Genomic DNA, 57671 nt, shown 5'->3' with positions numbered 1-57671 from the left:
TATCGCTGCTGCACTTGTTGTTTTCTCGGTGGCTTCGCAGGCCAACACTTTCTCCGAGAGCAAGCAGCTTCAATACACCAAGGAACACCAGACCGCAGTGGCCAAGTACGCGGAGAAAAATGGCAAGCCAATGCCAGAGATTCAGGATTACAAATATGGCATGAAGATAGACGTTGCGAAATTCGTACGTCAGTCGCAGGACCCCCGTACCTGCCAGGTCTATCCACGGTTGATGACCTTCGAGGACTCCCAGGGCACGCTCAAGACTGTTCGTTACTCGATGTATTCGCAATGCATCAACAACAAGTAGTAAACGATTTGAACAGAACAATTAGAGAATTCATAAATGCCAGGCAGTGCCTGGCATTTTTTATTACGCCCGATACCCCATAGCTTCGAAATGTTAACGCCTGGGCTCGGGCAAACCGTGCAATAGATCTTAGCCAACCAACAGAGACGGCTCCCCAACTGCAGAGGGCAATTGGAAGCCTTGACCCCAGAAGGGACGAGTTATGAAGAGTTTGCTTGAACGCCCTGATGACCAAGCCGGGCATGAAGGTCATAGCCATGAGCATGGCGGCATTTTTGGAATGAACACAGAGCTGATTTTCGCGCTGATCTGTGGTGCTCTCCTGGGTGCCGGAGCTCTCGCAGGAAAACTTGGCCTGATTGATCGTCTGCCTCTGATTCTGTACGTGTCGGCCTACGTGTTCGGTGGATGGTTCACCACTAAGGAAGCGGTTACCAACATCCGTCAGAAACGCTTCGAGATCGACTCGCTGATGCTTCTCGCCGCAGTCGGTGCCGCGAGCATCGGCGCCTGGGCGGAGGGGGCTCTGCTGCTGTTCCTGTTCAGTCTGGGGCATTCCCTTGAAAGCTACGCGATGGGGCGGGCCAAGAAAGCGATTGAGGCACTGTCCAAGCTCGCACCAGCCACCGCGATCGTACGCAGAGCAAATGGCACGGTGGAGATGCCCGTGGAGCTGCTGGTTCCCGGTGACGTTGTCATCGTGCGCCCCAATGACCGCCTGCCGGCCGATGGTTTTGTAGTCGTAGGCTCCTCAAGTATCAACCAGGCGCCAGTAACCGGTGAGAGCGTCCCCGTGGACAAGCAACCTGTTCCTGATGCCGAACTCGCACGCAGCAAGCCAGATGCAGTGGATGCAGCCTCGAAAGTCTTCGCCGGTACCATCAATGGCGAAACGCTCATCGAGGTTGAGGTAACACGGCGCTCTACGGAGAGTACCTTGGCGCGGGTCATCAAGATGGTCAGTGAAGCCGAAGTCAGGAAGTCACCGACCCAGCGATTCACGGACCGCTTCCAACGCATATTCGTCCCGTTGGTTTTACTGCTGGTAGTCGGGCTGCTATTTGCCGGCATTTTCCTTGACGAGCCGTTCCGTGACTCGTTCTACCGGGCGATGGCCGTACTGGTTGCAGCCAGCCCCTGCGCGCTCGCGATCGCTACACCAAGCGCCATTCTCTCTGGCATCGCCAGGGCAGCCCGAGGTGGCGTGCTGATCAAGGGCGGTGCGCCACTTGAAGAGCTTGGATCATTGAATGCCATGGCATTCGACAAGACCGGTACCCTGACCGAAGGGCGCCCACGTATCACCGATGTAATACCCATAGGCGGCACGCAGATCGAGGATCTGCTAAACGTCGCCATCGCTGTGGAGTCGATGAGCGACCATCCGCTGGCTGCGGCAATTGTGCGTGACGGTGAAGAGATGATTGGCACACGGCGCCGATTCCAAGCCAAGAACATGAGCAACATGATTGGCCGCGGCGTGCGTGCTGAGCTTGATGGGCAGTTCGTCTGGATTGGCAAGGTCGAGATGTTCGGTACCAATGGTATTCCCGCACTCAGCAAGGCAGCCCTGGAGGCTGCGGAGCGTCTACGTCAGTCAGGCCGTACCACCATGGTGGTACGGCGTGCTGACAAGGATCTGGGCGCTATCGGGCTATTGGACACACCCCGGGAGGGGGCCAAAGAGGCACTCCAGAAGCTTAGAGAGATGGGCATCGAACGCATGGTCATGATTTCTGGAGACCACAACCGCGTTGCAGAGGCTGTAGCCAAACAAGTTGGCTTAGATGAAGCGTGGGGAGACCTGATGCCGGAAGACAAGGTCAAGGCCATCAAAAACCTGCGCCTTAGCGCCAAGGTGGCCATGGTGGGTGACGGCGTCAATGATGCCCCTGCCATGGCCAGTTCGAGCGTTGGTATCGCAATGGGGGCTGCTGGATCTGATGTTGCCCTGGAAACGGCTGATATCGCGCTTATGGCTGACGACATCAGGCAACTCCCATTTGCGGTGGGGCTGAGCCGTCACACGCGATCGATCATCCACCAGAATCTGTTCGTCAGCTTGGGGATTGTGGCCATCCTGGTTCCGTCCACCATCATGGGCTTGAGCATTGGTGCCGCTGTTGCGATCCATGAGGGCTCCACACTGTTGGTCGTCTTCAACGCCTTGCGCCTGTTGGCCTACCGCAGAAGCACCTGATCCCTGAGCTTCAATCATGAAGCTAAGCAGGGAAATGACCTGAAGTAGAAGTACGGGTCGTGCGCGATCAGCGCACGACCCGTACTTTTCTCTCACTCGTCGATCCCGATGCGCTTGAGGCTTTCAAGGGCCTTTCCGCACTCAGGTGAGCCATGCCGTAAGCCGCAGGCCAATGCAGCTTTGAGGCTCATGACACCGGCTACGAAACCGACTTGATTGCCGACTCCGTGTCCGTCCGCAAATCCCTGATCATACGCAATCTCGACAAGCGCATTGATCGCCGCCAGGGTGTCCTGTTTGTTTTTACTCTTTTGCATATCTACTCCGCGAGCATTCAGCTCATATCGCTCGGTTAGGTGGCGGCGCCTTCAGGTTTGGGGTGAGCGAATCCCGCTCCCATAGCCAATCCCTAACGGGGGGCTCAGCCCGCCACCGTAAGGAAAATCAGCTATTGAGAGCAGATGACTCGTTTTGGTCACCCGTGCTGCTCGCCTCACCGCATTGGCACTGAGTGGGTACATCCGGGTAGTCGCTGTGATTCTCAATGAACAGCGTTCGGCAGGTTTCGCACCCATAGATCCGGGGCAGGGATTTAAGGCCGCTCGGAAGCACGTCACTCAGAGGCTCGTTATGCCAAGGAGCCCCGTCAAGGATTCTTGAACGCAGGATGTTTCCCAGGCGCCAGGTGTCACTTTGTGCGCGCCAGGACCACATCGGCGCAGAAAGCGAATACTGGATGAAGGTCTCTTGTGACTGCCTGGATAGCGGGTACTTGGGGCGGGTCCAGCCGGAATCGATGATGCTGAACCCCATGCCCATTTCTGCGCTCGGGTGGGTCTTTTCACCAAAGAAACGGTCATGCGTCGCTGGAGCCGTCGCATGATGGTCAGTCGGTGGGAATACCCACAGATAACACTCATCCCGGTTGACCATGCTGATGAGCTCGCTTGGCCCCCGCATGGGGGAATTTGCAGCCAGGGCGAAGCGATCCTTCCACGACATTTTGGGAGGCGGCGCAATACCAGCAGCGATGGCCAACGTGGCAGTCTTGGGGACGAAGCGATCGCCTAGCTCGTTCAGATCCAGGTTCTTGCAGAGAGCCTTGAAGGCCTTTTTGCGAGTCTTCGAGCTGAAGGAGGGGTCAAGGAGCAGGCGAACCTGGTTCACGCCGATTCCCGCAGTTCGTAGCACCTCAATGACTTCTTCAGCCACACCGACTGCTTGAAGATCGGTCAATCCTAAGCACGTTTTCGCCCGCTCGACCGCCGCGTAGAGGTTGTACTGCCGTGTCTCGTTGTCACGACAGACCTGAATTGGCAGCTTGTCTTGGATGGCAACTTGCGGTGCAACGGAGCCGATGGCCGCGTGGAACAGCTGGTGGAGGTGCAGATGAGAGTACGGGCGGCCAGAAGCCGAGAACGAGGCGTGCAGCTGAGCAGCGAGAGGTTGAAGCAGCTTTTTTGCAGACATGACTATCCCCTAATGAGCGACGTTGGGGTAGCTGCGCTTGTAGGGCCGTTAGACGCGAAGCTGGACGTCGAATCAGGTTCAATCATGAATAGGAGTCAGGTTTGATTTGCTTGCACGGCCACCATGCAAAGCCCGACGCGGCAATCACATCAGATTCGCCGAGCTTTGGCAAGAGCGGTCATCGGTAAGCGAAAGCAGGTAGGAGGAGGGCGCTCCATGCTTGATCACCTCCAGAAACAGGAAAGCCGGAAGCACGTTGAGCGCTTCCGGCTTTCTCACGTCAGACTGATGAGAGGGATCAGAAGACGTATTGCAGGCGGGTCACGATGGCATTGCCGCTGTCGTCGCCCACGGTGTTCTCGTTGTTGTCGGTGCGCACGTTGATGTAGTTGGCACTGACTTTCACCGCCTCGTTGACGTACCAGTTCACACCCACCGTGTGGCTCTTGGCCTTGCGCTCGTTCGATTGGTCCGCCGCGGTGACCAGGTTGCCGTCTTCGACCTTGATATCGTCAAAGCGGTAGAAGACTTCCCAGGCCCCCAGTTCCTTGTTCTCTGGTTTGATAGTGTCGAACTTGGCACCATCGAGCTTGTAGATACGCGGCTCGCCGGTCAGGGTGTAAGCCATCTGGGCGTAGTAACCGGAGGCCTTCATGTCGTTGTTGGCCTGGTCAGCTTTCAGCTTGCGGCGAAGGTATTCCGCTTGAACCGAGAACGGGCCGGTGGCCCAGGCACCTTCGAGACCCCAGACCGAGTCGTCCTTCCACAGGCCATCTTGTGCAGCAGCACCGCCAAACAGCATGCGGTTGCCGTTGGTGCCGGCATCGCCGCCGCCATTGGTATCTACACCGCGGACGCCCAGACGCGAACGAATCCGGGTATCGACCGCACTGTTTTTGAGGTCGCGGTAAGCGTACTGAGCACCGACGTGCAGGACGTTGCCATCACTGTGCAGCGGTGCGAACACGCCACGTACGTTGTAGCGCTTGGTGCTGTCGCCATCCGAGTTGTTATTGGTTTCGCTGAAAACGCTACCGGAAACATAAGCCATGTCAGCGATGGTGCTGGTGGCTTGAACACCCATGCCGGCGTTGTCGTTGATCCAGTCCGCCAGGTCGTACGAGAGGTTCCGCTCCATGGCGGTGGTCCACTTCGAACTGGTGGCTTTCTCAAGACCGAAGTCGGTGTAGAAACGGCCAAAGCGCAGTTGCACCGGCTTGAAACCCGTGTAGGTCAGGCTGGCTTCGTCGAAGTAGCCGTCGGAGTCGTTGCCCGTGTTGCGGGAAAGGTCGTAGTTGAGCTGATACTTCCAGTCGCGGTACAGCACGCCACCGAGCTCAAGGTAGGCGCGACGGAAGTAGCCTGCGTCAGCGGTATCGCCATTCTTGGTGAAGACACCATCGAAACGGCCGTAGTCGGCCTGAACTCGGCCGCCCAGTTTGAAACTGAATTCCTTGTCAGAAGTCGATACTTCAAGACCGCCCTTGGTCTTCAGAACGATGTCAGCTCCGTCAGTGGTTACTGTTCCGGAGAATGCTTGCGAGGAAAATGTGCCTATTATTGCGGCAGCCAACAGCTTTTCCCGCATGTTCGAAGAACGGATCATTGCTTGCCTCTCGTATGTTAAGTGCTTAGCTACCGACGTTATATTTCGCCCTGCGCCGGCCTAAATTTATCTTGCAGATGGGAGCAGGCCACGGTTGTCACCTGCTGTAACAAGATGCCTTTGTTCTAAGCACTCTGACTAGGTTGCAAGCGAATATGACAGTTGTGTTTCTGTAGTGTTAACGGAGGAGTTTCAAACCTAACAAAACTGTTACCGAACAAGCCAGTCCTTCTTATCAAAGAAGCTCTTCTTGATCAATCTTCGAATTTCCAAAACCTGCGGATTGCGGACAAGCTTCGTTTTGATAACAAGATAGACATCTTTCTCCTCCAGGTCGTCCAGGAAACCCGGCACGGGTAGGATATTTCTCTCCAGTTTTCGGCTGTAGTCGGGCAGCACTCCAATACACGCACCGCCAACGACAAGGCCTCGTGATAGGTTGTAGCTCTTGACCCGAGTGGTACCGCCCTGATGCTCAGCCATTATCGATGCCCACTTTCGTGAGCCCGCCAAGATCTCTTCATCCCAAGGGACAACGAGCATGAAGTTGTGCAAATCCAAGCTCTCCACTGGAAGGGTGACGCTTCTTGAATAGCGGCTGGAAATGAACAGGGCGTGCCCAATCCGGCCAAGCCGTTCAAACCTATACGTAGGATGGCGATCAAGCGCGCCTTTATCATCTGGGCTCACCAAAGCGATACCCACATCGACTTCACACTCAGAAAGCATCTGCGTTGTGCATTCTGAATGGATTTCCAGCTGCATTTCGGCATGATCACGCACGTAGGCGACTAGATCGCGGTTTACGATGTCGTTCAGCACTGGCTCTGTGATCGCGATGGTAAGCCTGGGGACTTCCTTTTCACCGGACTTGCCAAGGCCGTCTGGGCCGAAGAGCTGGCACAGGTAATGGCTGACCCTCTCGCCTGTGCGGGTCAGGGCAAGCTTGTTGTGTTTGTAGACAAACACGGGAGCACCAATGTGCTCTTCCAGTTTCTCCAAGCGTTTCCGCAGGCCTACCACTGGCACATTGAGCCCTCGGGCAGCCTGTTTGAAACTGGCACAACGTGCTGTTGCGAAAAACTCTACGGCCAGCTGATCATCAATTGGCAAATCATCCAATATGTCAGGGCTGTAAGGAACAACGGTGCTTGTATATGTTTCATTTTGTGTAACCATTAGGTCCCCCTTAATTCGGGGAATCTATCTCAATGCCACCCGGTGTTTCCTTATCTTGTCAACATTGTAATCCACGGGTCATGCATGCGTTATCGGAAGGCTTTTATTTCGAAAGCGTAATTTTCAGGCAATCCCTCTGATATTGTAGCGTGCTAGCCTAGTGCGCCGACTTATTACTTACCATATATAGATTCGGCTAATTACGCATTTACATTTAGTTCACTATTTTTTCACCTTTGCCTCCATAGGCTTTGGGCATGGAAAATCAAACCCCACCTCTTACTACCTTACTGATTCGTTATCTGGGGATCGGCTTCATAGCAACGGGAGTCCATTATGCGGTGTTCCTATTGCTGGTTACGACAGAATTCGTTACTCCGTTACTGGCCAGTATCTGTGGCGGCATGGTTGGCGCAATCGCGAGCTTCATTGGAAATAGGGCGCTCTGTTTTGTGGCAGATGGCTCTCGTAAGTTTCAGCCTGTCAGGTTTGCACTGGTCGCGTTAACCACAAACTTCGGCAATGGCGTGGGTATGTGGTTCCTCATCAAGTCGAATCTGTCACCGCTCATCTCCCAAGTCGTAGTGACCTTAAGCCTCACTGCACTTGGATTCATTGCACATCGTTTTTGGACATTCAATCATGCAGACATTACATCGCTTTCCCGAGCGCCCTGATCCCTTGTTAACCATCGTGGTCCCTTGCTTCCAGGAAGAGGAAACCATCCCCGAGTTCCACCAGCGAATCACCCGCGTGGTGAAGCGCTTACCCGTCTCCTGCGAAATCCTCTATGTCGACGACGGCAGTAATGACCGGACGGCCGACATTCTTCGCCACTATCAGGATGGGTCATCTGTACGTTGCCTGTCCCTGAGTCGCAACTTCGGCAAAGAGGCTGCACTGAGCGCCGGGATAGACCATGCCCGTGGCAGTGCGCTGATCTTCATTGATGTCGACCTGCAGGATCCACCAGAGCTCATCGCGGCCATGGTGGACTACTGGCAACGCGGCTACGACGTGGTGAACATGCAGCGCAACCTGAGAATCGGTGATTCGTGGTTCAAGCGCATGAGTGCCCGGGCTTACTACTGGGTCATGCAGCGCCTGGTGGAGAAGGTGGACATGCCGGCCGATGTCAGCGATTTCCGATTGATTGGGCCTGCGCCGCTGGCAGCCCTGCGGGCCCTGGATGAACGCTCCAGGATTCTCAAAGGCATGATCGGCTGGGTAGGCTTTCGTACCATCGAACTGCCCTACAATCGCACTGTTCGCCATGCCGGGAGCACCAAATGGAATGCAGCTGGCCTGTTCAATCTGGCCATCGAGAGCATCGTCAGCTTCTCTCGCAAACCACTGCGCATTTTCAGCCTCATCAGTTTCGGTCTTTTCGTCTCCAGCATCTGCTACATGCTTGCGTCGCTTGTGGCAGGCAGTTTCGACATCCATCACCTGATCGTCGGAATGGCTTCATTCATGTGCGTCGGTGTCGCCATGGTGGGGGAGTACCTGGGCGTGACACTCGCGGAAGTGAAGCGCCGGCCTCTCTATTTCCTGAAGCACAGCAACAAGGCAGATCCCGTGTCACTCCACCCTTCGATGGCTTCGATCGAGGGTAAGAAATGCTGAACCTGAAGAACGAGAGGACGCTGTGGTGGGTCCTGGGTTCGATTTTGCTATTGCGTTTGGTGGGGCTGGGCATCTACCCGCTGATGGACACATCTGAGGCCCGTTACGCTGAAATGGCTCGCAAGATGGTCGAGTTGAATGACTGGATCACGCCCATGTTCGACTACGGGGTACCGTTCTGGGGCAAGCCTCCGTTGTCCTTCTGGACCCAGGCCGCGAGCATGACGGTCTTCGGCGTTAACGAGTTCGCTGCGCGCTTCCCAGCGTGGCTACTCCACCTGGCAAGCTGTTTCATCATCATCAAACTCGGCACGCAGCAGATTTCTCGTAACGCCGGCATCTGGGCTGCCATTATTTTTTCCAGCACCACACTTGGCCTGGTCTCCAGCGGTGTTGTGCTGACTGACCCTGTTTTGTCGTTCTCGATTCTGCTGGCCAGCTACGGTTTCTGGCGTTGGATGAAGTGCGCCAGCAAGGCGGATGCCTACCTGATGTTCGCAGGTCTCGGGCTGGGCTTGCTTGCCAAAGGGCCGCTGACCCTGGTGCTTATGGGGGCGCCGGCATTCGCCTGGTTCGTTATCTACAAGGAATGGGGACGGGTACTGAGGCTTCCCTGGATTAGCGGCCTTGTACTTATGTTCGGTATATCCGTGCCATGGTATGTCGCGGCCGAGATGAAAACGCCCGGCTTCATGGAGTACTTCTTCGTTGGTGAGCACTGGAGCCGCTACGTCGTCAGTAACTGGGCAGGGGACCTCTATGGTAGTGCTCATGCCAAGCCGTACGGCAGCATCTGGATCCAGCTCGGATTGTCGCTACTGCCATGGGCCTTGTTTCTACCACTGTTGATCCGCAAGCGTGGATCGATGCAGCGCTTCAAAGCCTACCTCTGGCTGTGGGCCTTGGCGACACCGGTCTTCTTCACATTTGCAGGCAACATTCTGTGGACCTACCTGCTACCCGCGCTGCCAGCGTGGGCATTGCTGCTGTCTGCACGGGTCAGCGAAGTTGGCCCGAAGACCACCTGGGCTGCCGCTGCGAGCGCATTGGTGTTGCCAATCATCGGTGCGGGCATCATCTACGCCGGGGTACTAGAGGAGCGCCCTCAGAATCAGCGGGATGTGGTTCAAGCCTGGCTCAATGTGCAGTCTGCTCATTCCGCTCCCCTGATCTATCCTGGCCGCCGCTCATACTCGTCGGAGTTTTACAGCAGCGGGAAGTCCGAGAACATCAAGGATCCTGCCAAGTGGCCGCGGGATGGCTCGTTCTATCTGTCCAGGCGCTTGCGAGACAGCAAGGATGGTCTGCCCGCTGATCTAGCTTGCACATCGATCACCGAAGCGAACGCCAGCCAGCTCCTGCTGTGCCATTGGAAACGCCCCGCACAAGGTGCCGAGGGTCTGGCCGGAGAAAGCAATGCGGAAACGCCTCGCAAGAACGAAGGCTAAATTCCAAGCACAAAAAAGCCAGGTTTTACCCTGGCTTTTTTGTCGATTTCTTTCGTCATTTGAAGTCCTATTTAACCGCCGATTAATTGTCGGCTTGTTCCTTACCATCCTTGCTTTCTTTCTTTTGCTCTTGAGCGACTTGTTGTTTGTTCTGGTCCGAAGAGTCATCGCTCCATAGGCGAGCCTGTTCGGTTCGGAAGTTCTCGTTGAACTGTTTCGTTCGCTCGAAGCCGCCTTCAGCGTAAGCGGTACCCATGAGACCCAGCAGCAGGCTGCCAATAGCGATAGATTTGACAAATTTCATTGTGAACCTCGGCTCATACTAGGCCAACCTGATTAGCGGCCTTTGTTGGTTTGTAGTTTAGGAACGCGAAGCTAACGACAAGGTGAGTCAATAATTACAATTCCGTAATTTTGGCTGCAGATAGGATGCGTTAAATCTTCAAATCTGGAAGGATCATGTCTATCTCGGCACTGTCGAGGGCGACTTCGAATTTTCTCTTAAATTACAATTTTGATATCTAGCGCGTTAATTCAGCGCGGCGTTGTTGGCCGCCCTAGGAGATAGCCATGAATGACATAGAGCCCTGGGCAGTTGCTATCGGTGACTTTCGCCGCTGCACTGAAAAACTCACTGTCCAGCTCGATGAGCTGACCTCGCAGACGCGCACCTCCAGCGCTGTTTTGGAGAGGTCGAACGAACTGGTGGAGCAGGTGGACGCTGTCGGCCGGCAGATTCAGGAGGAGGTGCGAAAGGCGGAGAAGGCTTGGTCGAACGCGGAGGAGGTTGCCTTGCGCGCCGCTGCATCAGCGTATTCAGCTGCATGCCGCGGAGTCGACACCGCCATCCAGCCACTGATCTCGGAGCTTACAGCAGCGACAAAGGCGGCGGACGCCTCTATCCAGGAGCTCAAGCGGGCACCGGTGCTGGCCAAGCGTTATGTGATGGTGGTCGCCACGGCGTTCTTCATTCTGGCGCTGATCTGTGTCTACTCGACCATGCGCCTGATCGATGCCGCCGGCAGCGTAAGTGCTCAAGAGAAAGTGAATGCTCAGTACTTCTCACACCTGTGGAAAAACGCCAATCCTGACGAACAGAAGATTATTAAGTCGGTGATTCTGCGGTCGCCCATGGACCCTGTGGTCCTTCGGCACTGATGCATTGAGGCAAACAAAAGGCCCGTCGATTGACGGGCCTAATCGTGTCTGCGCAATTTAAGCGGCGGTCATTGCCGGCTGCATTTGCTGGGCTTCCGGAAAGTGAAGGTGGAACCAGGTGAAGTTTTCTTCGGTCACCTCCACGCTCGCCGATCCCTGGTGCAGACTCATGATCGACTGCACAATGGCCAAGCCAAGACCGGTACCGCCTTCGCTCCGTGCTCGGCTCTTGTCCACACGGTAGAACCGCTCAAACAAGTGCGCGTGGTGTTCCTTGGCAATACCACGGCCGGGGTTGCCGACACTCAACGTCGTACCGCTCGCACTATGCTGCACCTTAACGTAGACCGTGCGGCCGCGAGGGCAGTAACGGATCGCGTTCGAGACCAGATTCGAGACGGCACGTTGAACCATCAGGCGATTCCCGCGCACCACGTCATCACTGCCGGAGATCTGCAGCTGAATCTCGCCTTCTTCTGCTGAAATGCTGAAGAGATCGCACACTCGCTGAACCTCGTCGACCAAGGAGACGGATTCGAACTCCACCATTGATGCTGGATGACTGACCTGGGCCAAGAACAGCATGTCGGAAACCATGCGGCTCATGCGGTCCAGCTCTTCTGTGCACGACTCCAGAACCTCCCGGTACTCGGAAAGCGATCGTTCTCTGGTCAAGGCAACCTGGGCCTTGCCCATCAGGTTGGAAAGCGGTGCTCGAAGTTCGTGAGCAAGGTCGTCAGAAAACTGCGAGAGCTGCTGAACCCCATCATCCAGGCGAGCCAGCATGATGTTGATGCCGTCGGCGAGCATTTTGAGTTCTGCCGGCATCCCATCAGTTGGAAGGCGATGGTCGAGGCTCTCGGTTGAGATTTTCGAGGCGATCTTGAGGAACTTGGTCAGTGGTAGCAGGCCTCTGCGCACAGTCCACCAGCCAATGGCCAAGATCAGTGCGAGGATGACGGGGGACATCATCAAGGCCCAGGTCAGCAACGCATCGAGCAGCGCCTCACTGGATGACTGGTCCATGGTCATATAGACGCTGACCTCTGTTCCATCGCCCAAACGCATGATTCGAGAAGCACTCAGCAGAGGACGGTCCTGCGTATCACGCCATTCGTGCTCTTTGGGCTGGGCCGCCGGCTGAAACTTGTGCACCTCCAGATTGACCTGTTTCGAGCCAATCGAGAGCAGGGGAGTCTGATTCTGTGAGGTATCGAATATGCTCACATACAGGTTGTTGTGGCCCATGACCAAATCGACAAGCTGATGCGCATCCGCGTTGACGCCGGAGATGTCCGGGATGGTGGACAGGTTGTGAGCCATCCCCGCCATCTTTACTTCCAGGTCTGCTCTGGCATTTCTTTCCAGAGCCTTGCCTACCATCAGATAGCCAAAGGTGGCGAACAGAAGCAGCAACGCTGCGCTCATCAACCCAACTTTTAACCCCAGCTTTGCAGCCAGGCTGAATGGCCTCATGCGCGTTCCTCAAAAACGTACCCAACGCCACGAAGCGTGTGAATGAGCTTGGTTTCAAACGGGTCATCGATCTTCGAGCGCAAGCGCCGGATGGCTACATCGATGACATTGGTGTCGCAATCGAAATTCATATCCCAGACCAACGAGATGATCTGAGAGCGAGTCAGCGCTTCGCCCGTTCGGCTCATGAGCAGGTGCAGAAGCGCAAATTCCTTGGTGGTGAGATCGATGCGTGTGCCACCGCGGAAGACGCGATGGCGGACGGAGTCGAGTTCCAGATCGGCAATTTTCAGCGAGCTCTTCTCGACTAACTCATCACCACGGCGTTGCAGCGAACGGATGCGAGCAAGCAGCTCAGGGAATTCGAATGGCTTCACAAGGTAGTCATCCGCGCCGCCGTCCAAGCCCTTGAGCTTGTCATTGATGCGTCCGCGGGCGGTCAGCATGATGATGCGGACCCGGCTGGTCTTACGGATGGTTTCCAGCAGGTCCCAGCCGTCGATACCCGGGAGGTTCACGTCCAGGAGGACCAACGAATAGACATTAGTGTTGAACAAGTGCAGAGCATCTACACCGTTGTGCACGATATCTACGACATACCCGCTTTCGGATAGGCCCTGCTGAAGATATTCGGCAGTTTTAATTTCGTCTTCCACAACTAGAACGCGCATAACTTATCTCAAGGTGTGAGGAAGGAGTTGGCCTAATCCGCCAAGATTATGGTTGCAGGCTGTTCGAAAGTTTGGCTGAGGGTATGGCATGTGGTAGTCGCTACCTCTGTCCATACGCCGGGTCACCTGAGGACGCTTGAATCTTAACGCGAAGAAGCTGGCCGCGGCGAAATCCTACAAATTTGTAATGTAGCCGCAAGATTTCTGACAGTCATGCAGGCTCCACCCCTAAGCATAGCGGATTCTGGGGCCTGCGGCGGTGTATGACAGATTCGCCTGGCAGGTGGAATCGGCCAGGACAGGCAGCATTTCGGTCGTTAGCTTGCAAGGACTGGTACTGGCCTTGGATCGAGGGCGCCACGCAGGCAGACCCCATGCACGGCCGCAAACCGCAGCGCCTTTCTGCAAATTAGTTCACGTGGCGGCTCGATATTCTCTCGAATAATTATCTTACAATCTATTACATGTCCAAATTGTAATTGCACGATCATCTTGGTGTTAGCCTCCTTTGCTAGTTTAAGGGCAGCGGAAGAGGCATCGCTGCTTTGGAAATTGTCTCATTTCAAAGCAGCTTGGCAAGAGCACCGAGCAGTTGTTCGCGCCAGTGCATTCACCTGTAAACCATACGCTCCTTTGGTAGGTGAATTTTAGCGCCCCCCTACGGGCGCTTTTTTATTAAGGGACTTCTTATGAACACTACTGTATCAGCGATCGCCGTGTTTATGCTCTTTACATCACTAACAGCCAATGCCCAAAGCGGTATGGAGATCAATAAACACATCGAGCGTACTGCTAGAGAGGCTACAGCGGATTATGCTCAACGCGTAAAAAAGCCCATGCCTCAACTAGAAGACTACGCCTATGGCATGGACCTGGACGTTGGTAAGTTGGTGTATGTATCACCCAATGTGCGGTACTGCGGTAATGTAAGAAGCATGATGACCTACGAAGACTCGAAAGGCGAACTGCACATGGTTCGCTACCTGGTGAAGGGCGAGTGTGTTAATAGCCGTTAAGACTCATCAAGATGATCCCTGCGGCCACCGGATCATAGAAGCTCAATGCCGAACCGGCGCAGCAGTATGGCGAAGCCTCCGAAGCTGGCCATTGTGATGAGGATGCTGCTGATCAGTGTCGGCCAAAAGCCGAGCTTAGGTAGCAGCAATGGAAAAGCAATAAACATCGGCAGGGTCGGAAGCACGTACCAGAACGTGTACCAAGCATGGTTGGAGATCTTCTCCATGCTCTGGTTCTCTAAATAGAGCCAGACCAACGTCACGACCGTGACCAAGGGTAGGGCGGCGACCAAGCCGCCCAGCTTGTCGCTGCGTTTCGCCAGCTCTGACACGAGAATCACTATACCGGCAGTGAGTAGGTACTTCGTGATGATCCAGGCCATCGCTGAGCCTTCTGGAGGTTGTTGACGAGGGCAGGCGAAGCCATTCACCAACCCCCTTGAAGCGCTCCTGCCGTTTACGGCATCCCTCACCGCATTTTTTTTGCAACATCACCCTCAGCCAGGAGGGTGATGTGTTTGCATGGTGTTTACCGATCGGTCAGTGCGAGGGTGAGGGAACGCTCTCGTGGAAAGCTGCCCGCTCGATCTGGATGGTGCAGTGATGGATTTCGAATGCATCGCTGACAGCATCCACGACGGCCGCCAACACAGCATCCCCATCTGCAGAATCCCGAACCACTACGTGCGACGTCATCACGTTACTGCCACTGCTGACAGCCCACACGTGCAAGTCATGAACGTCCGTCACGCCATCTACTCCGAGGATGGTGGCCTCGATTGCCGTAACGTCGAGCCCCCTCGGGACACCCTCCATGAGGATCCCCAGGCTTTCGCGAAGCAACTGCCACGTCCGCGGCAGAACCCAAAGGCCGATCGCCACAGCGACAATCGTGTCGACCCAGGTCCAGCCGGTGAAGCGGATGATAAGTGCCGCGATGATTACGCCAAGCGAGCCGAGCATGTCGCTCCAAACTTCGAGGTAGGCTCCTTTGACGTTGAGGCTTTCGTTGCTCGCAGATGCCAGAAGGCGCATCGAAATTAGGTTGATGATCAGGCCGGCGATTGCGATCCACATCATCGCTCCGGTAGCGATCTCCGCCGGCATGAAGAAGCGCTGGTAGGCCTCATACAAGATGTACATCGCCACCAGGAAGAGCAGCACGGCGTTGAACGTCGAAGCCAGAATTTCCAGGCGCGCATAGCCGAAGGTTCTTTTCTGATCCGCCGGCCGCTTGGCTATCTGAAGTGCAATCAGTGAGATCGCCAAGGCGGCAGTATCTGTGAACATGTGAGATGCGTCCGACAGCAGCGCCAGGCTGCCGGTAATCCACGCACCGATCACTTCTGCAATCATGAAGCTGCCAGTCAAGCCGAGCGCCATGATTAGCTTCTTCTGATGCCCCTCGCGTACTGCAGCGCTGCCATGGTCATGATTTGAACCCACGTATTTCTCCTTGCGCAGGGTTGTGGTCTCGTTGGCCTTCCTGTCTACCTAGCCTTAGAGCGTCGCTTGGCCACACTGACTGCAAAATCTTGCTCCTGCACTCAGCAGCGAGCCGCAGGCGGTGCAACCACTCGATAGCGGTGTTCCGCAGTTTAGACAAAAGCGTGCTGACGGATCGTTGGCCGTCCGGCACTGCCTGCAGCCCTGCAGATCTTTGATGGGGGCAGGAGTGGGAGGGCGCCCGCCGTCATACACCTGATTACCGCCGTCGCAGCCCTGCTGCCGGCCATGGCGATCATATTGCTCGGCCCCATGTCCCCCGCTGTGGTGCTTGCCTCCACCGTGGTTTCCACGGCCATGGTGCCCGCCCAGGATGTTTTTGAAAAAGCTCATGGTATTCGCCCCTCATTGATGGGTGACATATTAACGAGCAAAAGTCGAAAATTATGTTCTGCTCGCGAGAAAGACTTGTAAGTTGAATTGAAAGTTCAAAATTAGCCTACGACAAAACGAAACCGTTTTGTTTGTGAAATTAAATTTATCTAGCTGAGCGGAGCATTGCTTTTGGTGGGTAGTATTCCCCTAATTTTGATCATAGCGTGATCAATGACAATCAAAACAGCAGTAATTGGATTTCTGTCAGCATTGTAATCCCGAGGTCATCGTGTCGTTATCAGGTCCCGGAAATAATGCGCTCAGCGAGATTCATTTCTCTTTTTATCCCTATGCCTCACACATACTAAGCGTCCCCAACGCCTAGGGGCCTAAGGCCTCTGACGCTCCGCACATTGCGCAATCGCTCAGCATCTGTCGACGGTTTGCCTTGTAGCTCCCGCTAACTCCATAGCTACCGCCATGGATAAGCAGCTTCCAGAGTTTGATAATGACACCTTCCAAATCCATTGTTCACACCCTGTTAAGCAAATGGATCTTTGCTATTCGCAATGCGCGGCAGAAAGGCATCAGTACTAATTTGCTAATCGGCCTGGTGACTTTTTGGTTACTGCTATTCGCGAACGCTGAGCTCTGGAACGTGCTCTGGAAGCTGGTATTCAAAACCGATGAAGTGAACTGGCAGCTAGCGGCTAGCCTCCCAGTCATAGTATTCGCATGGGTGTTTACCGTTCTGAGCTTGCTGTCATGGGGGCGGCTGGCCAAACCCATACTGTGCCTGGTACTGATCAGCGCGTCTTTTGCGAGTTACTTCATGAATGCCTACGGCATCGTGATCGATTACACAATGTTCACCAACGTTGTGGAGACCGACGTCGCTGAGGCAACCGAGCTGCTGAATTGGAAGCTCGGTCTTTGGGTCGCAATGGTTGGGGTGTTGCCCGTCTACCTGATTGCCCGGGTTCCCCTCCGGCGCAAGCCTTGGGCCAAAGCTTTGGTCAGCAGGTTCATTGCTCTGTCGCTCGCTCTGTTGACCTTATCTGGCATCGCGTTGAGTCAGTACCAGTCGTATGCCTCCTTGCTGCGCAACAATCGGGAGATCCGGCTGATTCTGGTACCTACCAACTTGTTTGCGGCTGGCCATGGGTACCTGAAGCGTCAGCTGGCCTCACCTAAAACGCTGACGGCCATTGGTACTGATGCGGTAGTTAATCGACAGGGTGCGGCTCGTAAACCCAGGCTGCTGGTACTGGCAGTAGGAGAGACCGCTCGCTCCGCCAACTTCTCCCTCAACGGCTACTCCCGTGAAACGAATCCGGAACTAGAAAAGCGAAATGTCATTAGCTTCACGAACGTGAGCTCCTGCGGTACCGCTACCGCGGTCTCGCTGCCATGCATGTTCCTGGACGTGGGTAAGGCCCAGTACAAAGATGGCTTGGCCAAGAGCCGAGAAGGGCTGCTCGACGTGCTTCAACGCGCTGGCATCAGTGTCATGTGGACTGACAACAACTCGGGGTGCAAAGGGGTCTGCGACAGGGTTCCCAACCACAAGGCTGCCTCTCACGCGGATTCCCAACTGTGCACCAGCGAGGAGTGTAAGGACGGGGTGCTGCTCACGGAGATGCAAGACTTCATCAAGCGCCAGGAAGGCGATGCTGTCCTGGTGCTCCACTACAAAGGCAGTCACGGCCCGGCCTACTACAAGCGCTACCCCTCGCAATTCAAGAAATTCGCACCGGTGTGCGAGACCAACGAGCTCGACAAATGTAAGCAGGAGGAGGTGGTCAATGCCTACGACAACTCAATCCTCTACACCGATTATGTGACTGCAAATCTCATCGATATCCTGGCGGCCAACACCAAGTTCGACACTGCGCTGATGTACGTTTCGGACCACGGCGAATCGCTGGGGGAGGGTGGGCTCTATCTACACGGGCTGCCTTACGCGATGGCTCCTGACGAGCAAACAAAGGTGCCGTTGGTACTTTGGATGTCTGACTCGCTCGCGAAGAGCGAAAAGGTCAACGTGGGTTGTTTGAAAGCTCAAACCACGTCACCGCTGAGCCACGACAACCTGTTCCACACCGTGCTCGGCATGATGAACGTCCAGACGTCTTCGTATCGCTCAGCGCTGGATTTCACTGCCCCTTGTAAGCCCTTTGTCGGAGGCTCTTATTCTGGCCTCTGAATGTTCGATGTGGACCGGATCATCGGCCAGGCGGTTCTGCACCAGCCTGCTTTGACAGCTGAGAGAAGCTGGACTAATTACATAGCTGCATTCAACAACCCAAGCGGAAAAGGAAGTTTTGCATGAGCATCAAGCCAGGCCCAAAGCGCACCAATGAAGATGGCACTCCGGACAAAAGGCAGCGAGTCACCCCTGAAAAGCAGAAGGACCATCCGGACCTGAAACCCCACAAGCACAAAAAGGGGGAGTAAGAAAAAAGCAGCTCTCGGGAGCTGCTTTTTTTTTGGGGCTGTGTGCAAACCCTCCCGACCGTCTCGCTGATCAATCGGACCGCGTCGTGAGTCTTCCGCTTGGCTTGATGGATTCTGAAGCTACCTCCGGATCGGTTATCCCTTCAGTGCGGACGACGAGACTGATATCCCAGAGCGTTGAGCTGATACTCGCTGACAGCCCGAAATTGTGATTCTGCGATTTGACGCAGGCGCTCAACCTCTTCGGCAGATGAGCCAGAAGCCTGCGCCTCGTGGTATTGCTTCATCGCATCCACTGCGTCGGTATACATGGGGTGGTCGGGGAGAAGAGCTGGTATCTTTTTCGTCATGTAGCGGCAGGTCCTCACTGGATAGTCGACGGTGGTTTACCTGCTTTGAGGAGCTGAAAATCAATGACCGCCTGATAGAGCGAATCTGCCAATAGGTGAAGACGCTGTACCTCAAGGTCTGGCAATCCAGCAGCCTCCGCTTCGTGGGCCTGTCGGATAGCTTCAAGCGCTTGCCTCATCAGTGGCTCACCAGCCTCGACCATTCCAATGAATGTGCGCTTCACAACATTTTGCTCCACTCAGCTGAAGATGAATTATAGGACACCGCGGCGTGGCAAGGCCCCGAGCAGCACAGGTGTTCGACGTCCGGCTGAACGAACCAATGAGGAGCGCGCTGGCCTGGGGAGTGGCCAGGGCGCGTGTCATAGCTACGTTGTAAACCACTTTTTTCACTGTAAACCACTGTGGTTTACAGTGAAAAAAAGTGGTTTACAGCAGGCCTCCTCAGGCCTGAGTCAGCTCCAGCAGATCGCCCAGTTCCTCCCGGGCCATCTTCACTCTATCCATTCTGCGATAAGGATGATCAACCGGCATCCGGATAAGAGATTCGAACCAAGCCGAATCGAATTTGATGACTTCCTTGTGAATGTGCTCAAGCTCACCTCCGCGAGGCTGTGACACTACAAACTCCATGCTTTCAACCAAGCCAGACGCTTCACTGTCTTTGACGATTCGATGGCGGATGAAACTCATTTTGAGATCAAAATATGCCGCCTTCGAACCAGGCACCTTCTTCGATTCCAGCCGACCAGTGCTGCTGATTTCCGCCCCCGGCACCTCAGCGGCAATAGCTTTCACCAGCTCAGCATTTCCACTGACCTTCTGGCCAAACAGGCGGGTGGCGTCCGACATGTAAGCAAAGATCCATGGCACATTGCGAAGCGTCGCGCCGGTATAGAGGTAGCCACGCTCTCCCTTGTAACGCTGCAGCATGCCTCTCAACGCGTTCTCGGAAAGGACCAGTTGGGTCTCTTTCTCCAGGATGTAAACCACGCGATCGAACTGTTCGATCAATAGCTTGAGAATCTTCCGCGGGACGCCGTCAAACCTGGTTTTTCGTTCTGTTTTCTTATGCTGGCGAGGCTTGAAGTACGGGCAATCGTTACGGGCCTCACTATCAAATGGAGCGATGCCGCGAATGCTCTTAGTAGCATGTTTCCCGAATGGGTTCTTCACGTTAGGCGGTAGCTCATACAGCCCAACCAGCTGGACAGGGTTGTCGCATGCCGGGCATACAGCAAACTGAGCTAGCTTGCCCGCACTTCCAGGCTGGTACCACGGATCTCTGCGGAAGGTCTCGGCCTCGAAACCTTCCTTGTCGATGATCTTGCTTTCTGTGTCTTCGATGCGGAGCTTATAGACATCCATCTTTGCTGAAACCGTATCAATAGAGGGTTTCTGGATGGTAACGAGCGAGGATAGGCAGCAGTAGGCCTAACTGACCCTTTTGGTGGTCACCCACTGGTTTGAGGCCAGCCCAAAGCATGCCTGATCGACCTGGGCGGGCCCTAGAAACAACTAACCCCCTGATGCGCAGTACAGGTCTGGGACCTGCCCGAGGCGTGGGGGCTATTCTTGGAGCGACAGTGACACCGGCTCCGGAGAAAATCAATTGGTTTGTAGAGCAGCCGGTCAGCTAAGGTCAAACCCAGATCCTAAAGGGGAGGCCGATAGCAGCTCAGTCAGCATCATCGGCACCTTCTTCATCTTCATCGGTATCCCCAACACTGAGCCAGTCGTGAAGGTTGTACCGCACGAAGTCTTCCGCATCGAGCATGGTAAAGTCTTGTAGCACCGTGACGTCTGCTCCACCGAAGTACAGCCCATCGTTGAGATTTCTGGCCACCCCGAGCACTTCATTCAGCTGGTCGTGCAGCTCATTTGCGCGCCTGGCGTGCTCTCGTTTGGTCAAAAACCGGAACACCACCTCGTAGGGCTCAGGGGTGGTATTACCCGCTTTGCTTCAAGCCGCAGGAGTTGCAGGTCCGTTGCAGCTTGATGGTTTTACTTAAGGAGCCAAGCCAGCTCTCCAATCCGCAGATGCTGTGCACATTTTTTTGCACATATCTCACGCCACGATACCCCAGTAGATTCAGGCTTTTCGCAGCCTTTGCATAGGTGAGTCGCGATGGATTTCTACACATCTCAATGAGGAAACCTAAGCTCCGTTTTCCACGTATTCCTCCGCTACAGAACGCTTTTCTGCGGTGTGTCCCCTGACATTCGCTTTTCAGGGCGAGCTATGGGGGCCACTCAAGACGGCTATCTTTTGCCTGGCACCAATGAAAAGGCCCTCAATATTGAGGGCCTTAAATTCAATGCGGATCCGTCACGCGGGCATTTTTTGCAGCTGTCGAACTCGATCATGGACCACAAATTTAATGATTCCTTTGACATCGTTGGTGCAGTTTTCAAAGGCAAGGCGCGATACCACCTGGCGACCCTCCTTCAGAATCAGCGCCCCGATCAACTCGTCGACGAAGGACTGAGTGACATCGTTCCCAGCGAAATCTATGACAACGCTCTCACCACTGCTGAGCGAGCGTTCGATTTCGGTACGGTAGGGGATCGCTGAAGCTCGCATTCCGTACGTTCGGATAGAACTATCCCTACTTAATCGAATTTGAGTTTGCATGTCGTAACCCCTTGTATTGCATAATCCTTTTTTGCAGCCCGAGAGTTTCAGTTGACGCTGAATCTCCCATTTACCGCTCCTTGCATGATCGACTCTAGCCCTCGAGCTATCAAAAAGCCAGAGCTAGCGGAAATTCAGATCTAGGTCGAGATCGTCGTCAACCTGTCCTGCATCGTCCTTCGGCAGCAAGTCACTGATCGAAATGGTGGGCAGCAGCTCACGGGTACAGCTAAACGCGATCGATACACCATTCCACAGCGCATCATGCAGCTCCTGAGACTGCCGACGCTTTGTGTCATGTATGCCATTGCCGCTCACGATGATCAAACCACCGCCCGCCGCGTCTGCAATTTTTGCGGTAGTTGTTAACCCGATACCTTGGTTCTCGCTACCCAGGATCTGGGCCATCGCACCCCGGTTGCAGCTCACTCGCGGTTTGAGTGCCGCCTCGATCGCGTGCAAATGCGTGCGGTCATGAAGCTCAGGGTGATTCCTCAGTGTCGCGAGAAACCCACACCCATTATCGACGATGGCCATGCGTACAAGGTTCAATTTTGGATAAAACTGACAGGTCAGCCAAACGGCGGCGTCACCACGTCCCTCTCTGCGGGCGTGAGTAAGCGAGTTTTCCAATAGCTCCTTGAGCGAATACTCCAGAGGGCCCCGGTAGGAGTCAAACTCATTCCGTCCCGTGTGCTCGTCGACTGGGGCATCCGGGTCCGATTGAGTCAACCTTCCCGTAATAGCTCTAGCGAGGCGAGAGGCTGCAGCCTCTGCTTGATGGTGTTCGCTGATTTTGGTGATTTCCACCAACGAGGTGCTTCGGTCGTTTCGACGTCCTACCCCCGATAGATCTACACCCTCTACATCAATGTCCTTGAAAAAATCCATCCTGGCCAGGTAGGAGGTCAGGTCTCTGCTCAAAAACTGCATCGAAACTCGCTTCTGGACCAACTGGTTTTCAAACAACGCTCGCAGCGTGGCCATCCCTAACGGATCGATATACGAGAGGTTGCTAGCGTCTAAAACGATGTCACCAGGGCAGTTAATGATTTCTGCGCACACAGAAAACAGGTCATGGGGCGATCTTGAGCCAAGCCCCCAAGGAAGAACGATCGCGTTTTCAATATCGATGGCCTGCATGCAATTCCCTGGCAACGGAGCTAACCCTTTCGGATAGATATAGGGCTCGATAGTAGCCCATTGCCTGCCGGGTAAGCACTCACCTATTTTTTGACGAGTAGTGCCGGCATAGAATTGGCGCGCGGCAGTAGCGGCCTGTGGATGGTGGATCGCGCTCGCCTTGGGCTCAACACGCACGAAGAAAACACGGCCAACGCCCTGCCACGGGTCAGCCATTCAAGCAAAGATGGCCAGATCAAAGCCTTGTGCGAGAGCACTGGAGCAGGTTTGTGAGTCCGCCGAGCAGTTTCATCTCCGACGTCTGCTGTGGGCAAAGGCAAAGCTGGAAGGGGAACAGCGAAGAGTGACCCGATCAGCGCTGTACCGCACCGCATGTATCAGGTCTGGGGCTTGAGCTGTTAGATCGCATAAGGCTACCTTGGCCGGCAACTGGAGAACGAACTGCACCTCGTCTTCCAATGCGTTGGCGTGGAAGTAACTGAGGAAGTACTCGCTTTGACGGAACTGGTCAGAAGCGATCTCCTCCAGGCGTTACAGCCCACTGGGCAGGCCTTCCTGACAGGCCTGGTAGAAGGGGTCGAGCAAGTATAGGCCGTCCAGGCAGGAAAGCATGGACGGCGTTCCCCACCGGGAGCCGGCGTCGTACTCCTCCAGCGGCTTGGGCACTCCCTCGCCGGGGTACAAGGCAGCCAGCGCATTGTCGAAGGGCAACCACTGGTGCAGCAGCAGGATCAGCAACCTCCAGAAATGATCTATGCCATGACGCTACACCACAACAATAATCGACACGCTTACAGGAGCATTGATTGGCGTCACAGCTGTTCAAGGAGATGTTGTCTAGGCTGGACAATACGGCAGCGGCCGATATTTCCCACCCAGCTTGGGAGTTGATCATGATGGAGCCCATCGCCGTGGTACAGATCTGGCAATACCTTTTTGGCGGACTAAAGGCGGTATTGCACTGATCATGCTGGCCATATTTGGCCTGTTTTATGTGGCTCGTGCACTATGGCCACCTGTCACAGGCACTACAGTTATTTAATTTTGTTGCTCTGTCCGCTGACGCAACTCTTCGGGCACAACCATGGCGGGTATTCTCACCAGAAGGGTGAAAACTCGTCCAAACCGGACAACAAAGGGAACTACTTCATGCACACCGAATCGTGCCAGCATGACCATGACCATGACCATGACCATGACCACTCGCACCCGTATGAGCAACCGGATGGTAGTCAGCGCGATTTGGTATGCGGTATGACGGTGCCACCGGATAGTCGCTACTTCGAGCTATACGAGGGAAGGACATACCGCTTCTGCAGTGAAAAGTGCCTGACGAAATTCCGCGCAGCGCCTGTGCATTATCTTAGCCCTCCCCAGGACCAAGAACACGCGGGCCATCTCCACTCGGCTGCCCCGCAGCCAAGCAACGCGGCGGACGCCGAATACACTTGCCCGATGCATCCCCAAATCCGCCAGCGTGGGCCGGGCAGTTGCCCAATCTGTGGCATGGCCCTAGAGCCGGTAATACCGGAGCTTGAGGAAGACGAGAACCCGGAACTCAAGGACTTCTCCCGCCGCTTCTGGTGGACCTTGCCCCTGACGGTCATCGTGACCGTGTTGGCCATGACTGCCCACCAACTCCAATTGCTGCATGGTGCCACACAGAATTGGGTGGAGTTGATTCTGGCCACTCCCGTGACACTATGGGCTGGCTGGCCGTTTTTCGTGCGTGGGGTCGCATCGATTCGTAATCGCAGCCCGAATATGTGGACCCTGATAGGTTTGGGAACGGCTGCGGCGTACCTATACAGCGTTGCGGCCACAGTGTTCCCGCAGGTTTTCCCGACGACTTTCATGCAGGATGGCCGCATCGGTGTCTACTTCGAAGCGGCTGCAGTCATCATCTCATTAACGTTGCTCGGCCAAATGCTCGAGCTCAAGGCGCGCTCACAAACCTCCGCCGCCATCAAGTCGCTCCTGGGTCTTGCCCCCAAGACGGCCCGTCGCATCGGGGCCGATGGTCAGGAGGAAGATATTCCGCTCACCCACGTGCATACGGGCGACCACCTGCGCGTTCGCCCTGGCGAGAAGGTGCCGGTCGACGGGGTGGTCCTGGAAGGCGAAAGTGCTATCGATGAATCCATGCTGACAGGCGAGCCCGTGCCAGTGATGAAGAAAGCTGGGGATGCACTCATCGGTGCCACGCTGAATACCCACGGCAGCCTTGTGATGGCGGCGCAGAAGGTCGGCGCCGAGACAGTGCTCTCGCAAATCGTGCAGATGGTCGCGCGGGCTCAGCGCTCGAAAGCCCCGATGCAGCGGATGGCGGACACCGTGGCCGGCTATTTCGTCATGGGGGTGATTCTGGTCGCGCTGGTCACGCTCTTCGGCTGGGGGCTTTTCGGACCGGAGCCTGGCTGGGTCTTCGGCCTGATCAATGCGGTCGCGGTCCTGATCATTGCCTGCCCCTGCGCGCTCGGCCTAGCCACTCCCATGTCGATCATGGTCGCTACCGGGAAGGCTGCCAGCAGTGGCGTGCTCTTCCGAGACGCCAGTGCTATCGAGAACCTCTGCAAGATCGACACGCTGATCGTCGACAAGACCGGGACCCTCACCGAGGGCCGGCCAGTGTTTCATAGCGTGGTCGGTACCGGGCAGTTCATGCCACCCGAAGTCTTGCGCCTTGCCGCCAGCCTGGACCAAGGCAGCGAGCATCCGCTGGCACATGCGATTGTCGATCATGCGCGAGCGCATGGACACAGCTTGTCCAAGCCAGAGGCGTTTGAGTCGGGCTCTGGGATCGGTGTACGTGGCCAGGTGAACGGCAAACGGCTGCAGCTTGGCAACACGACCTTGATGGAAGAGGCTGGCCTCGACACCAGTCCGTTGCGAGACCGCGCCGAGCAGCTGCGTCTGGAAGGCATGAGTATCATGTACTTGGCCGTCGATGGCGTGCTCGCTGGCCTGCTAGCGGTGTCCGATCCGGTCAAACCCACCTCCAAGGAGGCGGTAACCCGGCTACAGGCAGAAGATGTGAAGGTCATCATGGCCACCGGCGACGGCCTGACTACGGCACGTGCGGTCGCGAAACAACTCGGCATCGAGGAAGTCCACGGAGAAGTGAAACCCGAGGACAAGGAGCAACTGGTGGCGCTCCTGCAGGGCGATAAGCGCCGGGTTGCCATGGCAGGAGATGGGATCAACGATGCCCCTGCGCTGGCCCGGGCTGATGTCGGGATCGCCATGGGAACTGGCACCGATGTTGCCATGAACAGCTCCCAGTTGACGCTGGTCAAGGGCGACCTGATGGGCATCCTGCGGGCCAGAACACTATCCGTGGCCACGGTGAAGAACATGCGTCAAAACTTGGGCTTCGCATTCTTCTACAACGCTATGGGCATACCGCTGGCGGCAGGTTTGTTCTACCCGCTTACCGGCCATCTATTGTCACCGATGATTGCGGCATTGGCCATGAGCGTAAGTTCGGCTTCCGTGGTATTCAACGCACTGCGGCTGAAGCGCGTAGTCACAGACTGAAATGGGCACACCGCAACCTATGAGAGGAAGTTCCGCCATCAGCGTTTCAACGCCTGATCCATATGACTGACTGTCTAGGGCTTTGGCCTTAGCGGGTATGTCCGCGAGTTCGGCGCCAATCTGGTCCTGATGGAGGACATCGGGCAACTGCGACGTCCGCCATCTTCTGCCAAGATCGTAAGGGACAATTGTGATGCAGCAGGGGCCGCCGCCAGAGGAGTTGGACAAGATTTCAGGGCGAAGATAAATCCTTTGACCGGGCCTTGACCTTGTCATCGTGTCAAGGTTGAAGCTGTAAATGCGGCGAGAAAAGCCGTACCAGCATGAGAGGCCCGCTATGTTCGTTTTGGAAGTTTCCGGTATGGGATGTGGCAGTTGTGTCAACAAGATCACCAAGGCCATCCAGGCTGCCGATGGCGACGCGAAGGTGATCGTTGATCGTGCTGCCGGTACAGTGAGTGTCCAAAGCAACATCGAGGCGGAACGCGTCGGTGCACTGGTCCAGGCGCTTGGTTACCCAACCAAAGTCAGTCGCTAAGTCTCGTTACCGCTCAGATGGCAAGCCGCCGTGCCATGTTTCATGGCGCGGTTTCTTCATATACAGCCTGATGTCGACTGACTCCGGGTCGGGATAGCCAGCAATACTCCCCAAGAAATGGACGGCCTTCGATCACCCAGTGCCGAGTCAAGCTGTGGACGTTGACGCTGATCAAGAAAATGCTTCGCGATTGGTGTTTATCTTGAGTAAATGTATAGGCCAGCCTGGCTCACATACCCCGGCCCCTCGTTGGAGCTCATTCACAATGATGACTGCCAAGCGGTTTAGTTCTATGGCCTTGGGGATATTCCTGCTCATCCCTCTGGGGCTGGTCATGGCAAACCCTACGGGTAACGTCTACACGGCCAATGAACGGTCCGCTTCCATTAGCCAGGTAAATCTTGCGACAGGTGATGTGAGCACGGTCGCCTTGCCGATCGCACCCCACAACCTACAGGTTTCGCCCGACGGCAGCTTGCTTCTGGTTGTTGGAGTGGCTGGACATGCGGGGCATTCGAGCGGTGAAAAGCCCGGTGGGCAGTTGCTGGTGTTCAGTACCAGCGCGCTGGACAGGCCACCGTTCAGCTTCCCGGCAGGCGATCACCCGGCTCATGTGGTCACCGACGTCACCGGGCTGCGAGCTTTTGTGACCGATTCCGCTGCCAACCAGGTGCGAGTATTTGACCTTGAGCAGCGAATCGAGTTGCCCGGTATTCCAACTGGGCGTTATCCCCATGGGCTGCGCTTGAGCCCTGATGGCCGGACACTCTATATCGCGAACATGAAGAGCGACAGCGTATCGCTTATCGATGTCGTCACACTCAAAGAAACCGCGCAGATTCCCGTGGGCAAAGGCCCTGTCCAGGTCGGCTTTGCCCCTGACGGTCGCCTGGCATTCGTCTCGCTCAGTGCGACAAATCAGCTTGGCATCATCGACACGGCCAGACGCAAGGTGATCAGCAAGGTTGATGTCGGCCGCACGCCAATCCAGATGATGGCCACCGTTGACGGTCGCCAGGTCTATGTCGCGAATCAGGGCAGTGGCCAGAATCCGGACGACCGAGTCTCCATCGTAGATCTCCAGACGCGTAGCAGCCTGGGCACCGTGACCACCGGCAAGGGTGCCCATGGTGTGGCCATCAGCAGCGACGGCGCTTATGTGTTTGTCAGCAATATTGAAGCGGGCACCGTATCTGTCATCGATACGAGCAGCCGAAAGGTCGTTGCTACCCATAAGGTTGGCGCCGGGCCAAACGGGATCAGCTTCGAGCCGCCGAGTGCCCAATAATAGCCCGTCGGTGTACAACCCGAGCACGACGCGAAAAATGAGCATTCACGCCGGCGCAGTAATTTGCTTGTCGTGCCAGGTGAGGCCTAGCGCCCAGACCAAGGCATCCGGCTTTAAAACAGTGCTAAGGAGATGATGATGAACAACGTTCGAAATTTACTGATCGGACTTTGTTTGGCCGCAGCGTCCGTGGGCGCCATGGCGCAAAACACCGATGAACACTCGACACATCACCCGGCCGATGCGCCAAGCGCGGCGGCTACCGAGAAGACGCCTTCTCAGCCAATGGACAAAGGGCAAATGGCGGCGATGGACCAGCAAATGAAGGCCATGCAAGCCATGCACGAAAAGATGGCTGCAGCCAAAACGCCGGAAGCCCGTCAGGCGTTGATGGCCGAGCATATGGCGCTGATGAAAAATGGCATGGCCATGATGAAGTCCATGGAGGGTGGCATGCCTGAAATGGGGGGCATGCATGGCGGCATGGGCGGGGATATGGCCGCCCGCCACCAGATGATGGAAAAGCGCATGGACATGATGGAGTCGATGATGCAGATGATGATGGACCGCATGCCATCTGCTGCATCGAAGTAACCCATCTCCTTTCCCAGGAGTCGCTATGAACCCTCACTTCGATGAAAACGGCTCACCACACAGTTTCTGGCGTTCACGCTATGCAATCGGCCTGGTGGTAATCGGTGGGATCGCCGTCTACTTCCTGCTCACCGAGCACCTTGCCCATGTCGTTGGAGCCCTGCCTTATCTGTTGTTGCTCGCCTGTCCGCTGATGCATGTCTTCATGCATCGAGGACATGGGGGACACCATCACCAGGGCCAGAGCAAACCGGCCCCCTCCGATAAGGCTGATATCCATAAGCCGGGAGATCCATCATGAATCATGGTGAAAGCGCGTATGGCCTCTGGTCGCTGGTTTTCATCAACTCCGCGATCTTCATCATGTTTGCCTTCAGTTTCTTCAAGCCGGCAACGGCGAGAGACTGGAGGAGCTTCGGTGCATTCTCGGCCTTCATCGTTGCCCTGTTTGTGGAAATGTATGGCTTCCCCCTGACGATCTATCTGTTGTCAGGCTGGTTGCAGGCCAGGTTCCCCAACCTCGATCTGCTTTCCCACGAATCCGGCCATCTGTGGTCGACGTTGCTCGGTGACCAGGGCAACCCACACTTCAGTGTTTTGCACATTGCCAGTTACCTATTCCTGGGTTTCGGCTTCTATTTGCTTTCTGCCGCCTGGAACGTGCTATATCACGCGCAACGCCGCCGTTCACTTGCAACGGTCGGGCCCTATGGCTGGATCAGACATCCGCAGTACGTGGCATTTGTGCTGATTCTTCTGGGCTTTCTCCTTCAGTGGCCGACGCTGCTGACGCTGGCAATGTTCCCGGTGTTGCTGGTGATGTACGGGCGTTTGGCGGTTTCCGAAGAGCGGGAAATGCACAAGCAGTTTGGCGCTGCCTACGAAGCTTATACCCGCGTTACGCCTAGGTTCGTTCCGCACCTGCGCGAAAGGTTGGGTGGGGGTCATAGAGGCTGAAGCGTAGGACGAAGGAGCTACATGCCAGGAGGGTTTCAGCGGCAGTGTTTCTAGCGGGAATAGGGTATCCAAAGTCTGTTTGCTCGGATAACACTCTGAGTTGTCGCGGGTTTTCTTGTCGACAAGCTCGGTGGAATCCTTGTTGGCGTTCGGATAACTCAGGCAGTTGGATGACTTTGCGATGCCCTGTCCGCTTTCGACCCATATAGATCGTGATGCACGAAGATCTCTGCTCAAACGTCAGCTACTACTCTGATCTGAATGCATCCCGGCTACAGAGCGCAAAGACCAACTAGCGTCCCGAGGCACAGAGCTGAAGGCGGCGCGGTCAGGAATTGCGGCAGCACTTTTTCCAAAGTTTGGCTAAATGACCCTGCCTATCAGCTCTAATAGGCAGGGTTAGAAGTCAATCCGTCACTGCTTGCGAATGCCTACGATCGTCGCTGTGCCCCCATTCATTCGGAAATCGAAGCTGACCTTGTCGCCTACCTTGAGTCCCTTGAGTTGCTGCTCGGTAGCGCTGAAGCCCATGGTCATTGCCGGCCATTTCAGGGCTGATACTGGTCCATGCGCCAAGGTAACTTTACCTGGTTCCAAAGCTTTGATGGTTCCCTCAGCCGATGCAGTCGGAGCCGCCTGGCTGCCTTGGGTCTCGTTGCCTTCCATGGGCATATTCTTCATATCCGTGCCATACATGTCTTGGGCCTGCACCGCCGCCGCAACGGCGAACACCAGGCCAGCGCTGATCAGTAGCTTCTTCATCGGGTTACTCCTGTTTGGGGGTTATCGTGTACAGCGAGTCCGCGGCGCCTGACGAGCCAGTAAGCCGCAGGGATTACAAATAGTGAGAGCAAAGGCGCGGTGAGCATGCCGCCGACCATGGGTACAGCGATCCGGCTCATGACTTCGCTGCCGGTACCGCTACTCCAGAGGATTGGCATCAAGCCTGCGACGATCACTGCTACGGTCATGGCTTTGGGGCGGATGCGCTGCACGGCCCCTTCGCGGATAGCATCCAGAAGCGCAGGTTGCCCCTGCGTACCGTTGCCGTTTCGTTCAGTCCAGGCATTGTTGAGGTAGATCAGCATGATGACTCCAAACTCTGCTGCGACCCCAGCCAAGGCGATAAAACCGACACCCGTGGCCACCGACAGGTTGTAGCCCATCATGTACAGCAGCCATACGCCGCCGGTTAGCGCAAATGGCAAGGTAGCCATGATCAGCAGCGCTTCACCGAGGCGGCCAAACGTGAGGTAGAGAAGGACGAAAATAATGGCCAGCGTCGCCGGTACTACCCATGCTAAGCGCGCATTGGCGCGCTCCAGGTATTCGAACTGCCCGGAATAGCTCAAGCTTATGCCAGGATCGAGCTTCACCTGCTGATCGACTAGCCGGCGCAGGTCGGCAACGACGGAGGACAGGTCCCGTCTCCGCACGTCGATATACACCCAGCCCGAGGGGCGCGCGTTTTCACTCTTGAGCATGGGTGGACCGTCCGCAATACGCACCCGTGCCACGGTTCCCAGTGTGATTCGCCCCCCTTGGCTGGTGTAAATCGGTAGCTGCCGCAGGGCATCAACAGAGTCACGCCACTCCCGTGGGTACCGAACACTGATGGGATATCGCGCCAGGCCTTCTACGGTTTCGCCGATGTTTTCGCCCCCAACGGCGCCGGCAACAATCGCTTGGACATCAGCAATGTTCAGGCCGTAACGCGCTGCGAATTGGCGGTCGATATCCAGATCGATGTAGCGTCCACCGGTTAATCGCTCGGCGAGGGCGGAAGTCACCCCTGGAACCGTTTTGGCCACCTTCTCGATAGCCAGAGTCACCCGGTCGATCTCATTCAAATTGCTGCCGGCAACCTTTACGCCGATCGGGCTTTTGATACCGGTTGCGAGCATGTCGATACGGTTTCGAATCGGTGGGATCCAGATATTGGTTAGCCCAGGTACCTGCACGGTACGGTCCAGCTCTTCGATCAGCTTCTCAGTGGTCATCCCTGCTCGCCACTGATCCTTCGGTTTAAGTCGGACAGTCGTCTCGAACATCTCCAGCGGGGCCGGGTCGGTCGCTGATTCAGCCCGGCCCGCTTTACCGAAGACACTGGCGACCTCCGGTACCGTTCGGATCAGCCGGTCCGTACGTTGCAAAAGCTCAGAGGCTTTCTGCGCCGAAAGACCCGGCAGGGCAGTCGGCATGTACAGCAAATCGCCTTCATCCAGTGGCGGCAAGAATTCGCCGCCGAGCTGGCTCAGGGGCCAGACACTGCTGAGCAAAATCAACAGTGCACCCGCCAACGTGAGCTTTGGCCGGCGTAGAACGATCTCCAATGCTGGGCGATAGAGCCGTATCAGGGTTCGATTGAGTGGGTTGCGCTCTTCTGCCGGTAAACGACCCCGAATCCAGTACCCCATCAGCACGGGTACCAGGGTAACCGAAAGGCCCGCTGCTGCTGCCATTGCATAAGTCTTGGTGAATGCGAGGGGCGCAAACAGCCTTCCCTCCTGAGCCTGCAAGGTGAATACCGGTATGAAGGACAGCGTAATGATCATGAGGCTGAAGAACAGCGCAGGCCCGACCTCGACTGCTGCCTCAGTCATCACTTTCCAATGATCTTCGCCACGCAACGACTTTCCAGGGTGCCACGTATGCCAAGCCTCAACCCGTTTGTGCGCGTTCTCAATCATCACCACAGCGGCGTCCACCATCGCACCGATTGCAATGGCTATGCCCCCAAGCGACATGATGTTGGCGTTGATGCCCTGGTGGCGCATGACGATCAGGGCAATGAGGACACCAACCGGAAGCGAGACGATGGCGACCAACGATGAGCGCAGATGCCAAAGAAATGCAGCGCACACCAGTGCGACCACGATGAACTCTTCAATCAGCTTCTGGCTCAGATTTTCCACAGCACGATCGATCAACTGGCTACGGTCGTAGGTAGTGACCAGCTCGACCCCGGCAGGCAGGCTTTTTTCCAGCGATTCAAGCTTGGATTTGACGTGAGCGATGGCATCTTTCGCATTCTTGCCACTGCGCAGAATTACTACGCCGCCCACCGCTTCGCCCTGTCCATCAAGCTCGCCGATGCCGCGACGTGCCTCAGGGCCCAGCTGTACAGTGGCTACATCGCCCAGTGTTACGGGTATACCCTTCGCAGCCAGGCGCAGGGGAATGGCTCGGAAATCATCGAGTGACTTCAGATAGCCGGAAGCCCTTACCATGAACTCAGCTTCGCCTTGTTCGAGCACGCCGCCACCGGTTTCCTGATTGGCCTTGGCGATGGCGTCCGAAACCTCAACTTGAGTGATTCCCAAGCTGGCCATGCGCAGCGGATCGAGCACTACCTGGTACTGCTTGACCATCCCGCCTATCGTCGCCACTTCGGCAACGTCCGGAAGAGTTTTCAACTCGAAGCGCAGGAACCAGTCCTGAAGGCTGCGCAGCTGTGCCAGGTCATGGGTACCACTGCGGTCCACCAGCGCATACTGGTAGATCCAGCCTACACCAGTGGCATCGGGTCCGAGCACTGGCTTAGCGGACGCCGGTAATCGAGACTGAACCTGGCTTAGGTATTCGAGCACCCTGGACCGCGCCCAATAGAGATCTGTGCCGTCCTCAAACAACACATATACGAAGCTGTCTCCAAATGCTGAAAAGCCCCGCACTGTCTTGGCTCCGGGTACGGAAAGCATTGTGGTGGTCAGGGGATATGTCACCTGATTTTCCACGATCTGCGGTGCCTGCCCTGGGTAGGAGGTGCGGATAATCACCTGCACATCTGACAGGTCAGGCAACGCGTCGATCGGCAAACTGCGCAGAGAGAAAACGCCCCAAGCTACGGCAAACAGTGTTGCCAGCAGGACCAGGACGCGGTTGCCAACCGACCAACGAATCAGGTTCGCGATCATGGCTGGTTCTCCTGCTGGGTTATTTGCTCGATGACCATGCCTTCATCGCGCTCGCGCACTCCAAACCGGATGCGTTCGCCAACCTTGAGTCCGGCAATCAAGCGGGGATCTGCCACAGGGAAAGTCATCGTCATACCAGGCATGCCCAGCGTCACGAACGGTCCATGAGCGATGGTCAGCTGATTACCTTCTATTTGAACGATGCGCCCATTGGCCTGATGTAGAGCCGGCTGTACAGGTTGCGCAAGTGGAGCATCGCCAGCAGTAACGGCCTCGATACCTTTCAAGCTCGCTTCGGAGTCCAGCAGAAACTGCCCGGACGCCACAACGCGCTGGCCCGCCTGAAGGCCTCGCAGCACGACCACCTGGCCAGCACTTTCCTGGCCGAGCACTACTTCCACCGGCCGGAATCGACCTCCGTCTTCTGACACCATTACGAGATCGCGTTTCCCCGTCCGAATGATCGCCTCGGCTGGCACCAGTAGGCTGTCATCCTGTTGCCCGGACGGATGGAGGGAAACCTGCGCGGTCATGCCTGGGCGCAACCGGCCGCCGGGGTTGGGCAGTTCTATACGAAGCCGCAAGGTGCGGCTTTGCAGATCCGCATCAGCCAGCAATGCGGTCAGCTTGCCGGGAACAGGTTCGCCTGGGAACGCTGCCAGATTCGCCTGCACTGCCTGTCCTTCCTGTAGGCCTTGGGCTTGCGCTTCAGGTACTGCGGCCTCAAGCCAGACGTTCGCGATACCATTGATCTTCGCCAACGTTGCACCCGGTGTCATTGTCATGCCTGGCCGCAATTCCAGAGCCTGAAGGACGCCTGCTGTTGGGGCCAAGAGCGTTACCGAATTCTGGACCCTTCCCGTACGGTCAATCCGGTTGATAAGATCGGCAGGCATACCCGCCAGCAGTAGTCGTTGCCGAGCTGCAGCGCGCAATTCATTGTCCCCAGATCGCTGAAGCGCCAGGTACTCTTCCTGCAAGCCCGCCCATTCAGGCGTCAACACATCTGCCAATGGGGCGCCCTTGGCAACCACGTCGCCTGTAGCGCGGCCATAGGTGCGTTCGACGTAGCCACCGGTACGAGCCTGCAGAACGCTAAAATCCCGCTCATCGAAGGTAAGCACGCCGCTCACCTGGAGGGTTCGAGCAAGCTGCCCTTTCGCTACGGTAGCCAGACGGACCCCCAGGTTTTGTTGGAGCCCCTGTGAAACTTGAACTGCGGGGCTCACCTCAGCAGCGGTGCTTTCCTGGTACTTCGGCACCAGTGGCATGTCCATGAAGGGCGACTTGCCCGGTGCTGGAAAGTGCTGCTGGGGGTACATCGGGTCATACCAATACAGCACCTTCTGTAGCGTTTCAGGGGAGGCAGTGGACACCTGCCCACGCTTTGCTAGCTGATAGCCAACGCCACCGCCGATAGCCAACGCGGCCAATACCACAAGGCTGATAGTTGAATTTCTCATGCGCGCACCTCTCCATACGCGAAGTGCAGCCGTGCAGCTGTCGCGGCCAACTGTCCTTGCAGATCGATGTCTTGCAGTCGTGTTTCAACCCGCTGACGTCGAGCGGTGAGAACCTCACTTAAGGGTGATTTACCGGCTCGATAGTCAGCAAGGGCGAGGCGGACTCGATCCTCCGCTAGCGGTAACAATGTTTCACGGCTGCGCTGCACTGCTCGCTGCAATCGCTGGTAATCCGCAAGATCTGTCTCCAGCTGCGCTTTATGCTCACGCAATGCCGCTTCCTGTTCGTCCTCCAGTTGCCGGACTTGTGCGCGACGTGCCGCGATCATCGGGTCCTGCCGTGAGCCAGCGAACAAGGGCAGTTGGAAACTTACCTGCAGGCTCACCATATTGCTGAATTCAGGCCCGCGCCGCTGGTAATCCACCTGCCACCCCCAGTCCGACTTCTTTTCTGCCAAGGCTTGGTGCACTTGAGCTTGTGCTTCCCGCGTAAGGGCGTTGTAGGTCGCCAATTCTGGATGTGCATGTATAGCGTGTAGATAGTCCGGCGCGCTCACTGGCCAGCGCGGAAATGCTTGAGCTTGCGGATCAGCATCCTCTCCAATCCATCGCTTGAGTGCAGCCCGTGCCTGAGCGGCCTGTGTGAGCAGAACATCTTTTTGCTCATCGAGTTGCGCAGCTTCCTGGTCAGGAGCAAGTGCGTCGGCCGTCGCGCCGGTACCGCCGGCCAGGCGTGCGCGGATTGCTGCGGCCAACAGACGGTTTTCTTTGTAGAAGTCCTCAAACTGCTGCAGTTTCCGTTGAACGGTGTACGCCGCGACCCAAGCTTGGGCTGTGGCAGCACGCACTTTTAAGCGCTCGAACACCGCCTCTGCATCGGCTCGCTCAACGCTCGCTCGTGCCGTCTCAACTCGTGCCTCCCGCTTGTCCCGGTTTGGTACTTCCTGGGAGAGGCCGACAACCTGCATCGTCATGAAATCGCGGTTCATGCTCCAACGATCACTGCCGTCAACAGGAAGGTTCTGCACTCCTAGGTTGAGACGTGGATCAGGCAGCTCGCCTGCTGGGATCACAGCGTGTCGAGCGGCCGTCATTTGCTCTTGCCTGGCCTGGAGGATGGGGGCATTGCGTTCGGCAAGTTGAAGCGCTTCCTCCAGAGACAACGGTGTAGCCTGAGCCGGTAACGTCGACAACAGGCTGATCAGAGCGGCCAGACATGCCATCCCTAATCGGTAACGTGGGGGAGTCATGGAAATGATTCCTCAAAAAATCAGCGCGCAAGCGCATGCCATCATCCGGCTGCAAAACAGGACGATGGGGTGAATTTAAGAGGTAATCAGGCGCGGGGTGGCCGCCAAGGGTCAGGAGGCGCCCTGTTTACGAGGCTCACCGCATAGGTATCTACTGGCCTAGGCGCAGAATAGGTGAGCGTGGGGTTAATTATTTCGACCTGAACTGTGCTCGCGGTTCTACACTCCTGGCCCACTTTGCAGGCTTTGGAGTGGTCGGCAGCTGATCCTGGATCAGTATCCTGGCAACAATCGTGATCCATCCCCGCCATCATCTCCATCCCCATGGTTTGCATGGGGCATGGTTCAATGGCTGAGTCGACTCCCGCCATGCCGTTGAGAGGAAGCGATGCGATTAGAAGCAGGATGGTGAACAGTCGTAGGAGCCGGTTCATGATGGCCGAGTATAGGTTACACGCATGAAATGAGCATTAAGCCGTTTGAGGCTTGGAAGTGGATTGTTTGGCGTGCGGCAGAGCGATGTGAAAACTCGTCACGCCGTCAGCGGAGGTACACCAAATTCGCCCACCATGAGCCTCGATGATCGAACGCGTTATGGCCAGACCCAAGCCGGCGTTGCTTGGGCTTCCTTCCCGCCTTGCAGGGTCAGCGCGATAGAACCGGTCGAAGATTTTGTTGATATGTTCCGGATCAATCGTGGCCCCATTGTTCTGGACGGACAGGTTCACTTGATCAGCCGCCTCGACAATCCGGACGGCGATATCGTGGCCTTCGGGGGTATAGCGCAAAGCGTTGGATAGAATGTTGGAAACCGCCCGGTCAATCATTAGCCGGTCACCACGGATCGTACCTTCGCCTTGAAGGGCAAGCCGAATGCTTCGGTCTTCGGCTGCAAGCTGGTAGTACTCAATCAGTCTGGACACTAGCCCGACCAGATCGATATCAACCTGCTCGGGGATGATCAAGCCGTTATCAGCTTTTGCCAGGAACAGCATGTCATCGATCATGCGCGACATGCGCTTGAGGTCTTCAAGATTGGAGTAGAGGTTGTCTTCGTAGGCATCGAGGTCGCGTTTTTTGGTCAGAACGACTTCGGTATGCGTCAGAAGATTACTTACCGGAGTCCGCAGCTCATGTGCGATGTCGGCTGAGAAGTTTGATAGCCGGACGAACGCGTCTTCCAGGCGTGCAAGCATTCCGTTGAAGGAGAGGATCAGCTCCTGCAATTCAAGCGGCACGGGCTCCAATGGAATTCGCTCGCGAAGGGACCGGGCAGACATGGATGTCGCCACCTTGGTGATCTGCCCAACCGGCCGAAGACCGCTCTTGGCCACGATCCACCCCAATCCTGCACTAACCAGAGCGCTGATGACCAAGCCAATGCCGAACCACCATTGCAGCGTCTTGAAAAAGTGGGCATGGCTGGTGACATCCAGCATCAACATGACTGTTACCGGCGCCTGCGCCTGCGCTATAGCCAGTTGAGAGGTAATCCCCCGGAAGTTCCGCGAGTCGATTTGCCAGTCCCAAACGGCGCCAGAAGAGGCCTGCTTAAAGCGCTCAGGGATGCGGGATGCCTTGGAGTCCGAGAACAGGACAGTACCGTCAGCATCAAGAATCTCCGCAGAAAGGTCCTGATGAGCCCCCAACAAAGCACGCAGTTGAGGCTCCTGATCCTCAAGTTCATCACGTGCTGCTGAAAGTGAAAGGATGTGCCGGGTGGATTCGAGTTTCTCGGCCAGGGCTTGCTCATCCAGCATCTGGAAATGGTGCTGACTGAGCATGTAGAAGCTCACGCCGGCAACGACCAATACGGCGATGACCGCGAACATGAACATGAGGGTAAGGCGTTTAACGAGCGACGATTGGGCGCGCATTACTCGGGAACATCCATCAGATAGCCCATGCCACGAACTGTATGTATGAGCTTGGGGGCGAAATCGTCATCAATCTTGGCCCGCAACCTACGAACAGCAACCTCGATCACGTTAGTGTCGCTGTCGAAGTTCATATCCCACACCTGCGATGCGATCAGGGACTTCGGCAGTACCTCGCCGCGTCGGCGCATGAGTAGTTCCAGTAAGGAGAACTCCTTGGCTGTGAGGTCGATCCGCTTGCCATTTCGGGTGGCCCGGCGCTTAAGCAGGTCTACCTCCAGGTCAGCCATCTTCATAGTGGTCTGAGCATAGCCACTGCTGCCTCTTCGCAGCAAAGTGCGCACACGCGCTAGCAGTTCCGAGAATGCAAAGGGTTTGACCAGGTAATCGTCAGCCCCGAGTTCTAACCCTTTCACGCGATCGTCCACGCCATCACGGGCCGTCAAAAACAAGACTGGGACCTCTTTCCCTGCCGCACGTACCATCCGCAGCACCTCCCAGCCGTCTAGCCCCGGCATCATTACATCAAGAATCAGCAGGTCATACGCCTCGCTCAAAGCGTATTGCAGCGCGTCGGTCCCTGTGACCACACGATCGACGGTAAAGCCTGCCTCCGTCAGCCCTTGCTGCAGGTAGGCCCCGATTTTTGGCTCATCTTCGGCTACGAGTAATTTCATCTGCTGCGCCCCCTTGGATGCCCTTCAGTGTGCAGCAAAAAAGGCACCCAACCAGAAGCTGACGGAAAAGTAATGTCGGGCTCAGCTTGCTGACAGTGCCGGGTAGCTAGCTTGAGCACTGTGAACGGCGCCAATCAGGCGAAACTGACCCTTAGAGGAAACGCAAATGAACATGATCAAAGCGATTGTGATGGTAGTCACCTTCGGCATGGCGAGCCTCGCCCTGGCTGAAGGCGGCGCGGATCGCACCTTCGCCAGGATGGAAGCTGCACGTGCATCTTCCATGCAGGCTTACCAGGTTGCTCAGGAGAAAAAAGCAGAGGCTCCTGTTACCGCCCAAAGCCAAAAGCACCCCGGCCACGAGAGCTGCTGAGCTTAGCTTACAGAAATGTAATCACCCCGGAATCTGAACTATGTCAGCTTTCGGGGTATTGCCTCCCGCAATCCTTGTGCTTTGGCGAAAGTCTACGAGGCTTGGGGGAGCTCAATTGAAACCAGATGGCTGCGGATCCCGCAGTCTGGATATCAGCGATCTACCTGATTGGACGCAACGGCATGCAAAGCAAAACCACGAGACGTTCATTCGTCAAAGGCCTGGCTGCTACCGGACTACTGGGTGGGCTGGGCATGTGGCGCGCGCCGGTCTGGGCCGTAACCAGCCCTGGCCAGCCTAACGTACTGACCGGCACCGATTTTGACCTGTACATCGGGGAGCTCCCGGTGAACATTACCGGGGCAGCTCGAACGGCGATGGCCATCAACGGTTCGCTGCCAGGACCAATACTCCGTTGGCGCGAAGGCGACACGGTCACGCTACGGGTTCGCAACCGCTTGAAGCAGGACACGTCCATCCACTGGCACGGCATCATCCTGCCGGCGAATATGGACGGCGTGCCGGGTCTAAGCTTCCATGGCATCGCTCCCGACGGCATGTACGAGTACAAGTTCAAGGTCCACCAGAACGGCACCTACTGGTACCACAGCCATTCGGGCTTCCAGGAGCAGGTCGGTGTTTACGGTGCGCTGGTGATTGATGCCAAGGATCCAGAGCCTTTCACCTACGATCGTGACTATGTCGTCATGCTGAGTGATTGGACCGACGAAGACCCGGCGCGGGTTATGTCCAAGCTCAAAAAACAGTCGGACTATTACAACTTCCACAAGCGCACCGTTGGCGACTTCGTCGACGACGTGAGCGAGAAAGGTTGGTCTGCTGCTGTGGCCGATCGAAAGATGTGGGCCGAGATGAAGATGAGCCCAACCGATCTCGCTGACGTGAGCGGGCACACCTACACCTACCTCATGAACGGCCAGGCGCCAAATGGGAACTGGACGGGAATCTTCAAGCCAGGGGAGAAAATCCGGCTTCGCTTTATCAATGGCTCGGCGATGACCTATTTCGACGTGCGGATCCCCGGCTTGAAAATGACGGTTGTCGCAGCCGACGGTCAGTACGTTAAGCCAGTGTCGATCGATGAATTCCGGATTGCCGTTGCTGAAACCTACGATGTCATTGTCGAGCCTGAAAACGAGCAGGCTTACACCATCTTTGCTCAATCCATGGATCGCACCGGCTATTCAAGGGGTACCTTGGCTGTCCGTGAGGGCCTGCAGGCACCGGTGCCGGCTGTAGATCCAAGGCCTCTCATCTCCATGAGTGATATGGGGATGGACCACGGCAGCATGGGTGGCATGGATCACGGCAGCATGGCCGGTATGGACCACAGCAAGATGGCTGGCATGGACCACGGCAGCATGGCCGGTATGGACCATAGCAAGATGGCTGGCATGGACCACGGCAGCATGGCCGGTATGGACCATAGCAAGATGGCTGGCATGGACCACGGCAGCATGGCCGGTATGGACCATAGCAAGATGGCTGGCATGGACCACGGCAGCATGGCCGGTATGGACCATAGCAAGATGGCTGGCATGGACCACGGCAACATGACCGGTATGGACCAAAGCAATATGGCCGCCAGCGGTGCCATGCAGAACCATCCCGCCTCCGAAACAAACAACCCTCTGGTCGATATGCAGACCATGACCCCTACGCCAAAGCTGAGCGATCCGGGGATCGGGCTTCGCGATAACGGGCGTCGGGTTCTCACGTATTCGGATTTGCGTAGCACCTTCATCGACCCTGACGGCCGGGAACCTGGCCGGACAATCGAACTGCACCTTACCGGGCATATGGAAAAGTTCGCTTGGTCCTTCGATGGGATCAAGTTTTCTGACGCAGAGCCGCTGCGGCTCAAGTACGGCGAGCGCCTGCGTATTACCTTGGTCAACGACACCATGATGACTCACCCCATCCATCTGCACGGCATGTGGAGTGACCTGGAGGATGAGGACGGCAATTTCATGGTGCGAAAACACACGATCGATATGCCGCCTGGCTCGAAACGAAGCTATCGCGTAACCGCAGATGCACTCGGGCGCTGGGCCTATCACTGTCACCTCATGTACCACATGGAGATGGGCATGTTCCGAGAAGTCCGCGTGGACGAATGAACTGGAGATACGAGATGAGCAAACCAATGAAACGAAGCGCCTTTTTCCTCTCTGCCGCGATGGTTGGCCTGCTCGCGGTGTACGCCCCGTCTTCCTGGTCCAGTGACAACCATGATCAGCACTCTCAAAAGTCGTCCAACGCGGCGCAATCGAACGGCTCGAAGAGCAAGCAAGCCCAGGGCATGAACCATGAAGGCATGGATCACGGCTCCATGAAAGGCATGGATCATGGCTCTATGGAGGGCATGGATCATGGTTCCATGGAAGGAATGGATCACAGCAAAATGATGGAATCGCATGGCAGCGACAAAGCTAAGGCAGGGAAAAATGGCCAATAGCGTTGCACGACCATCGCTGCTGGCATTCGCCGTTTCTTTAGGTGTGCTGGGCGTTTCGCCCAGCTTCGCCGCTGAAATGGATCATTCCGGAATGGACCACTCGGCAATGGGCCACGGTGCCATGCAGATGGACCACGCCTCATCACAGGCTGCGATGCCGGGCATGGACCACAGCCAGATGGGCGCGAGCAAGCAACCCACGCAACCTGCACCCGTTGATCACAGCAAAATGGGCCATGGCCAGCCCAAAGCGAAACCCGCCTCGATGGACCACAGCAAGATGGACCATGGAAGCATGAAAGGCATGGATCACGGGTCCATGGAAGGCATGGATCATGGCGCGATGGGTCATTCCACGATGGGAAACGGGAACGCTGATTCGCCGACCCCGACCAGCCGTACGCCAATCCCGGTGCTGACTGATGCCGACCGGCAGGCTGCCTTCCCCCCGCTTGACGGGCACAAAATGGATGACAGCGGGTTCAACAGCTTTTTCTTGCTAGACCAACTGGAATACCAAGATGCCGATGAAGGTAGCACGCTTGCTTGGGATGCATCCGGCTGGGTGGGCGGCGATATCAATAGGCTCTGGATTCGCTCGGAAGGTGAACGAACCAATGGTGTGACTGAAGATGCTGAGCTGCAGCTCCTCTATGGCCGCTCGGTAAGCCCGTGGTGGGATGTTGTCGCCGGCGTCCGGCAGGATTTCAAACCGGAGGATCCGCAGACCTGGGCTGCGTTCGGTATTCAGGGCCTGGCCCTGTATGACTTCGAAGCTGAAGCCACCGCCTTTATCGGCGAGAACGGTCAAACCGCTGCCCGTCTGGAGGGCGAGTACGACATCTTGCTAACCAATCGTTTAATTCTTCAGCCAACCGCTGAGGCCAACTTTTATGGCAAGAACGACCCGGAACGCGGCGTCGGCTCTGGCCTGGCAAACACCGAAGTCGGGCTGCGGTTACGGTACGAGATTGTTCGCCAGTTCGCGCCATACATAGGTGTCACCTGGAGCCGTTCCTACGGCAAAACCGCCGATTTCATTCGGGATGAAGGCGGGGACGTGGACGAAGCTCGTTTTGTGGCCGGTATTCGGATGTGGTTTTGAGAACTCAACATGAAAAAAACAATTACAACGCTGGTGGCGGCAGGTGCTGTTACTAGCGCAGCAGTGCTAGGTGCTGCTTACTTCGGTCTCGTGAACGTTGGTGCGGACGACCCACACTTCCCCGCTGTGCATGCGTTTTTGGCCATGGCGCGGGATCGCTCGATTGAAGTCCGAGCAAGCGACATTGAGGTGCCAAACCTTAAAGATCCTGCTCTCATCCAAGCAGGGGCAGGCAACTACAACGCCATGTGTATCGGTTGCCACCTCGCGCCAGGGGTGGAGAAAACTGAACTCAGCCAAGCCCTATACCCATCCCCACCAAACCTCACCGAGATAGGTGTAAGCGGTGACCCTGCTGCTGCGTTTTGGACCATCAAGCACGGTATCAAAGCGACAGGCATGCCAGCCTGGGGTAAGAGCATGGACGACCAGTACATCTGGGGAATCGTCGCGTTCCTGGACCAGCTACCGCAACTCAATGCTGAGCAGTACCAGATGATGGTCGCTTCCAGTGGTGGTCACCAACATGGCGGTGGCGAAAGCGATATGCATAACCATGAAGGCCAACACGGTGGTGCGAAATCAGGTCATGGAAATCATGATGATTCCGCAGCAAACGGCGTGGCTGAGGAAAGTCATGATCATGGCAGTTCGCATTCGGAGTCTTCATCAGTAGCGGAGCACCACGGTGAACACGAGTCCGGCGAGGCGCACTCGGACCACCACACAGGTTCTACTCCCAAAACCCATGTGCACAAAGACGGGAAGGAGCACACTCATGACAAGTAAGCGCCGCTTCCTCGGTTTAAGTACCGCAGCGTCACTTCTAATCGCCTCAGCCGCCTTTGCTGCGGAGCCCCTGACTATCGATGTGCACCGGGACGCTAATTGCGGTTGCTGTAAGAAATGGATAGCGCACTTGGAGGCAAACGGCTTCAAGGTCGTCGACCACGTTGAAACGGACATGAGGGCGGTGAAGCAAGAGCTAGGAGTAGCTCCGAGGCTGGCTTCGTGTCACACCGCGGTTATCGATGGCAAGTTTGTGGAAGGTCACGTCCCCGCAGCCCAGGTGCAGGAGCTCATAAAGCGCAACGACCTGGCAGGCGTCGCGGTACCTGGCATGCCCGCTGGCTCACCAGGTATGGAGGTTGATGGCATGAAACACGCCTATCAAGTCATCGGCCTCACCAAGAGTGGGGACGATCAAGTAGTTGCCAGTTATCCTGACACGTAATGCAAGATGCCCCGGGGGAAGGGCTTCTGCCGGCCAGCCGACCAGCTGCAGCGCTGGTCGTGGTCAGCTTACTCCAAGACTTACCCTGTCCCTTCGGTCAGTTTTGACCTCTACAGTTAATTCCAGCAGAGCGATATTCGAGGATTTTCAACTCACCTGTTGAGTCCTCGTAATTCATCTGTGTCGGCATCACGTCGCAGCTACCTTTGAGCGAAGTCATACTGATAACTCTCGCCACATCCAGTTTCATTCCGTAGCGATAATGGATCACTTCAGGTGGTTTTTTTCCATTGGCAGCGGCGTAGGCACGCATTGCTTGCTCATTTGCCTGAATCATCTTTCCGTGTAAGCGATCAGATCCTCCTTCAGCTAAAGCGGATGAGGAGGCGATTACGAGCATGAGGGCGGCAATGCTTTTAGCGGTGTTCATTTCTGTTACTCCATGAAGACATGAGTGAAGCTTACCGACTGGGAGCTGTCATCCAAGTGATCCAGGAATTACATGTTTGTAAGCAGGCTATCGATAATGATGGCTCTGAATACACGTGAAAGCCGCGTCGTTTCAGGCTGCGACAGTTTTAATTCTCTAGCGAATCAGTCTGAACCGGCGTTTTGGGTGATTGCGACAGTTTTGCGTTTCCTCTCCAAATGGCTGCAGGCCGCGAAAGACGGGACCCTCTAGCGACAGTTTTAATTCTCTAAATCCACCACCCGCAGAAAATTTCGTCACGCCCCAGAATGGGAATTTGCATTCGGGGCGCACCACGATTCATCTCGTGCCAGAAGCCGCCTGCAGTGCAATCAATTGGCGAGCCAAGACTCGACTACCTCAGCGCCATACTCGTTTTTCCAGGCCTTAAGCGTACGCTGATTACCACCCTTGGTCTCAACAACCTCTCCGCTGTGTGGATTCTTGTAGACCTTCACTTCGCGTGGTTTCCGAGAGGTTTTTGGGGCCATATCAGTGGAAGCCACCGCTTGCGGATCGAGGATCAGCACCACTTGGCGCAGGCCGTAGCCATACTCGTTGAGCAAACTGCGCAGCTTCGTTTCAAATTCCATTTCCTGCTTCAGGGCAGAGTCATTTTTCAGCGCTTCCAGCTCCGCCAGTTGGGCTGCGAGCTGTTGTTCGAGCAGGCGGAATTCAGCGAGACGGGACATAAGATTCTCCAAAATGGGTTCGATGATTTTAGCAATCAAGAAAGAAAGCGTGCTAACTATCTTGATCCCACATGCCTGAATCGGCAATCACGAGGCTGAGCGATCGGTGTGGATAAAAACGTGATGGCTTCAGGATCGTCGATCTGGGCGGCTTCACTTGCGAGGTAATCGATCAGCTTTTTGCTTCTTACCCAAACGTACTGCCGGCAAGCCGCGTTTGGAATGGATGGCCCCGCAACGGGGCGAAACCTGGCCTCCCAAAGGTGCTTGAACGCCTCCCTGGTCGACTTCCCCAAATACACCGCAATCTCCGGTCCCAAGATATAGCCACGCCTGAATCTGTCGATGGCTTGAGGCTTAACCATCAATTGCGTACGCCGGCCTCGTTCGACAGCAGTGCTCCATAGCAGACCCAGTCGAACGAACGCGTATGCGCATTGTTCTTTGACGCCTAACAGCGCAGCAGCCTTGACTACCGACAGGCCGGGAAAGACCGGACTCTTGTTCTCAGCTCGGGCTTGTTGCCACGCTGCAAAATCTTGCGGCTTGAGTAACCACGCCCCTACCGCAACCGAGCCATTCTCAGCTGGGCCGTAAGCGCGAAGTTCACCTGCACGTATTGCCTGAACCAACTCGACCAACCCACCCCCCTTGGGCAGAGAATGCTTGGCCAAGTAGTTGATCGACACCAGGCTCTGGTCAGAGCTGGTAGGCAGCTTCTCATCAATCAATTCGTTGATCGAGCGGCAGTCAATCAGCCACCTTTCGCCTGGGCGCGGTTCTCCACCAAAGAACTGGAGGGTACCACCAGCTAGCAGCTGCCTAACCCGATTGCGACAGAGGCTTAGCAAAGTCGAGGTTTCTTTCATATCAGCCACGCCCTGGAGATGCTGCGAGATTGCCTTCAAATGATCCAGGTCCACGACCGTAAAGACTCGATCTTCATGGACCTTCTCCCGATAGGCGATTTGTCCCTCCTGATGAAGGCGTTTTATGACTGATACCCCGAGACCACAAGCTTCAGCAGCAGAATCGAACGACACCCAACGATGTCTCTCAATCGTCTCCTCACTCAAATTGCGATTTCGCTTCGCTAACGGTGCTTCCCACGCATGCTGCAGAAATGATTCGAACTCTCGACGAAGAAAGTCAAAACAAGAGTCATCCAGATCACGGTGGATGTCGTGGTATATCGGGCCGAACGATCTGCTGAGCGTCCAATGTTCGTTATCGGAATGGACTGCCTTGAGGCCACTCAGCAGTTCTCTGAATGCGAGAGGCCAGTTCATGAGAACCACGCCCGCCGCGTTTGCCATAAGCCGCGATATCTCTAGCGAACCCGAATCAGCAACCTTCAGCGGCTGGGTTCTTTCCGTAGGCAAACTTCTGACAGCGAGACGCGATGACAACTCGTGAAACTGTTCGTAGGTGAGGGCCGCCAATCCCGCGTCAGCTGGCAACGAGTCGGCGTAAAACCTATCTTCAAAGCCAGAGGTGAGCCAGGCGGCCGTATCACTCGCCGGCGCGATCTCAAAATTGGTCCCACTCAATGAGGTGCCACACGCTTGGCAACTATTCGCACTCATTGCGCTTGGATCGGTTTCCTTCAGACAGTTGGGGCACCGCCCGTGGAGTTCAGTGCCGTGGACAGAACACGTCGTAACCAGGGTCAAGCCCCAGCTTTCTCTCCAATAACCGGCTTCGCCCAAACAGATCGGACAGTAACGAGCGTGATGAGTCGTCCATAACTTGACCCCCTTGGGCCTTGGATCACGAAACTCAGCAGATACCGCAGGCCAGCTCAGTGGTCCTTCCATCATCTGCAGCCAGTCCGCAACATCGGTCTCGTCGGCTCGTGCAAAGGCGGTGAGCAGTTCCTTTCTGGGTAATCCGTTGGCTTTCGCCAGGCGCTGCAGGTACCCCAAAAGACTTTCGTCTTGGTGTGGTCGTGGGTTGATTAAAAGACCAAACATTCCTACACATCCATGAAATCGAAGACATAAAAATCAGGGGAGTAGAGCCGGGCCGATAAGCCCGGCCCTTGGCCGTCAGGTACTGCTCTCTTCGAACGTCTCAAACGGCTCCCGCTTCCCGAACAGAGGCTGGAAATTGAAGCTCGCACTGAAGGGGTTTCGATCCTCGGTGGCGTAGCTCCAAACCTCGTCTTCAAAAGCCTGGGCCAGCACAGGAAGTTCAATCCCGACAAGGTCCTGGACTTGAACCAGCCAAACAGCCCTGTCCACAATCTTGATGAGGTAGTCGATCAATCCATAGGAAGCCAGGTAGAAGCGTTTAATCATCGCTGGCTCTACAAAACTGATGGTTTGAACAGGCAGTTCGCCCTCGATTGCCTGCAACAACATCACGAAATGAAGAGACGTATTAGCGGAGAAGGTGAAGCGATCGTATGCCACCGTGGCCGAAAACCTGCGTCGCAGTTGCTCGTTTGCTAGCAGGAGATTTTCGGTGCGCTTCAGCCCAATCAGAACAAACGCGATACTGGTTTCATTCATCAGACTCTTGATCCAGTCTGCTGCCTCATACGCACCATTACGACGATAATCGACCAGGTGCTGCGCCTCATCGAGGACCAACATCTCCACGCCAAGGTTCTTCAGCAGCAGGACTACTCGCGCAAATTTAACCTCTGCCGAATGTCCTCGTGCCTCTGCGAAGGGATCCTTCAGCTCTGCCAAAATGGCTGCTGCCAGGTTCTTTTTGGTTGGAGACGAAGGCATCTCGACGAACAGAACTGTCCGCTTCTGTGGGTCATGGCTCTCCAATTCCTCCAATGACCGAATGTACTCCTTGACCAATGTGCTCTTGCCCACTCCGCTTGGACCTTGGATCAGCAACCCTTTACTTGCTCTGGTACGCCGACTATCGCCGTGGATATCGCCTAGTCGCGTCAACGCTCGCTCGACTTGAGGGCTGTGAATAAAACGATCGCGGAGCGTAAAGCTGTATTCACCATGCTCGTAGCATTCGTACAGATTGATGGCGTTCATGGCTTAGAACTCCCAGCAGGGCGACGAACCGAGACCTTGAAGGCTGCTGGCGGAATGTTAGGAATAGAGTCACCGGTCCATTCCACTTCAGCGAGTACCTTGGGTGGAGGCGTGCTTTCGGTCACTCGACCCTCCTTGTCGATTTTCGCTATGGCAGCTGCGCGTCGTTTTCTGAGCGTCTGCGAACGGCGGGCCTCGTCTGCATCTTCCATAATTTCCTGGTAGCACCTGTGCGTAGCCTCGAAGCTAGGCTGCTCATTATATTTTTCTCGCAGCGCTTTCTCGGCAGCCTTCCACACCTCCCTGCTCTTACCGGCCATTCGCTCATCTTTGGCGGGCACTTTGAAGAACAAGTTTCTGAAGCGGTCGTGAACCCAAACGTGCCCGGCTTCGTCTCGATAGCGGACGTTTACCTTTTCTCCGTCTGCCAAACGCATACGGAGCTCAGCAAGTTCCGTAGAGTGGTAGCCCACTTTGGCAACCTCGATGCCGTAATGGTGAACCTTCACCGAGGCCCGCTTGGCCAGAATGCACTCCAACGAGTCCAGGTCGACGGGAAGACTGATGACATGGTTCGCCTCGCTAGTCCCCCAGACTTGAGCCGGTGTTCTGTTGTCCAGCCCCCGATGAGGAGTCTGGTGGTAACCATCGACGATCCATTTCACTACCACCGCCTCCAATTGAGGGAGCGTGAAACATGCATTCTTCTCCGAGTCGTAATCGCCACGCTGCTGGATATTCGAGAAGGTGGTACCCGGGAGGTTGTGGATAAGCCCCAGGTTCTGTGTGCTGAAAAAGCGTTCGACGGCACCTTTCCTTTGAGGGGCCCTTGAAGCGGGATACATGATCTCGATACCCAACTCGTTGAATCCCATGATGAGATCGCCCGCGTGAAATTCCGCTGCGTTGTCTGGGACTATTCGAGCCGGCAGCCCACGTGCCCACCATTCATTTCTCACTTTCGGAAAGCGCTTCAGCAATTCGGCTTTTGGACGGATTGAGCGTTCGATCACACGAAGCACGGTTTCCGTATTTGGCGCCGACAGGTGGAGCAAATATCCCATCACCATTCGAGAGAAGCGGTCGAGGACGATCGTCAGATAGGGGCGCCCAATGCACAGCCCCGAGGTTTCATCCACAAGCTGGACGTCCAACAAGGTGTGATCAATTTCCCAACGTTCCAAAATCTCATGGACACGTAGGACACCCGCCGCAACACGGTGCTTCTTGTCTGCTGCGTGTTTTCCGAGCCTCTCCTTATCCACAAGGTACGGATCCAGCTTGGCGATGTACCTTCGGACAGTCATTCCGCTTGGGATCTTGAGCTGATCCGAAGGCAAACGACTTTTGTTCCTCTCTTTTATCTGATCCTCGAATTCTGAAACGACCACGCTGACCGCTGGAATCGTATCCTGCAGGTAGGTTTTATTAATCACCCCTTCAAGAATAACTTCGAGCTCTCCCTGTATCGCGGCAGCCCGACCCTTTTTGGCATGCTGAGGGATAAGCTTTACTACGTTCTGGCCAATGTATTTGGCTGCCCAACGTCGAATAGTGGAAACCGAGGGTGCGCACGCATCCCCAATCTTTTTGGCGATATCTCTAAGCTTCTTGATCATGTCTTCGTCACCCGGTAGCTTGTATTTACCGCGCTTAGTTAGGTCGTCCAGATACTTGCGTCGACGCAATGCCTCATCTCCATGTTTTTTGGGGAAGCATGAAATATCTGGAGGGACGTTCCGCACATACGGAACCCTCCCAAGGTATGGCTGATCAGCGGAGATCTCGATCTCGCGCTTCTCGTAGGCCTCATAGAACTCCTTCTCGGATAGCTTCGTGGGCTCACCAAGCTCATCGAAAAAGAGCAGCTTCCGGTCAATAAGCCTCTTCTCAAGCACCATCAGTACGCCACGAACGATGACGACCAATTTCACCCTAAGGGAAAAGGTTTGCATGACGGTGCCCCCCTTGCAGGAAGACCGGGGAGTCAGTGTCAATTGACCTATCAAGGTCAATGCCCACCACCCCAAGGCCTAACAAGCGCCAGGCTTTCCCCTCACCAACCACGTAGAGCAGATCTGCAACGGTCATAGGCGGCCATTCGTTGAAGGTCGCCATTACCTCCTCCAACGCCTGATGCGAAAGCTCTGGACCGCGCCGGTGATACATCAGCCTTCTAAGATTGGTAGCCAGGGGTTCAGCTTCAATTAACTTTTCAGTGATCACCGAAAAGTTACGGGCAGTGGCGTTGAAGTAGCGCTCAGCGGCATCCAGTCGCTGCCTGACGCTGGCAATCTTCAGTCGGTCGTGAGGCTTCACTTCAAACCACCACTCGCGCCCATCCGCGAGGAAAACCTGTACGTCTGGGTAATATTTGAAGTAGCCCTGGAGCGATGGAACACGTTCCTCACTGGGCTGCGGGACGTAGCCGATGACCGCAGGAGACAGCTCAAGAAGCCGAAAAAGAGCGCCTTCGAGCTGGGACTCCCAGGGCACAGGCTTTTTATTTTTGAGCGATGGGAAGTAGCCGCGGTAATGGTTGGACCGCCGCGTGACCACCTTTCGTACTGTCATGAAACACCTCCGAAAATCTCGAAACGAGCGCCGACGCTGCGCCAAAAAATCAAGGCGCAGGGCGGGCGAAGTGAGGCCTTTCGACAGGCAACACTGTGCCGTCGAGTAACCTCGCTAAGGTCGAAAAAATGGGAGAGGATTGACAGTCGCTTCGAAAAAGCAGACATTGCGGGTTCTGAGGACGCAAGTCTGCTTCGCTAAGCGCGGTCAGTCCTCTCGGGATTGATCGCGTTTTTCTACATTTTCAGGTCTCCTTTTCTCTCATTGGTCATGACTCTCATGACTGATCAGAATCTAAAGCAATCGGCTTGCTCTCTTTATTTCTAAACGGCCACTTCGTGATCGCTGGAGCAATTTGGATCAGGTCTGAAGCTCTCGCTTCAAACAGCTGATTTGGCTGAAAATCTTCAGTGCAAAGCGGAAAAGTTGGTCATAGATCTTATTCCAACATCCCTTCGAAATCTACAAAAAATCCAAAATGGCAACTTCCACCAAATTCCATTTCCATACTAAATTGTTCAAATTAATACTTAACACGTACGCTTAATTAACTATTAAGGTGTTCAAATATTAGTTTTAAAGTCCTCTCAATCTCTCTGCTGCTCAGATCCGCCCGCCGACCCTCTCAGCACTTCCAGCGCCCCATCAAATCACTTCCTCAAATCCCCCCATCTGCATCATTTTCCAATGAGCGGAGTAGGGCGCCCCGGCAGGAATTCCAGGCAAAAAAAAGCCCGCGAAGGCGGGCTTGATGGTGACCGACAGGGGCCATGGTTGAAGCCCGGCCGGTCATCTATTTGTGAAAGCGTGCAGCTTTTCTGTGAACCTACACCTGATCAGAAGTCCAGGTTCGATACCGACAAGGCGTTGCTTTCGATGAAGTCACGGCGCGGCTCGACTGCATCACCCATCAAGGTGTTGAACAGCTGGTCGGCAGCGATCGCGTCTTCGATGGTTACCTTCAGCATCCGGCGTACGGTTGGGTCCATAGTGGTCTCCCACAGCTGATCCGGGTTCATCTCACCCAGACCTTTGTATCGCTGGATGGTGTGACGCTTGGCGGTTTCGTTCATCAGCCAATCCAGGGCTTCCTTGAACTCAGTGACCGCCTTGCGACGCTCGCCCCGCTGCACGTAGGCACCTTCGCCGAGGAGGGTGCTGAGCTTGGCGCCAATGGCGACTACAGTCCGGTAGTCGTTGCTGCCGAAGAAGTCACGATTGAAGGTGACGTAGCTGGCCAACCCGTGGGAGGTGATTTCCACTTCCGGCAGCCAGAGGTTGCGTTCCTTGTCTTCGCGCAGGCTGGCCTGGTAGGTGAGGCCGGACTTCTGGCTGTTGCTCAGACGCTCCTGGAACTGCGCCAGCCAGGTCTGCATAACAGCTTGGTTGGCCAGTTGCTCCAGGGTGACTTCCGGCAGGTAGATGAAGTGCTCGGTAAGCTCTTCAGGATACAGACGCGAAAGACGCTTGAGCGTTTTCATCACGGAACGGAATTCGTTCACCAGGCTTTCAAGCTGAACGCCGGAAACCGCTGGCGCCGATTCGTCCAGGTGCAGGCTGGCATCTTCCAGGGCCGACTGCGTCATGTACTCCTCCATGGCGTCGTCGTCCTTGATGTACTGCTCTTGCTTGCCTTTCTTAACCTTGTACAGCGGTGGCTGGGCGATATAGATGTAGCCGCGCTCGACCAGCTCTGGCAGTTGGCGGAAGAAGAAGGTCAGCAGCAGGGTACGGATGTGCGAACCGTCAACGTCAGCATCGGTCATGATGATGATGTTGTGATAACGCAGCTTGTCGATGTTGTACTCTTCACGGCCAATACCGCAGCCCAGGGCAGTGATCAAGGTGCCCACTTCCTGGGAGGAGATCATCTTGTCGAAACGCGCTTTCTCGACGTTGAGGATCTTACCCTTGAGCGGCAGGATCGCCTGGGTGCGACGGTTACGACCTTGCTTGGCCGAGCCACCCGCGGAGTCACCCTCCACCAGGTACAGTTCGGAAAGGGCAGGGTCCTTTTCCTGGCAATCAGCGAGTTTGCCTGGCAGGCCTGCGATGTCCAATGCACCTTTGCGGCGGGTCATCTCACGTGCCTTGCGCGCTGCTTCACGGGCGCGGGCAGCATCGATCATCTTGCCGACCACCGCCTTGGCTTCGTTGGGGTTTTCCAACAGGAAGTCGGCAAAGTACTTGTTCATCTCCTGTTCCACGGCGGTCTTCACCTCCGAGGAAACCAGCTTGTCCTTGGTCTGCGAGCTGAACTTCGGATCCGGCACCTTGACCGAGATGATCGCGGTCAGACCTTCACGGGCATCGTCGCCAGTGGTCGCGACCTTGTTCTTCTTGGCCAGACCTTCCTGTTCGATGTAGTTGTTCAAGCTACGGGTGAGCGAGGAGCGGAAACCGACCAGGTGGGTACCACCGTCACGCTGCGGAATGTTGTTGGTGAAGCACAGCAGGTTTTCGTTGAAGCTGTCGTTCCACTGAAGGGCGACTTCGACACCCACACCGTCGTCACGTTGAACATTGAAGTGGAACACCTGGGAGTTGACCGGGGTCTTGTTGGTGTTCAGGTATTCGACGAACGCGCGCAGGCCACCTTCATACTTGAAGAACTCTTCCTTGCCGGTACGTTCATCCTTGAGCAGGATGCCGACGCCCGAGTTCAGGAACGACAGTTCGCGAATACGCTTGGCAAGGATGTCCCAGCTGAAGTGGATGTTCTTGAAGGTTTCGGCCGAAGGCTTGAAGTGAATATGTGTACCGGTAGTTTCACTCTCACCGACCACTGCCATCGGGGCCTGTGGAACACCGTGAACGTACGTCTGTTCCCAGATCTTGCCACTACGGCGAACGGTCAGTACCAGCTTCTCGGACAGGGCGTTCACAACGGAAACACCTACACCGTGCAGGCCGCCCGAAACCTTATAGGAGTTGTCGTCGAACTTACCGCCCGCATGGAGGACGGTCATGATGACCTCAGCTGCCGAGACACCTTCTTCTTTGTGCACGTCGACAGGAATGCCGCGACCGTTGTCGCGAACACTAATGGATTCGTCCGGGTGAATGATGACAGTGATGTCGTCGCAATGACCCGCGAGGGCTTCGTCGATCGAGTTGTCGACCACCTCGAAGACCATGTGGTGCAGGCCGCTGCCATCATCGGTGTCGCCAATGTACATGCCGGGGCGTTTGCGCACGGCATCCAGTCCTTTCAGCACCTTGATGCTGGAGGAGTCGTACGTTTGATTTTCGCTCATGCCTTCACTCCCGATGGTCGTGGGTCTGGGTGATACGGCCTTGTTCCACGTGGAACAAAGCAACTGGCGTTTCCGTCTGCCAGCCTTCCCTCAGTAATTCGTGATCTACACAGGTGATAAAAACCTGGCAGTGTAATTCTTCAAGCAAGCGACATAGCGCGAGACGATGCTGCTCATCCAGTTCGGACGGCAAGTCATCCACGAGATAAATACAATGACCGCGGCGTGCCTGGCTGACGAGGTGGCCCTGGGCAATCCGCAAGGCGCAGACAACCAGTTTCTGCTGACCTCGGGACAAAATGTCAGCGGCATTGTTTGCGCCCAATCGCAGACGCAAATCAGCACGCTGCGGCCCCGCCTGGGTGTGCCCGATTTGCTGATCGCGAAGAAGAGAGGAGGCGAGTACTTCGTTGAGTTCCCGGTCCTTGTCCCAGCCTCGGTAGTAGCTCAGGGTTAACCCGTCCAGCTCAACCAGTTCACTCAGGGTTCGCTCGAAGACAGGCTTCAAGGCCTTGATGTAATTGCGACGGTATTCATCTATCTCCGCACTGGCCAGGCATAACTCCCGGTCCCACGCGGCTTGCGAAGCAGCGTCAAGTGTACCATGACGCAACCATGAGTTCCGCTGCCGCAGCGCCTTCTGCAGGCGCTGCCAGGCAGTCATGAATCGAGGTTCCACGTGGAACACTCCCCAATCCAGAAACTGCCGACGCACTTTCGGGGCACCCTCAAGCAGGCGGAAGCTGTCCGGGTTGATGAGCTGCAGCGGCAGTAGTTCAGCGAGTTGAGCTGTACTGCGCGCATTCTGCCCATCGATACGGATAGTGAAATCGCCCTGACGATCCCGCGATATTCCCAGATTGCTCGTTCCGCCTTCGACAAGCTGAACCTCTCCAAATACGGTGCAGGTAGGCTGCTCGTATTGAATGACCGGGTTCAGACGTGTACTGCGAAAGGAACGGGCGAGCCCCAACAGATGCACAGCTTCGAGCACGCTGGTCTTGCCGCTGCCGTTGGCGCCGTAAAGGATGTTGATGCGGGGGGAGGGAGAGAGGGTCACCGGGTGCAAGTTGCGCACCGCGGTGACCATGATACGTCGAAGTGACATTTGGCCTGCTACAGGTTACAGACGCATCGGCATGACGACGTAAGAAGAGTCATCGTTGCCGGCTTCCTGAAGCAGGGCGCTGCTATTGGAGTCGGACAGAATCAGGCGAACCTGCTCCGTGGTCATCACGCCCAACACGTCGAGCAGATAGCTGACGTTGAACCCGATCTCAAGCGAGCTGCCGTTGTAATCGACGCTGATTTCTTCCTCAGCCTCTTCCTGCTCCGGGTTATTCGCCTGGATCTTCAATTGGCCCGAAGCCAGTTGCAGACGAATGCCACGGTATTTCTCGTTGGAAAGGATGGCAGTACGGCTGAAGGCTTCTCGCAGGGCCTGGCGATCGCCGATCACCAGCTTGTCACCACCTTTTGGCAGCACACGCTCATAGTCCGGGAACTTGCCGTCTACCAGCTTGGAAGTAAAGGTGAACTCACCGGTGGTCGCACGAATATGGTGCTGACCTAGAACGATGCTGACCATGCCTTCCGGATCGGTGAGCAGACGCGCCAGCTCGAGAATACCCTTGCGTGGCACGATGACTTGGTGGCGTTCGGCCTGGCCAATGGCGGCTTGCATGGAGCACAGCGCCAGACGGTGACCGTCAGTGGCAACCGCTCGGAGGGTATCGGTCGACACTTCCAACAGCATGCCGTTGAGGTAGTAACGCACGTCCTGCTGAGCCATGGCGAAGCTGGTGCGCTCGATCAAGCGACGCAGCTTGCTCTGTTCCAGGTTGCAAGTCAGCGAGCCAGGACCTTCCTCGACGGTCGGGAAGTCATTGGCCGGCAGCGTCGAGAGGGTAAAACGGCTGCGCCCGGCCTTGACCAGCAACTTCTGCTCGTCGACCTTGATATCGATCAGAGCGTCGCTCGGCAAGCTCTTGCAGATATCCATCAGCTTGCGCGCTGGGACAGTGATCTCGCCCGGCTCGGCCGGCTCTTCCAGTTGCACACGGCCAACCAGCTCGACTTCCAGGTCGGTACCGGTCAACGACAGTTGCTGGCCTTGCACGACCAACAGCACATTGGACAGGACCGGCAAGGTCTGGCGGCGCTCGACGACGCCTGCGACCAGTTGCAGGGGTTTCAACAGGGCTTCGCGTTGAATGGTGAAATGCATGGTCTAGTCCCTTGCCTTCAATTAGCTGCACCGACGTTCATCAGGTCGTCAGCGTACGCAGCAGGTTCTTGTAGTCCTCGCGGATATCCGCATCGGATTCTTTCAGTTCGTTGATCTTGCGGCAGGCGTGCAGCACGGTGGTGTGGTCCCGACCGCCAAACATGTCGCCGATCTCCGGCAAACTGTGGTTGGTCAGTTCTTTGGACAACGCCATGGCAACCTGACGCGGGCGTGCAACCGAACGCGAACGTCGTTTGGACAACAGATCGGCGATCTTGATCTTGTAGTACTCGGCCACGGTGCGCTGGATGTTATCCACACTCACAAGCTTGTCTTGCAGAGCCAGCAGATCCTTGAGCGACTCGCGAATCAGCTCGATGGTGATATCCCGGCCCATGAAGTGGGAGTGGGCGATCACCCGTTTCAAAGCACCTTCCAGCTCACGCACGTTGGAGCGTATGCGCTGGGCGATGAAGAACGCTGCATCGTGGGGCAGCTCGACCTTCGCCTGGTCGGCCTTCTTCATAAGAATCGCCACGCGGGTTTCGAGCTCCGGCGGCTCCACGGCGACCGTCAGGCCCCAACCGAACCGCGATTTGAGGCGCTCCTCCAGGCCTTCGATTTCCTTCGGGTAACGGTCACTGGTGAGAATCACCTGCTGACCGCCCTCGAGCAAGGCGTTGAAGGTGTGGAAAAACTCTTCCTGGGAACGCTCCTTACGGGCGAAGAACTGGATATCGTCGATCAGCAATGCGTCGACTGAGCGATAGAAGCGCTTGAACTCGTTGATTGCATTGAGCTGCAGCGCCTTGACCATGTCGGCGACGAAACGCTCGGAATGCAGGTACACCACCTTGGCATTCGGGTTCTTTTTCAGCAGATGGTTACCCACAGCGTGCATGAGGTGGGTTTTACCCAGGCCCACACCACCATAAAGGAACAGCGGGTTGTAACCATGCTTAGGGTTGTCGGCCACCTGCCAGGCCGCAGCGCGAGCCAATTGGTTGGACTTACCCTCGACGAAGGTTTCGAAGGTGAAGGTACGGTTGAGGTAGCTGGTGTGCTTGAGCGCGCCTTCGACCTGGACCGTGCGTTGCTCGGTGCGTGTGCTGGTGGCCGGCGCAGAAGCAGGCTCGCCCATCACGTCGAAACTGTCGCGCGAAGACGGCTCTTCGATCTCGAGCGCAGGTGCCAGCTCAAGCGCAGGTTCAACGACCGGCTCGCTCGGCTGCACGACCTGTGCGGCTTGCTGGACTTGGGTCTGCTGGGCCATTGACGCAGCGACCGCGGCACTGACAGGCGCATTGGGTGCAGCACGCGGAGCGGAACTGCGACGGCTACCTATTAATAAGGAAAGGGCAGGCGCAATGCCATTGCCACGCTCGCCCAACAGCTCGAGCAGACGGCCCAGGTACTTTTCGTTGACCCAATCGAGAACGAAACGGTTGGGCGCATAGACGCGCAACTCGTCGCCTTCGGCTTCGACCTGTAGCGGACGGATCCAGGTGTTGAATTGCTGGGCAGGCAGTTCATCGCGCAGAAGCTCCACGCACTGCTGCCAAAGTTCCACTGACACGGATATCCCCTGA

Annotated in this window: 54 protein-coding genes and 1 pseudogene (1 of these 55 running past the window's edge); 22 read left to right on the top strand and 33 right to left on the bottom strand. The window is 56.0% G+C overall.

Annotated features, from left to right (window positions below; translation table 11 throughout):
- Together J5X93_RS00285 and J5X93_RS00280 are read left to right on the top strand one after the other, a co-directional pair.
- A protein-coding gene (locus tag J5X93_RS00285; RefSeq protein ID WP_003253432.1) for a DUF2790 domain-containing protein crosses the window boundary here: on the top strand, positions 1–310 show its 3' portion. It extends 14 nt beyond the left edge of the window; 310 of the gene's 324 nt are visible here — the last part of the coding sequence; the start codon falls outside the window, past its left edge; the stop codon is at positions 308–310.
- A gap of 202 nt (positions 311–512) precedes the next feature.
- Positions 513–2510 (top strand): heavy metal translocating P-type ATPase, encoded by a 1998-nt coding sequence (locus J5X93_RS00280; RefSeq protein ID WP_010951452.1) that lies wholly within the window; start codon positions 513–515, stop codon positions 2508–2510.
- Between the two features lie 92 nt (positions 2511–2602).
- Here J5X93_RS00280 and J5X93_RS00275 read toward each other — a convergent pair whose 3' ends face one another.
- From J5X93_RS00275 to J5X93_RS00260, 4 genes are all read right to left on the bottom strand, one after another.
- Positions 2603–2827, bottom strand: coding sequence for a hypothetical protein (locus J5X93_RS00275; protein WP_010951451.1), 225 nt, complete (start codon positions 2825–2827; stop codon positions 2603–2605).
- A 127-nt stretch (positions 2828–2954) separates the two neighbouring features.
- Complete coding sequence (locus J5X93_RS00270) at positions 2955–3980, bottom strand: hypothetical protein (RefSeq protein WP_011953109.1); 1026 nt, start codon at positions 3978–3980, stop codon at positions 2955–2957.
- A gap of 298 nt (positions 3981–4278) precedes the next feature.
- Positions 4279–5586, bottom strand: coding sequence for an OprO/OprP family phosphate-selective porin (locus J5X93_RS00265; protein ID WP_009395904.1), 1308 nt, complete (start codon positions 5584–5586; stop codon positions 4279–4281).
- Positions 5587–5796: 210 nt separating this feature from the next.
- Positions 5797–6765 (bottom strand): LysR substrate-binding domain-containing protein, encoded by a 969-nt coding sequence (locus tag J5X93_RS00260; RefSeq protein WP_010951447.1) that lies wholly within the window; start codon positions 6763–6765, stop codon positions 5797–5799.
- A 257-nt stretch (positions 6766–7022) separates the two neighbouring features.
- Between J5X93_RS00260 and J5X93_RS00255 the strand changes: the two genes are divergently transcribed.
- The 3 genes from J5X93_RS00255 to J5X93_RS00245 are packed head-to-tail and all read left to right on the top strand — an operon-like array spanning position 7023 to position 9839.
- The gene (locus tag J5X93_RS00255) at positions 7023–7442 is read left to right on the top strand and encodes a GtrA family protein (RefSeq protein ID WP_010951446.1); all 420 of its coding nucleotides are present in this window, start codon (positions 7023–7025) and stop codon (positions 7440–7442) included.
- Positions 7408–8391 (top strand): glycosyltransferase family 2 protein, encoded by a 984-nt coding sequence (locus tag J5X93_RS00250; RefSeq protein WP_010951445.1) that lies wholly within the window; start codon positions 7408–7410, stop codon positions 8389–8391. Before J5X93_RS00255 ends, J5X93_RS00250 begins: the two co-directional genes overlap by 35 nt.
- A complete protein-coding gene (locus J5X93_RS00245) occupies positions 8385–9839 on the top strand; it encodes a phospholipid carrier-dependent glycosyltransferase (RefSeq protein ID WP_010951444.1) in 1455 nt (484 codons plus the stop codon). The genes J5X93_RS00250 and J5X93_RS00245 overlap by 7 nt, the downstream gene beginning before the upstream one ends.
- An 82-nt stretch (positions 9840–9921) precedes the next feature.
- Here the strand turns inward: J5X93_RS00245 and J5X93_RS00240 are convergent, their stop codons facing one another.
- The gene (locus tag J5X93_RS00240) at positions 9922–10143 is read right to left on the bottom strand and encodes a hypothetical protein (RefSeq protein WP_010951443.1); all 222 of its coding nucleotides are present in this window, start codon (positions 10141–10143) and stop codon (positions 9922–9924) included.
- 266 nt (positions 10144–10409) lie between these two features.
- Between J5X93_RS00240 and J5X93_RS00235 the strand changes: the two genes are divergently transcribed.
- The gene (locus J5X93_RS00235) at positions 10410–10997 is read left to right on the top strand and encodes a hypothetical protein (RefSeq protein ID WP_010951442.1); all 588 of its coding nucleotides are present in this window, start codon (positions 10410–10412) and stop codon (positions 10995–10997) included.
- 57 nt (positions 10998–11054) lie between these two features.
- On the opposite strand, the gene J5X93_RS00230 is transcribed toward J5X93_RS00235, so the two are convergent.
- Complete coding sequence (locus J5X93_RS00230; protein ID WP_010951441.1) at positions 11055–12473, bottom strand: heavy metal sensor histidine kinase; 1419 nt, start codon at positions 12471–12473, stop codon at positions 11055–11057.
- Positions 12470–13144: a heavy metal response regulator transcription factor gene (locus tag J5X93_RS00225; protein ID WP_003253457.1), complete on the bottom strand. Its 675-nt coding sequence runs from the start codon at positions 13142–13144 to the stop codon at positions 12470–12472. Before J5X93_RS00225 ends, J5X93_RS00230 begins: the two co-directional genes overlap by 4 nt.
- Before the next feature lie 689 nt (positions 13145–13833).
- Between J5X93_RS00225 and J5X93_RS00220 the strand changes: the two genes are divergently transcribed.
- Positions 13834–14160, top strand: coding sequence for a DUF2790 domain-containing protein (locus J5X93_RS00220; RefSeq protein WP_010951440.1), 327 nt, complete (start codon positions 13834–13836; stop codon positions 14158–14160).
- A gap of 32 nt (positions 14161–14192) precedes the next feature.
- Here the strand turns inward: J5X93_RS00220 and J5X93_RS00215 are convergent, their stop codons facing one another.
- The 3 genes from J5X93_RS00215 to J5X93_RS00205 form a co-directional block, all read right to left on the bottom strand.
- A complete protein-coding gene (locus J5X93_RS00215) occupies positions 14193–14543 on the bottom strand; it encodes a DUF3147 family protein (RefSeq protein WP_011953105.1) in 351 nt (116 codons plus the stop codon).
- Between the two features lie 157 nt (positions 14544–14700).
- Positions 14701–15606 (bottom strand): cation diffusion facilitator family transporter, encoded by a 906-nt coding sequence (locus J5X93_RS00210; RefSeq protein WP_010951438.1) that lies wholly within the window; start codon positions 15604–15606, stop codon positions 14701–14703.
- Positions 15607–15660: 54 nt separating this feature from the next.
- On the bottom strand, positions 15661–15999 hold the full coding sequence (locus J5X93_RS00205; RefSeq protein WP_079732563.1) for a zinc ribbon domain-containing protein: 339 nt from the start codon (positions 15997–15999) through the stop codon (positions 15661–15663).
- Between the two features lie 490 nt (positions 16000–16489).
- Between J5X93_RS00205 and J5X93_RS00200 the strand changes: the two genes are divergently transcribed.
- Positions 16490–18187: a phosphoethanolamine transferase gene (locus J5X93_RS00200; protein ID WP_003298414.1), complete on the top strand. Its 1698-nt coding sequence runs from the start codon at positions 16490–16492 to the stop codon at positions 18185–18187.
- 122 nt (positions 18188–18309) lie between these two features.
- Positions 18310–18438 carry a hypothetical protein gene (locus tag J5X93_RS28270; protein ID WP_003253468.1) on the top strand — a complete coding sequence of 43 codons (129 nt, stop codon included), beginning with the start codon at positions 18310–18312 and terminating at the stop codon, positions 18436–18438.
- Positions 18439–18581: 143 nt separating this feature from the next.
- On the opposite strand, the gene J5X93_RS00195 is transcribed toward J5X93_RS28270, so the two are convergent.
- From J5X93_RS00195 to J5X93_RS00165, 7 genes and pseudogenes are all read right to left on the bottom strand, one after another.
- A complete protein-coding gene (locus tag J5X93_RS00195; protein ID WP_011953104.1) occupies positions 18582–18788 on the bottom strand; it encodes a hypothetical protein in 207 nt (68 codons plus the stop codon).
- Positions 18789–18802: 14 nt separating this feature from the next.
- Complete coding sequence (locus tag J5X93_RS00190) at positions 18803–19012, bottom strand: hypothetical protein (RefSeq protein WP_015268418.1); 210 nt, start codon at positions 19010–19012, stop codon at positions 18803–18805.
- 220 nt (positions 19013–19232) lie between these two features.
- The gene (locus tag J5X93_RS00185) at positions 19233–20156 is read right to left on the bottom strand and encodes a hypothetical protein (protein WP_011953102.1); all 924 of its coding nucleotides are present in this window, start codon (positions 20154–20156) and stop codon (positions 19233–19235) included.
- A gap of 310 nt (positions 20157–20466) precedes the next feature.
- Positions 20467–20700, bottom strand: a complete 234-nt coding sequence (locus tag J5X93_RS00180; RefSeq protein WP_156867445.1) for a hypothetical protein — start codon at positions 20698–20700, stop codon at positions 20467–20469.
- 417 nt (positions 20701–21117) lie between these two features.
- On the bottom strand, positions 21118–21372 hold the full coding sequence (locus tag J5X93_RS28365) for an STAS-like domain-containing protein (protein WP_128337688.1): 255 nt from the start codon (positions 21370–21372) through the stop codon (positions 21118–21120).
- Positions 21373–21546: 174 nt separating this feature from the next.
- On the bottom strand, positions 21547–22566 hold the full coding sequence (locus J5X93_RS00170; RefSeq protein ID WP_015268415.1) for an ATP-binding protein: 1020 nt from the start codon (positions 22564–22566) through the stop codon (positions 21547–21549).
- 423 nt (positions 22567–22989) lie between these two features.
- A pseudogene (locus J5X93_RS00165) lies at positions 22990–23325 on the bottom strand (helix-turn-helix transcriptional regulator); the annotation flags it as partial.
- 47 nt (positions 23326–23372) lie between these two features.
- Between J5X93_RS00165 and J5X93_RS00160 the strand changes: the two are divergent.
- From J5X93_RS00160 to J5X93_RS00125, 7 genes are all read left to right on the top strand, one after another.
- Positions 23373–23531: a hypothetical protein gene (locus J5X93_RS00160; protein WP_011953098.1), complete on the top strand. Its 159-nt coding sequence runs from the start codon at positions 23373–23375 to the stop codon at positions 23529–23531.
- 43 nt (positions 23532–23574) lie between these two features.
- The gene (locus J5X93_RS00150) at positions 23575–26103 is read left to right on the top strand and encodes a heavy metal translocating P-type ATPase (RefSeq protein ID WP_338128843.1); all 2529 of its coding nucleotides are present in this window, start codon (positions 23575–23577) and stop codon (positions 26101–26103) included.
- A 337-nt stretch (positions 26104–26440) separates the two neighbouring features.
- Complete coding sequence (locus tag J5X93_RS00145) at positions 26441–26641, top strand: heavy-metal-associated domain-containing protein (RefSeq protein ID WP_004575963.1); 201 nt, start codon at positions 26441–26443, stop codon at positions 26639–26641.
- 265 nt (positions 26642–26906) lie between these two features.
- Positions 26907–27929 (top strand): YncE family protein, encoded by a 1023-nt coding sequence (locus tag J5X93_RS00140; RefSeq protein ID WP_047932759.1) that lies wholly within the window; start codon positions 26907–26909, stop codon positions 27927–27929.
- Between the two features lie 138 nt (positions 27930–28067).
- Positions 28068–28523, top strand: coding sequence for a hypothetical protein (locus J5X93_RS00135; protein ID WP_011953095.1), 456 nt, complete (start codon positions 28068–28070; stop codon positions 28521–28523).
- Between the two features lie 25 nt (positions 28524–28548).
- On the top strand, positions 28549–28824 hold the full coding sequence (locus J5X93_RS00130) for a DUF2933 domain-containing protein (RefSeq protein WP_011953094.1): 276 nt from the start codon (positions 28549–28551) through the stop codon (positions 28822–28824).
- On the top strand, positions 28821–29480 hold the full coding sequence (locus J5X93_RS00125; RefSeq protein WP_011953093.1) for a methyltransferase family protein: 660 nt from the start codon (positions 28821–28823) through the stop codon (positions 29478–29480). The genes J5X93_RS00130 and J5X93_RS00125 overlap by 4 nt, the downstream gene beginning before the upstream one ends.
- A 414-nt stretch (positions 29481–29894) precedes the next feature.
- On the opposite strand, the gene J5X93_RS00115 is transcribed toward J5X93_RS00125, so the two are convergent.
- The 6 genes from J5X93_RS00115 to J5X93_RS00085 all read right to left on the bottom strand — a co-directional run bounded on the left by J5X93_RS00115 (position 29895) and on the right by J5X93_RS00085 (position 38664).
- Entirely contained in the window at positions 29895–30242 is a 348-nt protein-coding gene (locus J5X93_RS00115; protein WP_011953092.1) for a copper-binding protein, read from the bottom strand.
- Complete coding sequence (locus tag J5X93_RS00110) at positions 30239–33397, bottom strand: efflux RND transporter permease subunit (protein ID WP_011953091.1); 3159 nt, start codon at positions 33395–33397, stop codon at positions 30239–30241. Before J5X93_RS00110 ends, J5X93_RS00115 begins: the two co-directional genes overlap by 4 nt.
- Entirely contained in the window at positions 33394–34860 is a 1467-nt protein-coding gene (locus J5X93_RS00105) for an efflux RND transporter periplasmic adaptor subunit (RefSeq protein WP_011953090.1), read from the bottom strand. The genes J5X93_RS00110 and J5X93_RS00105 overlap by 4 nt, the downstream gene beginning before the upstream one ends.
- Positions 34857–36110, bottom strand: coding sequence for a TolC family protein (locus J5X93_RS00100; protein WP_011953089.1), 1254 nt, complete (start codon positions 36108–36110; stop codon positions 34857–34859). Before J5X93_RS00100 ends, J5X93_RS00105 begins: the two co-directional genes overlap by 4 nt.
- A 470-nt stretch (positions 36111–36580) precedes the next feature.
- Positions 36581–37987 (bottom strand): heavy metal sensor histidine kinase, encoded by a 1407-nt coding sequence (locus J5X93_RS00090; protein ID WP_011953087.1) that lies wholly within the window; start codon positions 37985–37987, stop codon positions 36581–36583.
- Complete coding sequence (locus J5X93_RS00085; protein WP_011953086.1) at positions 37987–38664, bottom strand: heavy metal response regulator transcription factor; 678 nt, start codon at positions 38662–38664, stop codon at positions 37987–37989. The genes J5X93_RS00090 and J5X93_RS00085 overlap by 1 nt, the downstream gene beginning before the upstream one ends.
- Positions 38665–38830: 166 nt before the next feature.
- Here J5X93_RS00085 and J5X93_RS00080 point away from each other — a divergent pair, with 166 nt between their 5' ends.
- The 6 genes from J5X93_RS00080 (at position 38831) to J5X93_RS00055 (ending at position 43855) form a co-directional block, all read left to right on the top strand.
- A complete protein-coding gene (locus tag J5X93_RS00080; protein WP_011953085.1) occupies positions 38831–39037 on the top strand; it encodes a co-regulatory protein PtrA N-terminal domain-containing protein in 207 nt (68 codons plus the stop codon).
- 182 nt (positions 39038–39219) lie between these two features.
- The gene (locus tag J5X93_RS00075; RefSeq protein ID WP_012269846.1) at positions 39220–41178 is read left to right on the top strand and encodes a copper resistance system multicopper oxidase; all 1959 of its coding nucleotides are present in this window, start codon (positions 39220–39222) and stop codon (positions 41176–41178) included.
- Between the two features lie 14 nt (positions 41179–41192).
- Positions 41193–41516: a hypothetical protein gene (locus J5X93_RS00070; protein ID WP_012269845.1), complete on the top strand. Its 324-nt coding sequence runs from the start codon at positions 41193–41195 to the stop codon at positions 41514–41516.
- On the top strand, positions 41506–42621 hold the full coding sequence (locus J5X93_RS00065) for a copper resistance protein B (protein ID WP_011953082.1): 1116 nt from the start codon (positions 41506–41508) through the stop codon (positions 42619–42621). The genes J5X93_RS00070 and J5X93_RS00065 overlap by 11 nt, the downstream gene beginning before the upstream one ends.
- Before the next feature lie 9 nt (positions 42622–42630).
- Entirely contained in the window at positions 42631–43410 is a 780-nt protein-coding gene (locus tag J5X93_RS00060) for a c-type cytochrome (protein WP_011953081.1), read from the top strand.
- Positions 43400–43855, top strand: coding sequence for a DUF411 domain-containing protein (locus tag J5X93_RS00055; protein ID WP_011953080.1), 456 nt, complete (start codon positions 43400–43402; stop codon positions 43853–43855). The genes J5X93_RS00060 and J5X93_RS00055 overlap by 11 nt, the downstream gene beginning before the upstream one ends.
- A 97-nt stretch (positions 43856–43952) precedes the next feature.
- Here J5X93_RS00055 and J5X93_RS00050 read toward each other — a convergent pair whose 3' ends face one another.
- From J5X93_RS00050 to dnaA, 10 genes are all read right to left on the bottom strand, one after another.
- Positions 43953–44285, bottom strand: coding sequence for a DUF2790 domain-containing protein (locus J5X93_RS00050; RefSeq protein WP_011953079.1), 333 nt, complete (start codon positions 44283–44285; stop codon positions 43953–43955).
- A 371-nt stretch (positions 44286–44656) separates the two neighbouring features.
- Positions 44657–45016, bottom strand: coding sequence for a histone-like nucleoid-structuring protein, MvaT/MvaU family (locus J5X93_RS00045; RefSeq protein ID WP_010951431.1), 360 nt, complete (start codon positions 45014–45016; stop codon positions 44657–44659).
- Between the two features lie 56 nt (positions 45017–45072).
- Entirely contained in the window at positions 45073–46989 is a 1917-nt protein-coding gene (locus J5X93_RS00040) for a TniQ family protein (RefSeq protein ID WP_010951430.1), read from the bottom strand.
- Between the two features lie 75 nt (positions 46990–47064).
- Complete coding sequence (locus J5X93_RS00035; RefSeq protein WP_010951429.1) at positions 47065–48024, bottom strand: TniB family NTP-binding protein; 960 nt, start codon at positions 48022–48024, stop codon at positions 47065–47067.
- Positions 48021–49979: a TnsB C-terminal domain-containing protein gene (locus J5X93_RS00030; protein WP_011953078.1), complete on the bottom strand. Its 1959-nt coding sequence runs from the start codon at positions 49977–49979 to the stop codon at positions 48021–48023. Before J5X93_RS00030 ends, J5X93_RS00035 begins: the two co-directional genes overlap by 4 nt.
- Positions 49960–50598, bottom strand: coding sequence for a TnsA endonuclease N-terminal domain-containing protein (locus J5X93_RS00025; RefSeq protein WP_011953077.1), 639 nt, complete (start codon positions 50596–50598; stop codon positions 49960–49962). Before J5X93_RS00025 ends, J5X93_RS00030 begins: the two co-directional genes overlap by 20 nt.
- 836 nt (positions 50599–51434) lie before the next feature.
- Entirely contained in the window at positions 51435–53855 is a 2421-nt protein-coding gene (gene gyrB / locus J5X93_RS00020; protein ID WP_043214213.1) for a DNA topoisomerase (ATP-hydrolyzing) subunit B, read from the bottom strand.
- A gap of 4 nt (positions 53856–53859) precedes the next feature.
- Positions 53860–54963 (bottom strand): DNA replication/repair protein RecF, encoded by a 1104-nt coding sequence (gene recF / locus J5X93_RS00015; protein WP_043214211.1) that lies wholly within the window; start codon positions 54961–54963, stop codon positions 53860–53862.
- 15 nt (positions 54964–54978) lie between these two features.
- The gene (dnaN, locus tag J5X93_RS00010; protein ID WP_043214209.1) at positions 54979–56082 is read right to left on the bottom strand and encodes a DNA polymerase III subunit beta; all 1104 of its coding nucleotides are present in this window, start codon (positions 56080–56082) and stop codon (positions 54979–54981) included.
- Between the two features lie 40 nt (positions 56083–56122).
- A complete protein-coding gene (gene dnaA, locus J5X93_RS00005; protein WP_043214207.1) occupies positions 56123–57658 on the bottom strand; it encodes a chromosomal replication initiator protein DnaA in 1536 nt (511 codons plus the stop codon).
- Positions 57659–57671: the final 13 nt, after the last annotated feature.

The sequence above is a fragment of the Pseudomonas sp. BYT-1 genome (assembly GCF_023611805.1).
Classification (GTDB): Bacteria; Pseudomonadota; Gammaproteobacteria; order Pseudomonadales; family Pseudomonadaceae; genus Aquipseudomonas; species Aquipseudomonas guariconensis.
The sequence above is the reverse complement of the archived record's forward strand: the minus strand, read 5'-3'. Positions and strand labels throughout refer to the sequence as shown.

Coding starts and splice junctions, on each gene's coding strand:
- J5X93_RS00280 (WP_010951452.1), top strand. CDS start 513: ATGAAGAGTTTGCTTGAACGCCCTGATGACCAAGCCGGGCATGAAGGT.
- J5X93_RS00275 (WP_010951451.1), bottom strand. CDS start 2,827: ATGCAAAAGAGTAAAAACAAACAGGACACCCTGGCGGCGATCAATGCG.
- J5X93_RS00270 (WP_011953109.1), bottom strand. CDS start 3,980: ATGTCTGCAAAAAAGCTGCTTCAACCTCTCGCTGCTCAGCTGCACGCC.
- J5X93_RS00265 (WP_009395904.1), bottom strand. CDS start 5,586: ATGATCCGTTCTTCGAACATGCGGGAAAAGCTGTTGGCTGCCGCAATA.
- J5X93_RS00260 (WP_010951447.1), bottom strand. CDS start 6,765: ATGGTTACACAAAATGAAACATATACAAGCACCGTTGTTCCTTACAGC.
- J5X93_RS00255 (WP_010951446.1), top strand. CDS start 7,023: ATGGAAAATCAAACCCCACCTCTTACTACCTTACTGATTCGTTATCTG.
- J5X93_RS00250 (WP_010951445.1), top strand. CDS start 7,408: ATGCAGACATTACATCGCTTTCCCGAGCGCCCTGATCCCTTGTTAACC.
- J5X93_RS00245 (WP_010951444.1), top strand. CDS start 8,385: ATGCTGAACCTGAAGAACGAGAGGACGCTGTGGTGGGTCCTGGGTTCG.
- J5X93_RS00240 (WP_010951443.1), bottom strand. CDS start 10,143: ATGAAATTTGTCAAATCTATCGCTATTGGCAGCCTGCTGCTGGGTCTC.
- J5X93_RS00235 (WP_010951442.1), top strand. CDS start 10,410: ATGAATGACATAGAGCCCTGGGCAGTTGCTATCGGTGACTTTCGCCGC.
- J5X93_RS00230 (WP_010951441.1), bottom strand. CDS start 12,473: ATGAGGCCATTCAGCCTGGCTGCAAAGCTGGGGTTAAAAGTTGGGTTG.
- J5X93_RS00225 (WP_003253457.1), bottom strand. CDS start 13,144: ATGCGCGTTCTAGTTGTGGAAGACGAAATTAAAACTGCCGAATATCTT.
- J5X93_RS00220 (WP_010951440.1), top strand. CDS start 13,834: ATGAACACTACTGTATCAGCGATCGCCGTGTTTATGCTCTTTACATCA.
- J5X93_RS00215 (WP_011953105.1), bottom strand. CDS start 14,543: ATGGCCTGGATCATCACGAAGTACCTACTCACTGCCGGTATAGTGATT.
- J5X93_RS00205 (WP_079732563.1), bottom strand. CDS start 15,999: ATGAGCTTTTTCAAAAACATCCTGGGCGGGCACCATGGCCGTGGAAAC.
- J5X93_RS00200 (WP_003298414.1), top strand. CDS start 16,490: ATGACACCTTCCAAATCCATTGTTCACACCCTGTTAAGCAAATGGATC.
- J5X93_RS28270 (WP_003253468.1), top strand. CDS start 18,310: ATGAGCATCAAGCCAGGCCCAAAGCGCACCAATGAAGATGGCACTCCG.
- J5X93_RS00195 (WP_011953104.1), bottom strand. CDS start 18,788: ATGACGAAAAAGATACCAGCTCTTCTCCCCGACCACCCCATGTATACC.
- J5X93_RS00185 (WP_011953102.1), bottom strand. CDS start 20,156: ATGGATGTCTATAAGCTCCGCATCGAAGACACAGAAAGCAAGATCATC.
- J5X93_RS28365 (WP_128337688.1), bottom strand. CDS start 21,372: ATGCGAGCTTCAGCGATCCCCTACCGTACCGAAATCGAACGCTCGCTC.
- J5X93_RS00170 (WP_015268415.1), bottom strand. CDS start 22,566: ATGCAGGCCATCGATATTGAAAACGCGATCGTTCTTCCTTGGGGGCTT.
- J5X93_RS00150 (WP_338128843.1), top strand. CDS start 23,575: ATGGCCACCTGTCACAGGCACTACAGTTATTTAATTTTGTTGCTCTGT.
- J5X93_RS00145 (WP_004575963.1), top strand. CDS start 26,441: ATGTTCGTTTTGGAAGTTTCCGGTATGGGATGTGGCAGTTGTGTCAAC.
- J5X93_RS00140 (WP_047932759.1), top strand. CDS start 26,907: ATGATGACTGCCAAGCGGTTTAGTTCTATGGCCTTGGGGATATTCCTG.
- J5X93_RS00135 (WP_011953095.1), top strand. CDS start 28,068: ATGAACAACGTTCGAAATTTACTGATCGGACTTTGTTTGGCCGCAGCG.
- J5X93_RS00130 (WP_011953094.1), top strand. CDS start 28,549: ATGAACCCTCACTTCGATGAAAACGGCTCACCACACAGTTTCTGGCGT.
- J5X93_RS00125 (WP_011953093.1), top strand. CDS start 28,821: ATGAATCATGGTGAAAGCGCGTATGGCCTCTGGTCGCTGGTTTTCATC.
- J5X93_RS00115 (WP_011953092.1), bottom strand. CDS start 30,242: ATGAAGAAGCTACTGATCAGCGCTGGCCTGGTGTTCGCCGTTGCGGCG.
- J5X93_RS00110 (WP_011953091.1), bottom strand. CDS start 33,397: ATGATCGCGAACCTGATTCGTTGGTCGGTTGGCAACCGCGTCCTGGTC.
- J5X93_RS00105 (WP_011953090.1), bottom strand. CDS start 34,860: ATGAGAAATTCAACTATCAGCCTTGTGGTATTGGCCGCGTTGGCTATC.
- J5X93_RS00100 (WP_011953089.1), bottom strand. CDS start 36,110: ATGACTCCCCCACGTTACCGATTAGGGATGGCATGTCTGGCCGCTCTG.
- J5X93_RS00090 (WP_011953087.1), bottom strand. CDS start 37,987: ATGCGCGCCCAATCGTCGCTCGTTAAACGCCTTACCCTCATGTTCATG.
- J5X93_RS00085 (WP_011953086.1), bottom strand. CDS start 38,664: ATGAAATTACTCGTAGCCGAAGATGAGCCAAAAATCGGGGCCTACCTG.
- J5X93_RS00080 (WP_011953085.1), top strand. CDS start 38,831: ATGAACATGATCAAAGCGATTGTGATGGTAGTCACCTTCGGCATGGCG.
- J5X93_RS00075 (WP_012269846.1), top strand. CDS start 39,220: ATGCAAAGCAAAACCACGAGACGTTCATTCGTCAAAGGCCTGGCTGCT.
- J5X93_RS00070 (WP_012269845.1), top strand. CDS start 41,193: ATGAGCAAACCAATGAAACGAAGCGCCTTTTTCCTCTCTGCCGCGATG.
- J5X93_RS00065 (WP_011953082.1), top strand. CDS start 41,506: ATGGCCAATAGCGTTGCACGACCATCGCTGCTGGCATTCGCCGTTTCT.
- J5X93_RS00060 (WP_011953081.1), top strand. CDS start 42,631: ATGAAAAAAACAATTACAACGCTGGTGGCGGCAGGTGCTGTTACTAGC.
- J5X93_RS00055 (WP_011953080.1), top strand. CDS start 43,400: ATGACAAGTAAGCGCCGCTTCCTCGGTTTAAGTACCGCAGCGTCACTT.
- J5X93_RS00050 (WP_011953079.1), bottom strand. CDS start 44,285: ATGAACACCGCTAAAAGCATTGCCGCCCTCATGCTCGTAATCGCCTCC.
- J5X93_RS00045 (WP_010951431.1), bottom strand. CDS start 45,016: ATGTCCCGTCTCGCTGAATTCCGCCTGCTCGAACAACAGCTCGCAGCC.
- J5X93_RS00040 (WP_010951430.1), bottom strand. CDS start 46,989: ATGTTTGGTCTTTTAATCAACCCACGACCACACCAAGACGAAAGTCTT.
- J5X93_RS00035 (WP_010951429.1), bottom strand. CDS start 48,024: ATGAACGCCATCAATCTGTACGAATGCTACGAGCATGGTGAATACAGC.
- J5X93_RS00030 (WP_011953078.1), bottom strand. CDS start 49,979: ATGCAAACCTTTTCCCTTAGGGTGAAATTGGTCGTCATCGTTCGTGGC.
- J5X93_RS00025 (WP_011953077.1), bottom strand. CDS start 50,598: ATGACAGTACGAAAGGTGGTCACGCGGCGGTCCAACCATTACCGCGGC.
- gyrB (WP_043214213.1), bottom strand. CDS start 53,855: ATGAGCGAAAATCAAACGTACGACTCCTCCAGCATCAAGGTGCTGAAA.
- recF (WP_043214211.1), bottom strand. CDS start 54,963: ATGTCACTTCGACGTATCATGGTCACCGCGGTGCGCAACTTGCACCCG.
- dnaN (WP_043214209.1), bottom strand. CDS start 56,082: ATGCATTTCACCATTCAACGCGAAGCCCTGTTGAAACCCCTGCAACTG.